Source organism: uncultured Gemella sp. (assembly GCF_963537375.1).
Lineage (GTDB): Bacteria > Bacillota > Bacilli > Staphylococcales > Gemellaceae > Gemella.
Genome location: NZ_CAUTDQ010000011.1, coordinates 1 through 49,215 on the forward strand (window position 1 = coordinate 1; position 49,215 = coordinate 49,215).

Sequence of the window (49,215 nt, forward strand, 5' to 3'; positions counted from 1 at the left end):
TTCATGATATCATAGTAGTATTGATAATTTATAAATAAGATTTTTAGGAGGGTGTATTATGACTTTTGAAAATTACCAATATACTAGACCAGATACTGATCAAATAAAAAAACAATTAGAAACATTAATAGAAAAATTAAATTCTGCAAATAATGTTGAAGAAACTTTAGAAATTTTTAACGAATACAACAAACTTCGTAATAGCGTTGAAACATTAGCTCAATTAGTAGAAATTCGTGCAACAATCGACACTACTGATAAATTTTATGAAGCTGAAAGAGATTTTTGGGATGACTTCAATCCTGAATTAGCTTCTCTTCTTAGCAAATTTGACAAAGCAATGTTCGATTCTAAATTCAAAGAAGAACTTAAAAAAGAAATTGGGGAACACTACTTTAACCTAATTGAATCTTCTCTTAAAGTATTTAGCGATGAAATCATCGATGATTTAAAAGAAGAAAATAAACTGACTTCTGAATATACTAAACTTACTTCAAGTGCTAAAATTCCATTTGATGGTGGAATTCACAACTTAAGTGGTATGGCTAAATATACTCAAGATGCCAACCGTGAGACTCGTCTATTAGCAAGTCAGGCTGTCGCAAAATTCTTCAAAGAAAACCTAGAACAATACGATAGCATATATGACCGTATGATCAAAGTTCGTACTCGTATCGCGAAAAAACTTGGTTTTGATAACTTCGTAGAAGTTGCTTACCTTCGTCTACGTAGAACTGACTACAATGCAAAAGATGTAGCAAACTACAGAAAACAAATTTTCGAAGAAATCGTTCCTGTAGTTGAAGAACTTAAAAAAGCACAAGCTAATCGTCTAGGACTTGAAAAACTTTCATTCCATGATGAAGGTGTAACATTCAAATCTGGTAACCCTACTCCAAAAGGTGACCGTCCTACACTTGTTGATTATGCTAAAACAATGTATAAAGAATTATCACCAGAAACTGATGAATTCTTTACATTTATGACTGAAAACAACTTATTAGACTTAGATACAAAACCAGGAAAAGCTGGTGGTGGTTACTGTACATTTATTCCAGATTACAAAGCACCATTTATCTTCGCTAACTTCAACCAAACTCCGCATGATGTTACAGTTTTAACTCATGAAGCTGGACATGCATTCCAAGTTTTCCAAAGTAGAAATCATATGCCAGATTACGTTTGGCCAACATTTGAAGCTTGTGAAATTCACTCAATGAGTATGGAATTTTTAACATGGCCATGGATGAACCTATTCTTCAAAGAAGATACTGATAAGTTCAAATACTACCACATGACTACAGCAATTAAATTCTTACCTTATGGTGTTACTGTCGATGAATTCCAACACGAAGTATACGAAAATCCAGAATTAACACCACAAGAACGTCGTATGAAATGGTTAGAAGTAGAAAGAAAATACCTACCATCACGTTACTACGAAGAAATTCCAGAACTTGATGAAGGATTATTCTTCTATAGACAAGGACACTTATTCAGCGTACCATTCTACTATATCGATTATACTTTAGCTCAAGTTTGTGCCTTCCAATTCTGGAAAAAGGCTAACGAAAATAGAGAAAAAGCATGGGAAGAATACCTACACCTATGTAAACAAGGTGGAACTAAACCATTCTTAGAATTAGTTAAAGAAGCAAATCTAGAAAATCCATTCAAAGATGGAACAATTTCTAATATTGTGCCAGAGCTTAAAAAATACCTTGACTCTGTAGATGCTTCAGAATTTTAAAACTATTACTTAAAGGCGAGGATTCCTCGCCTTTAAACCTAATTAAATATTGATTTTTAGGAGGATAAAATATGAAAGAAAAGAAAATAGCTGCATTTTTCGATATTGATGGAACTCTATATAGAGATTCTCTAATGACAGAGCATTTTAAAAAATTAATAAAATACGAAGTTGTAGATGAAAGATATTGGATAAACGGTGTTAAAGATACATACATCAACTGGGATAAGCGTTTTGAAGACTATGACAACTATCTATTTGGTGTATCTGAAGCTTATGTTCAAGCAATAACAGGTCTTCATAAAAAATATATTGATTTCGCAACAGAGCAAGTAATGAAACTTAAAGCAGATCGTGTTTATAAATTTACTAGAAATATTATTGAAAAACATAAAAAGAATGGCCATTTAATTATTTTCATTTCTGGTAGTCCTGACTATCTTGTTGAAGCCATGGGGAAAAAACATCATGCATTTCTTGCGATTGGTAGTAAATATATTATAGAAAATGATAAATTTACAGGTGAAGTAATTCCAATGTGGGATGCAGATAGTAAAAACAATATGATTGATAAATTGGTAGAAGAATATAACATAGATCTTTCTGAATCATTTGCTTACGGAGATACTAATGGGGATTATTATATGCTAAGACGTGTCGGCAATCCCGTTGCAATGAATCCAAGTCGTGAACTTCTTAGTAAAATCAAAGAAAATAAAGAGCTAGCTGAAAAAGCTACTATCTTAATCGAAAGAAAAGATGTTATTTATAAAACACGAGCAACTATTGACATTGTTGAAATATAAAATATAAAACAAGAGCCTGACCTAATCGTCAGACTCTTGTATTTTTTATTCTATATCTACTAGTTTTTTCGGACTATTCCTCAGAATCTTTCCATACAAATAATGCTCCAACACTGTTGATAATGTAGAAAATATATTTACCAACATTAGCGAAGTTCCCTTGAACTATTGCTTTTGTAAGTTGAACAAAATTATATAGTAACCAGAACGGCCATTGTGTCGTTAGTTTAAATGTATTTAATCCATTACCCATTAATGAGAACGCAAATGCAATTGTAGTGATATACGCAAGAGTACTCATCTTACCATGATATCCTATGTAGTTCGTCGCATATGAAAATACGAATGAAAGAATCGCAATTGCTGTTAATACTGTATATAGTTTTGCTTTAGACATTGTATTTGGTTTGTCTGTAGACTTATTCCATACATAGATTGCACCTAGATAAATTAAAAATGTCACTGGATATGTAATGATTGCAGCTTTATTTCCTAGGATATAATCAATCACTCCTGATAAAAAAGCATTAATAATTCCTAAGTAATTCCCAAGCTTACTTAATTTCCCTGTAAATCTTGTCGATAGCATTGAAATACCAACATTAATAACAGAAATAAATCCAAATGGGACAAATGCAGTCCACGGTCCCCAATCAACGAATTTATCCAATCTCGTTGCTAGGTATCCAGATGCGATAGCTATACTAATTACTAAAGCAACTCCTAATAAATCAAACCATTTTGATGTTGCAAATATTTTTAACTTTTGTTTCATAAAGCATTTTATTCCTTTTTTTTAATTATTACATTTTATAATGTAATCCTATTTTTTTAGGTTCTTAGTATCTTTTTTATATCACTTACTAAAAATCTTATTTACATTATACATCAAACATTTTCAACTTTCAATATAATTATTTTCACGCTTTCACATAATTATTATATAACATAAATATTTTCTTAATAAATATTGACTACATTTCCTCTATTAAAGTTTTTAATCTGATACATAAAAATAATTTAATTTTTTACCTCATTAGAAATTTTTTTATTTTTATCATAAAACTTTTATTTTTTAAAAATTTTCTTTCTAATCACTTTACTTTCTAATTGATAATGATTATAATTTATAATAGGACAAATATTAATCATGAAAGTGAGTTTAAATTAATGAAGAAAAATAAATTATTTTTAGCCCTAATGGCTGGTACTATCGTTATTAGCGGATGTTCTGCTAAATCTGATAAAAAAGAAGAAAATAAATCAGCTCAAGTTGATACATCAAAAGGAACAAAAGAACAACTTAAACAAGCTACTGAGCTTTACAAAAAATTCGTAGAAAACCAAGTAGACACTCTACTTAAAGATACTGAAAAATTTGCTGAAACTATTAAAGCAGGAAATCTAGAAGAAGCTAAAAAACAATACCCACTTATTCGTATGGCATATGAACGTTCAGAACCAATTGCTGAAAGCTTCGGAGAATTAGACGTAAACATCGACTTCCGTCTTGCTGACTACTTAGAAGAAAAGAAAACTGAAGATGGATGGCGTGGATTCCACAAAATAGAAAAAATTATGTGGGAAAAAAATACTACTAAAGGTACTGAAGAATATGCAGATCAACTAGTAAAAGACATTAAAGAACTAAAAGCTAAAGTTGCTACTGTTGAAGTTACACCTGACTTAATGGTAACTGGAGCTGTTGACCTACTTAACGAAGTTGCAACACAAAAAATTACAGGTGAAGAAGAAATCTTCTCTCACACTGACCTTTACGACTTCAAAGCTAATATCGAAGGTGCTGAAGAAATTTTCAAAATCTTTAAACCTTTAATCGAGAAAAAAGACAGCAAATTAGCAAAAGATTTAGTTGAAAAATTTGCTACAATCAACGGTTTATTAGATAAATACAAAACTGATGACAAACACTATAAGCTATATACTGACTTAACAAAAGAAAATACAAAAGAACTTTCTGAAGCAGTAACTAAATTAGGTGAACCACTTTCACAAATGGGTGTAATTTTAGACGAAGAGGCTAAGTAAAATGGAAGAATCTGGTAAAAAATGGATTGATAAAAAAATAACAAGACGTGATTTTCTAAAAAAAGCAGGAATGACTGGAGCTGGAGCTGTTGTGGGAGCCTCTGCTCTTGGGGGATTTTTCGCAAACAAAGCCGAAAATAACAGAGTTATTGCTGATGGAGACGAAAAGATTACATTTTACGGTAAACATCAAGCTGGTATCACTACTCTGATGCAAAAATGTGTTTATTTCGTAGTATTAGATTTACACTCTACTAAACGTGATGATGTTATTGACATGTTCAAAGAATGGACAAAATATAGTGAAAAATTAATGAACGGCGAATTAGTCGAACCTCCGCTTAAAAACCATTATTTACCACCAAAAGATACTGGAGAAACGGTAGGCTTAACCCCCTATCGTTTAACTCTGACATTTGGAATTAGTCCAAGTTTCCTGAAAAAAATGAACTTGGAAAATAAAAATCTTGAAGAGTTTAAAGACCTACCACCTTTTGCTAGGGAACAACTTAAAGAAAAATATACTGGTGGAGATATATGTATTCAAGCATGTGCAGATGATGAACAAGTAGCCTTTCACGCTGTTCGTAACCTAGTTAGAAAAGCCCGTTCTACAGTTACAATGAAATGGAGTCAATCAGGTTTTGCTGCAATTGGAAATCGAGTTGAAACACCTCGTAATCTTTTTGGATTTAAGGACGGTACTGCCAACGCTACTAAAGAAGAACAATTTGATAGAATCGTATGGTGTGATAAAGATAACTGGATGAAAAATGGAAGTTATATGGCTGTTAGACGTATTCAGATGCACCTTGAAACTTGGGATAGAACAAATTTAAACGAACAAGAAAATACCTTTGGAAGATATAAAGAGAGTGGTGCTCCGTTCGGTGAGACTGATGAATTCGCACCTATAGACCTTAACAAAAAAGGTCCAGATGGAAAACCTTTAATACCTGTAACTTCACATGTCCATTTAGCACATAAACCTGGTGTTGAATTACTTAGACGATCGTATTCTTATTCAGACGGCATAAATGAAACTACAGGTCAATTTGACTCAGGTCTCCTATTTATTTCTTTCCAAAAAGATCCAAAACAATTTATTACAATTCAAAACAGCTTAGGAACTGAAGATAAAATGAATGAATACATAACTCATATAGGTAGTGGCCTATTTGCATGTTTTGGAGGAATTAAGGAGGGTGAATATATTGGCCAAAAACTTTTTGACTAAAACTATTTTAGCCTTTATCGTGATTCTTAGTTTCAGCTCACCGTATTTAAAAACTATTGTAGCTAAAGAATCATATAGTAATCTTTTTATTAAAATTACAGATGCTAACACCGCATTAACAAACAATGATAAAGATAAAGCTAGAAAATTAATAGATGAATTTAAAACAGAATTTGAGTCTACAAAAAATTCAGATTCTGAAGCTGGAAAAAAAGTTAAACAAACATTAAAATCAAATGACATCAATGAAGATCAACTTAGAGAGTTATCAACTGCCCTACTTGCTTTTGAAAATGAACAAAACCCTCTTGATGTTGAAGCAGAAAAGAAAGCTTTTAAAACAAAACTCTTTCCTGCTTTTGACAAATTAGAAAAAGCAATTGATACTAAAAATGTAGAAACTATGAAAGCAGAGTATGTAAAATACAACGCTGCTTGGGTTAGAAATGAAGGTATCGTAAGAACACTTGAACCTGCTTATTACGGAAAAGTCGAAACAACAATGTCATTTCTTCGTAGTTCAATGGAAGTTGAGCCTTACGACTATCAAACTACAAAAATGTATTTAACAGATTTAAAAAACTACCTTGATGATTTTCTAGCCGGTAAAAAACTAGAACAATCTTCAGATGTAAAAACACTTGAACAAGGTATAAAACTTCTAGAAGAAAGTTACTCAGCATTCAAAGATGGTAACAAAGCTCAAGGTTCTCAAAAAATGAAGAAATTCATTGAAGTTTGGCCTGTTATCGAAGGAGTAGTTCGTACACGTAACGCTTCGTTATATACTAAAGTAGAGAGTGAAACTCCTATAATAATGGTTAAAGGTAACGAGCAAAAATATCAAGACCAACTTAAAAACTTGATTTCAGAGCTTTCTAAAATCGATACGAAGTCTAACTATACTGCATTAGATTCTATGCTGATTTTACTTCGTGAAGGTGTAGAAGCACTTATTATTGTTCTTTCTTTAGCCAGTGCTTTAAAAGCAGCAAAACAAAGAAAAGGATTAATCTGGATATACGCAGGAGCATTAGTTGGAATTCTTTCTAGTATACTAGCTGCTATGGTCTTAAAATACTCTTTCCCTGCTCTGTCATCTGGTACTAACAGAGAAATTATCGAAGGTATAGTTGGTATCTTCGCAGTAGTAATGATGATAGGTATCGGAATTTGGTTACATAGCAAGAGTTCGGTTAAAGCATGGAAAAAATACATGGATACTAAACTAAATCTAGTACTTTCAACTGGAAGCTTCGTATCTATGTTTACACTTAGCTTCCTAGCTGTGTTTAGAGAAGGTGCCGAAACTATACTATTTTACGCTGGTATAATGCCATTAATTTCAACAGCTAACCTATTGATCGGAATAGTTCTTGCTATCATTGCATTAATTATTATCGGTATAATTATGGTAAAAGCATCAGGAAAACTTCCTATCAGTAAAGTATTCCTAGTGCTATCTTGGTTAATCTATATTCTAGGGTTCAAGATGCTTGGAGTAAGTATACACGCTCTACAAATAACTGATATTGTTGCAAATCATATTATAGACTATCTACCTACTATCGAAATTTTAGGAATTTATCCTAGTTACGAAGTAGTAATAGCTCAACTAATTTATATCGTCGTTGTAGCTATTAGTATATTCTATGAAAAATCTAAAAATAAATAGGTATCAAATGATGAAATATGGAGATAAAATATCTACTGTAGATCATCTAACTGAACTAAGAAAGAGACTAATACTAAGCCTTGTGTTTTTTATTGTCTCTTTCATAGTAAGTTTATTATGGTCTGCGGATATTTATAAATTTTTAACTAGTAATTTTAATAATAAATTGATTGTTCTTGGACCTAATGATATACTATGGATATATCTAACACTCGCAGGTATTTGTGCCTTCACTTTTTCGATACCATTTATCTGTTATCAAATTTGGGCATTTATAAAACCTGCTTTAGAAGAAAAAGAAGCTCGTGCATTACTAGCTTATATACCAGCGGTATTCATTTGCTTCACAGTAGGTTTAATCTTCGGGTTCTTTCTAGTAACCCCAGCTATTTTAAATGTGCTTCTTTCTATTGGTGATGACTTGTTCAATACACAATTAACAGCTCAAAATTATCTATCGTTTGTTATTAATACTACGATTCCGATAGCTATACTTTTTGAATTTCCCGTTATTGTAGCATTTTTAACATCACTAGGTATTCTAACACCATCATTTTTAATGCGAAATAGAAGATATGCATATTTTATACTAATCGTAATAGCTGTTGTTATTACGCCTGCTGACTTTATCAGTGACATCGTTATGTCTATACCATTAATTTTAATTTATGAAATTAGTATCGTTATTAGCAAGTATATTTACAACAAAAGAGGTGAAAAATAATGGGATTTTTACGTGATATCGGGGCTCCTGGAGTTATAGTTCTTATTATAGCTGCTCTAATTATCTTCGGTCCTAAACGTCTACCTGAACTTGGAGAATCAATAGGAAAAATGTTCACGTCATTTAAAAAATCAATTTCAGGACTGACTGAAGAAGAAAACTCAACAAAACAAGACGAAAAAAAAGAAAATTAAAAATAGACTTTACAATATGTTTAAAGCATATCTGTAAAGTCTATTGTTTTGTCTTTATTTTGATAATTCAGTTAAATCATAAGGTGTTTGTTGGTAAACTTGGTTTAACCAGTTGTGATAGAATAAGTAAGCAACACCTCTCCATCTATTTTTAGGAGTCTTAGTATCATCATTTCCTGGGTAATAATTCACTGGAACTTCTATAGGTAAGTTTCTATTTTTATCACGAACATATTCATTATGAAGTGTATCAGCATCATATTCAATGTGCCCTGTCACAAATATTTTTCTTAAATCTTTAGTCGCAACAAGAAGTGTTCCAACATCCTCTGATTTAGCAAGAATATCTAATTCAGAAATATTAGGAAGTTTCTCCTCTTCTATTTTTGTATGTCTAGAATGCGGTGCTAAGAAAGTATCTGTAAATCCACGTGTTAATGTATGATTTTCAATTAATACATCATGTTCAAAAACCCCAAATATCTTATCATTAACTTGTTCTTTTTTTACGCCATAATGGTAATATAAACTAGCTTGTGCAGCCCAACAGATATTTAATGTTGAGAATACATGAGTTTTACTCCACTCAAAAATGCTATTCAATTCTTCCCAATAATTAACTTCTTCAAATTCTAAATGTTCAATTGGTGCTCCTGTAATAATAAGCCCATCGTAAAACTTATCTTTTATTTCATCAAAGGTTTTATAGAATTTCTCTAAGTATGATTGAGCTGTATTTTTTGCTACATGACTAGTCGTATGTAAAAATTCAACAGTTATTTGAAGTGGAGAATTTCCTAGAAGTCTTAATAATTGGCGTTCAGTTTCTTCTTTCTTCGGCATTAAATTTAAAATCAATATTCTTAATGGTCTAATATCTTGATTCTTTGCTCTATTTTCCTCAATTACTACTACGCCCTCTTCTAACAGTTTATTTTTTACTGGTAATTCATTTTGTATACATATTGGCATTGTTCGTCTCCTTAACTACTCTTTTTCTTAAATAAAAAAACTCGCCACTATTACAAACTTATGTAATAGGGACGAGTCTATCGTGTTACCACCCATGTTCGTGAATAAATTTATTCACCTTTATCGATACGTGTTCATATCATTGTGCTATATCGTGCACCTACGTAATTACCTATTAGATAATTATTACTCCGAGACCATTTTCAATTATATCTTTTCTTACTTTCTTCCACCAACCGAAAGCTCTCTGTCTTGAATCAATTATAATCTACTTATCTCTTCAATGTGTTTCATATTAGTTTACTTAACATTATAAAGAATTTAACACTATTTGTCAATAGAAAGCGCCTTAAAAATCTTAAAAGCAAAGAAACTTATGATTCTCCATTATCAATGAATTATTTGTTAAATTCAATAAGTTCAAACTTTTCTCCATCATAGTCAAGAACACTAACAGAAGTATTTACTATTACTCCACGCCCTACATCTTTAATACCTTTTTGAGTTAAGAAAGAGCGAATTAATCCACCATGACATACTGCCAACATAGTTTTATCTGGGTGTTCCTCATATTTTTCTTTAAAGAATGCTTCTACTCTGTCTGCGGCATCTGTATCTAACTCCATACCTCTTGTTTCACCCGCTTTAAGACCAGCACCATATTCAGCAAAAGATACACCTTCATATTCTCCATATGATTTTTCTATTAATCTTTTATCTTTAATTACTGATAATTTCTTATTATCTTCACTGTTTGAATTGTCTAGCATATATCTTGCTGTATTATATGCCCTACCTAAAACACTACTATAAGCTATATCAATATCATATCCTTCAATTTTCTTACCTGCAGCAATTCCCTGTCTAATTCCTTCTTCATTTAAAGGAATATCAGTATGCCCTTGAACCATTTTATTCTTATTGTAATCCGTCTCTCCGTGTCTCGCTAAAATAATACGCATGATCTCATCTCCTTACTAAAAAATAGGGAGCGACCAAATAAAATCAATTTTTATAAAACTATGATTTCTTAGCCGTTCCCTTAATAATTTTAAATATTAAATTTCTCTAATATATATTCTTGTCCGTCATAGTGCAGCACGTTTAACGCTGTGTTGTTAATCAACATATTAGTCTCTGGATACAATCCTAATGTACGTAAAAAGATACGAATGAAGGCACCATGACAAACTACTAAAATTGTTTCATCTTTATGATTTAAATATTTTTCATTAAAGAATGAGCTTGCTCTTTCATAGACTTCTTCATCTTTTTCAATAGACTCTAGGCCAGTCTGAGCTTCTAATGCTGAAAAATATTCATCAAAAGTACTCTCTTCGAAATCACCGAAGAATTTCTCTATTAAACGAGCATCTTCTATAATTTCTTTATCGATATTAATCTTATTGTTAGAATTATCAAGCATAAGTCTAGCTGTCTCTACAGCACGTTTTAACGGACTACTAAAGGCAAAATCAATGTCATACTCCGTTAACTTTTGACCTGCATTTCTCGCTTGATCTCTACCAGTTTCATTTAATTCAATATCACTATGTCCTTGAATTAATTTGTTTTTGTTATAATCAGTTTCACCATGTCTTACTAATAATATTTTCATGATTTTTACCTATTCAAAAATGAAATCTTCATCTTCAATTGATTCAACATTCATACTTACAACATATCCATCACCTTTAACACTGAAGAAGTCATGGTTTTTAGTGTTAGTATTCATTGCATTTTCAATGATTGGATTAATTTCTTTATCTTCGAAGTATCCAGGGTATCCTAAGTTAGCTAAAGCACGGTTAGCATTGTACTCTACGTAGTCTTTAACATCTTCATATAGACCAATCTCGTCGTAAATATCTTTAGTATATTTTAATTCATTTTCATATAAATCTAATAATAATTTATACATTTCTTTCTCAGCACGCTCTTGCTCTTCTGGAGTTAAAGTTTTGAATAATTCTTGAGCATCAAATCCTGTGAAACTCCCGTGGATAGTCTCATCTAACAAAATCTTACGGATAATTTCTCCAGATGTTGTTACTTTTCCTTGCCCAGCAAGATATAATGGATAGAAGAAACCACTATAGAAAATATAACTTTCTAAGAATACTGAAGCTACACGAGCCATATATAAGTCATAAGTTGGAACTTCTGGTTTAAATAACTTCATGTAATAATCTTCAATTAATTTCGCTTTGAATTGAAGCTCTGGATTACTTGGAACCCATTCGTCTAATAAATAATCTGTTTCTTGTGAAGGGATTAATGATGTAAAGATTGTTGAGTAACTTTTCGCGTGAATTTGCTCCATCATTCCCATAAAGCTGTATACAGCTTGTTTTCTCATATCTTCAGTATGTAGAGATACAAGAGGCATACCTTTATCACCTTGTTGCGTATCAAGACCAGTTAAACCAGCTAATACTTTTTTATACGCTTCACGTTCTTTATCGTTTAAATCTTCATTCCAGCTCTTAATATCTTTTGATACTTTAAACTCAGTATCAACCCAAAATTGAGCAATATTTTGACGCCAATACATAAATGTTAAGTCATCTTGTTTATTCCAGTTTACAGCTTTCATAATTAGTAATTTTTCCTCTCTTTTCTATATAGCACATGAAGTACATTCTTCAACAGAAAGTAGTTTGTTTCTAGTGTAATATAGTGATTTCAATCCTTTGTGATGAGCATAAATATAATATCTAGCAAGCTCTCTTGTTGTGATATCAGAATTTACAAATAAAATCACAGAAATACCTTGGTCTACGTGTTCTTGAATAACTGCCATTAAATCAATAAGTTTCATTTGATCTATAGTAAATGCAGATTTATAGAACCATTGAGTTTTTGGACTTAAGTATGGCATTGGATAGAATGTTTCAGCATTCCCATAACTTCTACGTTCAATTTTATCAACAATCGGTAATACACTTGATGTTGAGTTTTGAACATAAGAAATACTTTGTGTTGGTGCAATCGCCATTCTATATGCGTGATATAGTCCATTTTCTTTTACTCTATTTTTTAGACTTCTCCAGTCTTCTCTTGTTGGAATATGAATTCCTTCAAATAACTCTTTTACTTTATCAGTTACTGGTAAGTAATCATTTTCAATATATTTAGTGAAGTAGCTACCATTGTAGTAATCTGATTTTTCAAAATCTTTAAATGTTTCATTACGTTTTTTAGCAATTTGCATTGAACGTTCTAATGTATAGTAGTTCATCATCATGAAGAAGACATTTGCGAAATCTTTCGCTTCTTCACTCTCATAAGCGATTAAGTTTTTAGCTAAGTATCCATTTAAGTTCATTGCACCTAATCCAACAGAGTGGAACTCATCATTAGCTTTTACTACACCAGGTGCATTTTTAATCTTAGTAGAATTACTTACGAATGTTAATGCATCCATACCTGAGTAGATAGATTCTTTAATTTTTTTACTTTCCATTACATTTACAATGTTTAATGAAGCTAGGTTACAAGAAATATCACGTTTAATAATGTCATCTTCACCGTAGTCTTTAATTATTGAAGTTTCTTGTAATTGGAAAATCTCAGTACATAAGTTACTCATCTTAACTTGTCCAATTTCGCGAAGTGCGTGGTTTTTATTCGCGTTATCTTTGAACATTAAGTATGGGTATCCTGATTGTAATTGAGTTTGTGCTATTAAGTTAAGCATATCACGAGCATCAAATTTACGCTTCATGATATTTTCGTTCGCTACAAATTTATCATAGTACTTAGCGATATCAATATCATCAAGAACTAATCCATACTCTTCATAAATAGAGTGCGGTCCAAACATATAGAAATCTTTGTTCTCACGAGCTAAATCGAAGAATAATGATGGCACGATAATACCTGTAGAAATTGTTGGAAGACGTAATTCTTCATCGGCATTAACTTTTTTAGTATCTAAGAATTCTAATACGTCATAGTGGAAGATGTTTAAGTAAACAGCTCCAGCTCCAGGACGTTGTCCAAGTTGATCAGCGTATGCAAAACCTTGTTCTAAAGATTTAGCTACAGGAATAACACCTTTAGCTACCCCTTTAATTCCTTTGATACTCTCACCACGTGCACGAAGTTTTGATAAGTTAATCGCAACCCCTCCACCAATTTTTGAAAGTTGTTTAGCTGTAGAATCGATGTAGTTAATTGAGTTAAGTGAGTCACCTACTTCTAATAAGAAACAAGATACTAACTCACCACGACGACTTCTTCCAGAGTTTAGGAATGTTGGAGTAGCTGGTTGCAATCTTTGTTCAAGCATAGAAATCATTAACTCTTTAGCTAAAGAAACATCTCCATCAGCTAAATACATAGCAACGATGAATACGTGTTGATTAAAGTTTTCTAAATATTGTTTTTTATCATTAGTTTTTAAAGCATAATCTTTATAGAATTTACTTGCTGCCATGTAACTTTTGAATTCGAATTTAAAGTTTGCAGCTAATTCTAGACATTCTAGGATTTCATCTTCAATATATTTATCAAATATATTATAATAAAAATTCTCCTCTACTAGATATCTAAGTCTTTTGATTTCTGAACTGAATTTCTTTGTACGAAAGTCTACTTCACGAAGAAATTCTTCTATAGCTTCAACATCCTTTTCTAATTTGAAAAATCCATTGTCGCCTCTTTTTGTCACTTCATTATTTAGTTCAATATGGTTAAATTTCTCCATTCTTTACACTCTCCAAATATATTTTTTTAAATTTTATTAAGTCTTTTGTATTACCGTGTAATTCTATTTTCATAAGCAATGGTACATTATACTTTTCACTGATTGTCTCTGAAGCTTTAGCAAATCTATTACCCCAGTTTTTATTACCACTACCTACTACTCCTTTTAAGTGCTTGTGATTAGTTTCTAAAAACTCTTCTACACCATCAGGAACTTGTCCAAAACCGATCGTAGGCGTTATTAAAATATAGTCAAAATCAACTTCATAATCAATATCAAATAAATCAATAACATCCTCTTCAGGAATCTTACACATATCTACAAATCTCTTGCAATTTCCAGTTAATGAAAATACAATTATCTTCATTCTCTCTCACGCTCCCGCAAAAATATTTCCAAGAATATTCCCCGGAAATTTAATAACTTATATCAATTATACACTTTATTTTATTATTTTTCAATCATTATTTTTCCCGTGAAAAGGCTTCAAATCTTTTTTGGAAATTTGTATATCTATTTAATAATTCGAAATTCTATTAAGCAACTTTACACACTACAACGATTAAAATCATTATAAGAAAAAAATTTTTTTTTCTTTTTAGTTTTCTTAATTTTACATAAAAAAACTTTAAACAAAATTACCCTGTTTAAAGTTTTCTTCTATAATATGTTTAGTTTATTCTATCACTTTTTCTTCTCGCAAATTCAGAAAAATAGAATTTATCAACTCTATGACGACTCTCTGTATAATGTAGGAAATCTGTTCCTTCTGTGTATACATCACTTCGTAAAACCGCAATATGTTTGTGACCATTCAAATCAATATATGTTAAATCTTCTTCATTAGCAGGCTCAATTTTAAAATCCTTATTTCCATAAGAAATCTTAATTCCTAAATCCTGTTCTAAATACTCATATAACGACTCTTCAACACGATTAGTAGGAAGGTCTCCTATTGCATTCTTTCTTATATAATCTTTATCTAATATTACTGCTTCTCCATCAACGATTCTTTGACGAACCAGATAGATTAGTTTTTCATCCGGCTTAACAAGCCCAAGCCTCACTAAAAAATCCGGAGCATCTACTTCTTTATTTACCAACACTTTAGTAGTTGCATCTACATCTTGAAACTGGCGACGTTCTTTAAAACTTAGTATCCCCGTTACAGGTAATCTAAATCTATGAACATCTAACACTATAGATCCTTTCCCTTGTATTTTGTGAATATAACCATTTTCTAATAATAGAAGTAATGCTTTTCTTATAGTTTCCCTAGAAACATTATATTCTCTTGCGAGTTCATTTTCACTTGGTAAGAGAGAGTTAGACCTGTATTGCCTATGCTCTATTTTTTCTCTTAACTCTAAATAGATCTTAAAAAACTTATTCATGATTTCCCCCAAAATAAATAACTATATGTGTATATTTTACCATAATTTACATAAATATTAAATGTTTTTTACTCAAAAACTTTTATAAACCCTTATATTTTTGTTAATTTGTGTAAATATGTAAACCAAACATTGTGCAAACCTCATTACTTCAACTATGGTTATGTGTTATAATGGTCATTGGAGGTGCAATAATGAGAAAATATATTATACAGTTCCTTATTGTTATAGAAAATTTTTCACTATTTATTAGTGGAATACTAGCCATAATATTTTACAATTGTTTTAATTTAAATTTTTATAAAAACTTCTATCAAAAAGAAAATTTAGCCCCTAAAATTGGAACTACATATGAAGAATTAATAAAAAATACCACTAATTTATTAGATTATCTTAATCATAAAGCAATGTTAAATCTTGATTGGTATACAGATAAAGATATACTTCATATGCAAGATGTTAGGACACTATATAGTTTAAGCTACAAAACAATGATATTTTTTATAATAGTTTTTACTATTTCTACTATATTACTGATAATACTTTGTAAGAAAAGAACTATTTTCTATATCACAAATACATTTAACAAAGTACTACTTGCATTTATTATTGTAATAGGTATCCTATCTTGTATTATTTCATATAATTTCACATCATTTTGGATAAAATTTCATCAGTTACTATTTTCAAACGATCTTTGGTTACTTAGTCCTGATGAGTCGAACTTAATTCAAATGGTGCCTGAAGAATTCTTCATAAGTCTTATTACAACAATAATCTTACATATCTTTATACTATTTATTTCATTGTTTATATTAAATGCTATAGTAAAGAAAAGAATGAAAAATAATTAATCTTAAAGATGATATTAAAAATTTAATTTCTTATAATTATGTGATATAATTAATTTTAGTTTCAAATAAATAAATTACGAAAGGATAAATTATGGCTCAAAATGATAAAAATATTGTTACTGAAGATAAAGTAACATTTAGATTATGTGATGATTGCCTTGGTGTAAATCTTAAAACATTAATCCCAAAACTAAAAAAGAAAGCACCTAATGCAGAATTTATCATAGGATGTCAATCTTATTGCGGACCTGGAAGAACTCAGACATTCACGCTTGTGAATAGTAGAATTTGTATAGCAGATACTGAAGTCGAACTAATGCCTTTAGTTGATGAAAAACTTAGAGATCGAATGAGTGCCGAAGACGAAGAAAAATACAGAAAACGTCTTGAACGTCGTCTTGAACGTACTTTCTACTTCATTATACCTGAAAATGCAACGATTAAAGTTGGTGAAAAAGTAGATGTCGATAAAGAAGGTGTAATTGCTCGTAAAGCAGGAAAATCTTATCTTGATGATCTTATTATCGAAGGAGAAGTTGATAATACTAAACCTGGAACATACGAACTTATATACCGAGTTAATATCGATAATAAAGAACACAAGAGAAAAAGACTTATCACAGTTGTTGATGAAAACGTATAATCAATATTCATAAAATAATCAAAACATAAACCTAGGAGTTGAAAGCTGTATATACCGCTACTCATAGGTTTTTTCTTTGTTTTCATGAAAAATATTTATACTGTTTTTTGAAAATAACGTTTACTTTTTTTGTAAATATGATATAATATAAGTAAAGACATAGAAGTCGGAGGTTATGATCATGGAAAATAAATATTCTAAAATTTTAGTCGCAGTAGACGGTTCAAAACAAGCTGAATGGGCTTTCAAAAATGCCGTTGCCATTGCTCAAAGAAACGAGGATGCAGAGTTATACATCGCGTCTGTTATTGATGCGACAATCGCAACTTCTGGTTTATCAGATCCTTACATTTTCAACTCTTTCTACAAACGTACTAAAGAATTAGTTGATAGCTATGTAGAATCTGCTAAAGAAGACGGATTAACTAAAGTATTCGGTATCGTTGAACAAGGTATTCCTAAAATTGTTCTTAGTGAAGATATTGTTGATGAAAAAGGTATCGATCTTGTAGTTTGTGGATCTTCTGGTTTAACTGGATTCAAACGTATGCTTATGGGATCAGTGTCTGAAGGTATCGTTAGATATGCTAAATCTGACGTAATCATCATTAAACAACGTTCTATCCCAGCGGATTTCGAAGCAACTATCGCTAAAAAATTCCAAGAAGAACAAGAAAAATAAGTATCTCTAAATTAGATTTAGATTAATATATTTTAATTTAAATTCATTTAAAATTTTTCCTTTTTATAATGAGCGACGCATACATCGTATGCGCCGTTCATTTTTTATTAATAAATCTTTTTCACTTTTAGACTATCATAATTCAATGCTGCAAGTTGCACAGAATTCGGTCCAAAATACTTAGTATAATCATGTAGTTGTTGCTTATCATCATAAATATAAACCCTATCTCCGACACTTTCTTCTTCACCTATTTCTACTACTAAGTGACTCATCATCGTCGAGTAAATATTTCTCTCTTTACCATTAATTAAACATGTTTTTCCTTTTAATCTATCTCTTAGTATTCCATCACCATAACCAATATTAACAACCCCAACCTTCTTATTAGCATCAGCTATATAAGAATTAGAGTATCCAATGCATTCACCTTTATTCAAGGTTACTATATTAATAATTTCACCATAAACAGTAATTGGGTTTTTAATAACCAAATTCTTAAGAGAAACTGGGTTTTCCTTCACATTATAAGGCATAGCTCCATAAAGAATAATCCCTAATCTCTGATGTGTTGTTTTCTCAAAAGCACCATCTCGTAAAAACGAAGCACTATTTTGTAAGTGAATTACTTCAAAATCATGATGTTTCTGTGCTTCGTCAAGAACTTTCAATACCAATTCTTTTTCTTTTTCATAGAAACCATCAAACTCATCAGCAAATGAAAAATGAGACCAAAATCCTTTTAATTTTAGATTGTTTTCTTTACAGAAATTTATAATTTCTAGTACTTCTTCCAGATTTCTTGCTCCAGCACGTCTCATACTACCCGCAAATTCCAATTGCAACGTTAAGTCTCTAACATTTTCAAGATTTTCTTTTAAATATTCAAGACTCGCTATATTTATCTCAACATTGTATTCTCTAACTAAATCAAAGTTATAAGTTGGGTTTAAAAGAAAAATATTAGCATCTTCTCCTAATGTTTCTCTTATTACTTTACACTCTTCTTCTTTTGTCGTTGCAAAGTAATTTATCCCTACTTCTGAGTATAATTTTACACATTCTCTTAAATTTAAATTATATGCATTATTTTTAACTACAGCTATTATGTCCTGTGATCGTTCTTTTAAATTTATTGCATTTTGTCGTATGTTATTATAATTTAACTCAATTGTTGCCATAAAAATCCTTTCTTAGATAAAAGGGAGTGACTAAAAAATCGTGATTTCAGAGAAACCAATTTTTTAAAGCCACCCCCGCAAATTTCATCAGATATCTAAAAGCTCTTATAAAGTAAATTTAGATATCTATAAACCACTGCGTTTATGAATTTTCATATAAACTTTTTAAATTTAGGACCTTTAAATCAGCCCTTTTTATATTACTTAAAATCAACAAAGTTATTTGTTGTAATGGCTCAATATTCCTAGGTAATATTTAACCCCTACTTTTAATATTTTTTCATCGAAGTTGAAAGTTGGTGTATGTAATCCTGAAACATAGTTTTTCTCTTCATTTCTTAAACCTAAAAAACTATAGTTTATAGGAGACAATCTACTAAAGAATGAGAAATCTTCCCCGTATAGATAAGCTTCTTCTAACTCAATATAATCAATGTTTTCTTTTTCTATAACTTCTTTAATTACTTGATAAGGAACTTCATCATTAATTACCGCTGGATATCCTTCAGCAAAGTCGACACGAATGCTTGCTCCAGTAAGATATTCAAGCCCTACACGCGTATTTTCAATTGCAGCTTTAATAGTAGCTAAATCTTCCATGCTGTATGTTCTAATAGTTCCTTCTAGGTATGCATTCTCCGCAACAACATTCATAGCATCTCCACCGTACATTTTACCAATATGTATAATATTAGTATTACGAGCTTTTGTATGTAATGCATTAAGTTTTAACATCTCTTGGAAAAACATTGTAGCCACATTAAGGGCATCGATTCCAGTATTTTTTAAACCAACATGAGCTGCACGTCCTTTAATATAAATTCTATATTCATTAGCACTAGCCATGATTTCCTTTGGTTTAGAAACTATATGTCCTTCTGGATAATCTGGATTCATATGCAGGGCATAACTTGCTAAAATGTTATACGGTGAAAAATCAAAATCATTAATTAATAAATTACCGCCGCCGAAAGTCTCTTCAGCTGGTTGAAATACGAAAATACTATTCACCTTCGTACTATTATTTTTGTAATAATCAGCCACTTCTATGACACTTCCTAAAAGCATAGTAGTATGTCCATCATGTCCACAAGCATGCATCACACCATCGTTATTAGATTTAAAATCAACATCATTTTCCTCTGTAATAGGCAATGCATCAATATCAGCTCTAAATAAAATCGTATCTTTAGTTTCTACGCTTGCTTTAAAGATTACTACTAATCCTGTCTCAAGAGTTTCTTGATATTCTATACCATATTCATTTAAGACGCTAGCGATAAATTCTTTAGTTTTATGCTCTTCCAAAGATAACTCTGGATTTTGGTGCAGATGTCTACGCCATGATGTTAAATTCTCTTCAGTAATTACTTTCATCTTCTCTTCCTACTTTATTATAAGTTTCTTAATTCTGCAATAATATCTACTTTTTCTTCAGCAACTTCACTACGTGTTTTGATTACTCGCGCAGGAACTCCCGCTACTACATCTCCACTAGCTACATCTTTTGTTACTACACTTCCAGCTGCAACAACAGCGTTGTCTCCAATTTGTACACCTTCTAAAATAACAGCATTAGCTCCGATAAGAACATTGTTACCTACGCGTACTGGTGTAGCGTTAGCTGGTTCAATAACTCCTGATAAGACAGACCCAGCACCAACGTGAGAGTTTTCTCCAACTTCCGCACGTCCACCTAAAATAGCATTCATATCGATCATAGTATTTTTACCAATTTTAGCACCGATATTAATAACAGCACCCATCATGATTACCGCGTTATCTCCGATACTAACGTGCTCACGAATTGAACAACCTGGTTCAATTCGAGCATTAAACTGAGTTAAATCAATCATCGGTACACCGCTATTACGGCGATCATTTTCTACACGGTGATTCACTACCACAGCTTTATTAGCTTCATAAAATTCCACCCAATCAGCGAAGTCTGCAAAGATAACTCTTGAGTTCCCTTCACCATAAACTTCTAATATTTCTGGAAATTCTACATCAGCGTTAAAATTAACGTAAACTTTTACCGGTGTTTTCTTTTTTGATGTTGCTATAAATTTAATAATCTCTTCTGTTGATTTCATTTCTTTCTCCTATTATCTATATGATTTTTTTCTATTTTATATTTAATTTTTACATATGTCAATCTAACTTTATAATAATATTCTTTGTTTAAGTGTTATACTAGATTACTTTCTCCATTAATCTAGTTATAAACTATTTCGAGATGACTCTATTATCACCTCTATAGACTCATTTGAGTCGCTTCTGACTTTATTATTTAATGCCTAGTACATCTTTCATAGAATATAATCTAGGTTCTTCTACACCGTTAAGCCACTGTGCAGCTGTAACAGATCCTTTTGCGAACATTTTTTTACTTAGAGCTGTATGTTTAATCTCGATTACCTCATCTTCTCCAGCAAAAATCACTTCATGTTCCCCTACTATAGTTCCACCACGAACCGCATGAATTCCAATCTCTTTTCCTTGGCGTTTCATATCCCCGTAACGACCATAAACTCTATTATAATCTTCTACATCTTTAACCGCATCTACTAACATTTTTGCAGTTCCACTAGGTGCATCCACTTTTTTATTATGGTGTTTTTCAATAACTTCGATATCATATCCTAGTAGTAGTTCACTAGCTTTTTTCACTAATTCTACTAAGACATTTACTCCTAAGCTGTAATTCCCTGCATAAACTACACCTACTTGCGTAGCTAGTTCATCAATTAATTCTAATTCTTCTGAAGTGTGACCAGTTGTCGCAATTACAACTTTTGTTGCTGTACATTTTGCATATTCAACTAATTCAGCAGTTCCAGCATGATGTGAAAAATCAATAATCACATCTGCAATCTTTTCTAATTCTTCATATGAAGTATAAGTAGGAAATTTCTCTTCTAATAATTCACGACCTACACCTGCAACAATTTCTAAATCAGTACTATCTTGAATATAGTTTTTTAGAACTTGTCCCATAGTTCCATTATAACCACTTAATAAAACTCTCATTTTTACTCTCCTTGTAATGAATTAAGTCTTGCAATCTCTTGCTCTAATTTTGTCGCTAATGTTGGAGCAACATGTGTCATTGGTAGACGGTAGTGACAAGCTGATTTTCCAATTAATTCTACACATTTTTTAACTGGCATTGGGTTTGGTTCAGCAAATAACATGTGGATGAAGTCTAAATATTTAAGTTGTAATTCAAACGCTTTGTCCACTTGTCTTTCTAAAGCATATTTACACATTAAGTGAGTTACTTTTGGATAAATATTAGCTAAAACAGAGATTGTCCCTTTACCACCAGCTAAAATAATAGGTACATTGATGTCATCATTTCCTGAGTAAATATCAATTTTATCCCCTACTAAGTTTCTAACTGCTAAAGTATGAGCGATATCTCCTACAGCATCTTTATATGCTACGATATTTTTGTGTTGAGATAAGTGTAAAATAGTTTCAGGCGCCATAACTTGTCCAGTTCTTCCTGGTACATTGTAAAGAACGATTGGTAAATCAACACTATTCGCGATTGCCTCAAAGTGTTCAATTAAACCTTGTTGGCTAGTTTTAATGTAATAAGGTGTTACTACTAATAATGCATCTGGTCCTAATTTTTCAATTTCTTGGCTTAATCTAATTGAGTGAGCTGTATCGTTAACCCCACTACCTGCGATAACAGGTACACGTCCTGCTACTCTATCAATAGCGAATTTAATTACCGCTACTTGCTCATCGTCAGGCATAGTTGAACTCTCACCAGTAGTTCCCGCTACGATAATTGCATCTGTACCTTCACTAATTTGGAATTCGATTAACTCTCCAAACGTATCATAATCTACACTTCCATCCTCGAAAAATGGTGTTACTATTGCTACTCCGCTTCCTGTATAAATTGTCATAATCTTGTTCTCCTTGTTTCTATCTTTTATTTTTTCGTATTAAAATTAAATATCTTGTCTAATTAAATCTTCTAAAGTCTCACCTTTTACTACTAGGCGACTAGTTCCATCTTTTACAAACACAACCGGTAATTTTGGTAATCTATTGTAATTGCTACTCATACTGTAGTTATACGCTCCTGTTGATGATACTAATAGTAAGTCACCTTGCTCAGCTTTAGGTAATTTCGCATCCATTACTAGCATATCTCCAGATTCACAACACTTACCAGCAACTGTATAAGTTGTATCAGCTTCTTGGTTCATCTTGTTAGCTAACATCGCTTCGTATTTTGCTTTATATAATGCATAACGAGGATTATCTGCCATACCACCATCAACAAACACATATTCACGACCTGCAAAAGTCTTCTTAACCCCACCAACACTGTATAATGTGCTACCAGCATTACATGTTAAACTTCTACCGGGTTCAATAACTACCTTAGTTAAGTCTAATCCGAAATTGTCACTCTCACGTTCAACTACTTCTATATACTCTCTTAAAAATTCAGCAAGTTCAAAAGGTCTATCTTCTTCAGTGTAATAAACTCCAAAACCTCCACCTAGGTTAAGAACACCTATAGTTAAACCTAATCTTTCTTCAACTTTTTTCGTAAATTCCATAACTACTTTTACAGCTTCAAAAAATGAAGTTTTCTCAAAAATTTGTGATCCGATATGTGAGTGGAATCCTACAAAATTAAGATTACTTTGATTATTAATATCTGCGATTAACTCATAAATTGTTTCATCGTATACTGAGTAACCAAATTTCGAATCATCTTTTGCTGTTTTGATGTATTCATGAGTATGAGCGTCGATTCCTGTATTAATTCTTAATAATACGTCTACTCTATTTCCACTCTCTCTTACGATTTCATTAATCATTTCATATTCATAGTCATTATCTATAACGATAGTTCCTACTCCTACTTCAAGAGCATATTGTAGTTCCTCGCGAGTTTTATTATTTCCGTGGAAATAAGCTTTCTTCATATTATATCCAGCTTTATACGCTGTATGAATCTCACCAAGTGACACTACATCAACACCTAAGCCCTCTCTACTTGCAATTCTTAATACTTCTAAACAACTAAAAGCTTTCGATGCAAAAAGAACTTCAGTATTGAACTTCGAACTTTTAAAATTATTAATAAAAGTTCTACATTGGTTCACTAGCATATTCTCATCATATACATAAAGTGGTGTCCCGTATTGAGCCTTTAACTCACTAACCCCAACACCTGAAATATTCAGTTCACCATTTTCTACCGTCATACCATCAAATAATCTCATTACTTTCTCCTTCATAAATTGTTATAAAAAATAGACTACAAGAACAAAAGGTCCTTGTAGTCTAGCTTATATTTCTATCCTATTCCTCTTGCCCTTATTATAAAAAGCTCACCATGAAGAAAATGGGCATTTTCTAATGACAGTGCTATGCCTATTCGACATAACCCCAGTGAAATTAATCACTTCGGCGATGCTACCTTTTAAATTAGTCATCGCGGCCTCTTTTTATAATACTTATCTATTTACGTTGTATAAATAATATCATGATTTGAAATTATTGTCAATAGTTTTCAGAAAATTTTTATAATATTCTAGTTTTGGTGTTTACAAATACACAATTAGTATCGATTGTAATTACTCTTTAAAACAACTATAATATACTCATATTAAAAGAAGACGGAACAAAACTACTCCACTTCTTATATAAAAATAAAAGGAAGATAAAACATGATTGATTTTACAAAAAATAACGATTTAAATAAAATTATCAACGACAATGACATAGTAATTATTCAATATGGAACTGCCACATGTATGCCATGTCACTCAATAAAAAAACGAATTACTACGTGGCAAGAAGATCACAAAGATGTAGCTGCATACTACATCTCATTAGAAGAAAATATGGAAATCGCTGCACAGCGTGGTATTCTTTCTTCACCTACTGTAGAAGTATATATCGAAGGAAGGTTATCTATTCAAAAAAGCGGCTACTTCAGTCTAGATGAAATACTAGAAAAAGTAAGTACTGTGAGTGAACAAATGAAATAAAAAATAAGAGCGATTCAAAGTTATTTTTTTCGAATCGCTCTTATTGTTAATTATTAATTATCTTGCTAATATATCTACAGGTTCTTCACCCAGTAACAGTTTTACATCATTTATATCAACAATTCTAAAGCCTTTGATTTTTGATTCCAGTTGTCTTACTGACTTAGTCACCCTCGATGTATCGATAAGTAATATCTTTTCATAGTCAGGTACTTTTTCTTCTGCTCTCTTAAGAAATCTCATAACATGCTCAGGATGTAAATATGTCTGACCTTTATATGATTTTATTTCTACTACATATTTCTTACCATTTTTTTCAAGACATAGATCAAAATCCCTACTTCTATTTTTAGGTTCCGTAACTTTATAACCAACATTTTTAAAAGCATATGCAAGTAATAGTTCTTTACCTATTGGCGAAGTTAACTTCTCTAAAGCTGCAAGTAATGGTTTAGGTTTAATCTTAATAACCGATTTCTTTAATCCCTCAGGATCTTTTGTTAATAGTTTTCTATTAAATCCAATAATATAATCTTCCACTATAGCAAAATGACCATGTGCTATACAGTTTCTAATCGCTGTTAATAAAGCATTTATTTTTGAAAAAGTAGTATATTTCGCAACTATTATTTTTTGACAATTAGAACAAATATTCTCCTCAAAAAATTTCCATTCATCATTACTTATAACATCCTTTGAACCTATCCACTTCACATCACGACTTTCATCCATTCCCATTTGATTCATGACATAGGTAAATGAAAATTCATCATATATCTTATCAGAAATTAATTCATTTTTATCTGATTGGTATGAATCAATATTAGGAGTATAGCAAAGTAAGTTTTTTATTACAGTATCCATATCATCTGAAAGCTTAATCGGTCTAGGGCTATGCTCTATTTTATAATCTATCTCTTTTCTATTTCCGCAACATCTTTTAAACATATCCTTCTCCTAAAGTTAATAATAATTTGAAATCAATTTTATTATAGCATATATCATTTGAAATTTTACTTCAAATTCATAACTATTATATATAATAATACCCCTTTCACTGTTTCACCAGCAAAAGAGGTAAATATAATTTTCCACAATACTATTATTTTATTTCTATAAGTAATCCATGTATTTGAGGTAAAGTTATCTTTGCACCAGAAGTTGAAGTATATGTGTTTTCTCCTTCAAATACTCCATAAACCGTCACATTATCACCTTTTAATACATTTCTAGAACTCGCCTCGGTAACAAAATCGACTTTTACCATTTGTGTATAGTCTCCATTAATCGCTAATCTCATTGTATGGAATTCTCTACCTTTTATTATTTGATCAACTCTGCCAGAAAAAATACCTTTTGTAGCAAAATATGTTTCGGGATCACTCGCTATTTGTTCATATGTAAGACCAGTCTGGTATTGATCTAGTTCTTCTAATACATTCTGCCTATTTTCTTCTGGAGTTACTTTTACATCAGCAACTTGTTGCTGAGGAGTTTTCTTTGTAGTAGAAGTTTGTTTATTTTGACTTTCTTCTTTTTTATCAGAATTCGAATCACTAGAACAACTAACCCAGATAAATAAACCTATAAAAAAGTATAGTGCTAATTTTAATAAAGGTCTATAATTCAAATTAAATTCCTCCTAATATTATAAGTTTTAATAACAAAAATTTATATTTCTATTCAACCTAAGTCTTTTATTATATCCCCACAAATACCTTAACTATATCTTTCAATTTAGAAAGAACCGATTGTTTCTTAGCTTCTCTAGCTCCACCACGACGGGCTACTCCTTGCAAAGCATCATCTAATTCAGTTCCACCTTGAGAAACACATCCTCTACTAATTGATTTTTCTATGAATTTCTTAGATTTTTCTTTTAGATTTTCTTCATAAATAAGTTCATTTATTTTTTGTTCTTTCTCAATCTTAGCATATGCATAGAACGCTTCTAATATGTCTTCATTTTTATCGAACTTAGTTAAGTCTGTACGGTTTATAAATTCAATTATTAATTCTTCTTTTGCTCTTGTTCCAAGTGAAGAACGAATCAATCTTCTTATTTCTTCTTTTAATGTTTCATTATTCGTACCTTGCTCTTTAGCTTTTTCAAGGATTAAGGCTAGGATATAATCAAGATTTACCTCTTCTGTTTTTAGAAGATCAATATGGAATTCAACATCTGAGAAATCAATTTTCTCCTCGTTTCCTCCACCTTTTCCTCGATCACCACCTCCTGAAGGATCTGGTGATATTAACTCTTCTTTTATCTTGATATATGTACTCTTCATATCCTGTTTCAATCTCTCAGTAATTATCTTCTCAAAACTACTGAACTCATCATAGTTTCTCAAGATATTTTCTCTCTTCAAGATTTCACCAAATAACTTAACAAATTCTTTCTTATCTTTTTCTAGTTTGATTTCTGTTGGGTCTGGGAATTTTTCTATGATTTCTTCACATAATTCCTTATACCCTTTATATACAACTCCTGTATCTTCATCCGTGAATCCATTAATGTAGTCATCATAACTACGCTCGATAATTACATTAATACTATTTTCATCACCGAACAGTTTAATCGCATCTTTAGTAGCTTTTTCTAAGTTTCTAAAGCAAACGATATTACCGAAGGCTTTCATCTTATTTAGAATCCTATTTGTTCTAGAAAATGCCTGAATAAGTCCATGGTATCTTAAGTTTTTATCAACGAATAATGTATTCATAGTTGGAGCATCGAATCCAGTTAAGAACATACCAACAACAATTAGTAAATCTACCTCTTTATTTCTAACTCTACTTGATAAATCTTTATAGTAATTCTCAAATCCATTACCATCTATAGTGAAGTTAGTTTGGAAAAATGAATTATAATCATCAACTACGTTAGTTAGAAATTGTTTCGCTGTCGTTGATAATGCTGCAGACGACATACTTTCTTCTTCAATTTCCCCTGAAGCTCTTTCTTCATTTGGAGCATAACTAAATATTGTCGCAACTTTTAATTTTTTATCTTCAGGTAAGTTTGCCTGTTGTTTTTTAAACTCTTCATAGTACATCTTCGCAGCATCTACACTTTGTACCGCAAACATCGCATTAAATCCATTAATACGTTTATCTTTCACCGTGTATTGTGTATTACGATAAGTTTTAGAATCAAACTTTTCAAGAATGTAATTAGTAATTTCTGAAATACGTTCTGGATGTAAGAACATTTTATTCTCAAGAGATTTTAGTTTTTCATCATCTGTTTCTTCTTCAGAACTCTTGAATTTCGGATTAATACTGTTGTAGTCAATCTTGAATTTAAGTACTTTCCCATCCCTAATCGCATCGGTAATTACATAACTATGTAATTGTGCACCGAACACATCAGAAGTTGTTTTCCCATCTAATGAATTTTCTACAAAGATCGGAGTTCCTGTAAATCCAAATTGATAATAATACTTAAATGAACTTTGAATATTCTTTTGAGCTAAACCAAATTGTGACCTATGACATTCATCATAAATAAATACGCAATGCTTATTATAAATTTCATGCCCTTTATTACTCTTAACAAATTCATTTAATTTTTGAATTGTTGTAACTACTATTTTATTATCTTGTTTTTCAATACTAATTTTTAATTCTCTAGTATCTTTACTTCCATTTACACTATCTTTTTGGAATTTTTGATACTCTCTCATAGTTTGATAGTCTAAGTCTTTTCTATCAACTACAAAGAATACTTTATCGATATAATCCAATTCAGTAGCTAGTCTTGCTGACTTGAATGACGTTAGAGTCTTACCTGATCCAGTAGTATGCCAGATAAATCCACCCGCTTCTACACTTCCAGCTTTTTTATTTTCAAAACTAGAATTAATTCTCCATAATAGTCTCTCAGTCGCAGCAATTTGGTAAGGACGCATGATTAAAAGAACATTTCTTGAATTAAAAATACAATATTTAGTAAGTATCTCAAGAATAGTTCTCTTCTCAAAGAACGTCGCTGTAAAGTCTTCTAGATCAACAATAACCCTATTCTTAGCATCTGCCCATTCACAAGTGAACTCATAATTACTCTTATCACGTTCAGTCGTATTAGCAAAATACCTTGTATATGTCCCATTTGAAATAACAAAAATTTGAACAAACTTATAAAGAGAATTATCTAAATTGAAACTTTCATCCTCATACCTTTGAATCTGATTAAAAGCTTCTCGAATATTTACCCCACGTTTTTTCAATTCAATGTGAACAAGAGGTAAACCATTTACTAAAATACTCACATCATATCTGTTTTTAGCGACAGTCACTTGGTTAACTACTTGAAGGTGGTTGTTGTGAATATTTTTCTTGTCTATTATCTTAATATTTCTTAATCTACCATCATCAAATATAAAATCATAAATATGATTTTCTTGAATCTTACGAGTCTTTTCGATTATTCCATCATTAGGAGCATCTAAATACTCAAGTAGAAATCTTTTCCATTCGCTTTCACTAAACTTAATATCATTTAATCTCTCTATCTGTACACGAAGATTCGCATATAAATCATCCATACTTCTAACATCAAGTCTTTCATATCCTTGAGAAACTAGATTATTAATCATATTTTCTTCTAGTTGAAATTCAGTTTGATATTCTTCTACTCTACGTTCAGGTTTTTCAAACCTCGCTAAGACTATTCCACCTTGCATCTCTGCGATAGGTGAAGTCTTATATTTAAACGTTTCTTCTGACATACTCTCACTCCTTTTCCTTTTTTTATTTTTATTTCAAATTTTTCACAATAACTCATTACCTTGGAAAGTTTAACAAACATTCTCTCCAATATTCATATTGTTGTTGGCGTTGCTCTATTTCTTTTGGTAATCCCACTCTAATATCATTTACTAAGGTATCGAACTTATCAAGAATAGATACAACATATTGTTGAACATGAAGAGGAGGGATAGGAATCTTATAATTTTTAATTTCACTATCTGATATAGCTGGATAGCTTGCTCCTTTTTGATTTAGTTCAACATACTTATAGAAATCTGTTTTCAACAAATTATAATATATCCATTTTTCTTTAACAATTTCTTTGTCACCTCTTAGAACACAATATCCTGTACTACAAATCTGATTATCTAACCAATCCGGGATTAATGCCAAACGTTCTTGCATTGGTCTTGTAGTTCCAAATATAATATCTTTAGACTTTACAATCTGCTTAGCTCTACTTGGTGAATTAGTTTTTGTTATTAATTCTGTAGCTTCAATTTTTTTATTTCCTGTATTAACTGAAGATAAGTCTATATAATATAGCTCTCTATCCATTACTTTCCAATTAATATTATCTACTTTTTTTGTTATATTTAATAATTTTTTCAACTCTATCTTATCTTCTATATCTACTTCAACTATATTAGCAGCTTCTTGTAAAATATCATAGTAAATATTAGATATTATGAACGTTCGTTCGTTCGTTCTACTACATTCTACATCAAATGTCAATAGTTTTTCTCGATAATATTCATATTGTTTTTGTCGTTGTTCGATTTCTTCAGGTATCAATCCTTTTGTATCTGCAAGCAATACTTGGAACTTATCCAAGACCTTCACTATTTTATTTTGAAGTGAAAGAGGTGGAAGTGGTAACTTCAATTTATTTAAAGTTGACTGTGTCAAACTTGGTCTTGTAGAATTATCGCTCAATTTATTTAAATCATAGTGCTCTATAAAATAATAAAAATACTTCGGTATCAATTTACTTTCATCAATTTCAGTATGAAAAATCGTATCAACATTCCAAAATGGCTTATCTAAATAAAATACATTATCTATCGATCCTTTTCGCGGAATTAGAACAGTCGGTTTATCATAGGAATACTTATCAACAAATACCCCCATTTCTCCTCCGCTTCCGTAAACAGGTATATCACCTTTACTTAACTTTTTCCAATCTTTACCATTCTTTATAGTAACAACTTCTTCTAATTGAACTATATCCAGTCTTCTATCTTCTTCCATTTCCTTAGTCACTTTATTTAGATATTCTTCACTTAATAACTTATCTCTGTAATAAGTATATTGTTTAGTACGTGACTGAAGTTCCGACTGAAGTTCCGTAACATAATTTGTGAATTTATCAAGTATATTCACTATTTTTTCTTGAGTTTCAAGAGAGGGAATAGGGATAGGAAAATTTTTAATAATTGTTGAATTAATATTTGATTGAGAACCTTGCCCCATTGATTTTAACACTTTATAATTATTAACTAACCAATGATAAACATAGCGAAATTTAATCAGTTCTTTATTCACTTCGATATTGCAACATGCTTGATTGGTAGTTAAAGGAATTTTCGTAAGAGCAACTTTACCCGCTGTAGCTCCATACATCGCAACAATTATTGTATTAGGTGCAATTAAAGTTGCAGATGAGTTTGCTAACCCCTCTTCTGTTATATATAATTCCGTAGAATAAATTTCATTAAAATCTACTTCTTGAGTCCTCAACCATGGTATTGAGCCACCGTAATACTCAGTATTAGCTCTATTGGGCGTCCCTCCAGATACTATCCTTTTAGAAATATCTTGGATTTTCTTCCATTCTACTTTTTCATTCTTAAGTAATTCTAATATGTTCGTCATCTATTTTCCTCCTTTCTTTGCTATTTTTTCTATATTTCTAATTTCTTCTAAGTAATCTTGTTCTACTTGTGTTAAAGTGTGTTCTGAATATTTTTTATATTCTTCTTCCACCTTTTTTTCCATTTGTTTTCGTGATATACTACCTGCATTTTCTAATACATCTTCACCTGTAGCTTGTAGTATGTTATCTACATGTTTTATCCAATCTGCCATTGTCATAGCTACTTCTCGTTCTGCTTGTCTTTCAGCAAAGTCTAAGTATCCAGATACAAGCTGATTTAAACCACGTAATTCTTTTTCACTTAAATAATTCTTAGCAATTTTAGCTTCTGTTAATGTTGGTAATTCTCCTTTAAAGGTAGTTAGTCCCATAAATTCTTTATCACCATCTACTCTATCAAATACTAATTCACTTGCCGTATGATGATGTATTGCGTAATGCATTTTATTTTGAACAGTTGCAAAGAATTTCTTTGCTTCTTCACTCTTTCCATCATAATCAATTGAAGTTGAGAATAAGTCTAATACTTGACGATAAAATACTTTCTCACTAGAACGAATATCACGAATACGATCTAAAAGTTCTTTGAAGTAGTTTCCACCACCAAAGTTTTTAAGACGATCATCATCCATAGCGAAACCTTTAATTAGGTATTCTTTTAAAACTGTAGATGCATATTTTCTAAATTGCACTCCACGTGGAGAACGCACGCGATAACCAACAGCGAGAATCATATCAAGGTTATAAAAAGCTACTTCTCTACTTTGAACTTTCCCTTCTATTGCACCATGTTTAGTGGTTGTCAACTGATAGTTTACAACCACTTTTTCTTCCAATTCGCCATCTTCTAATATAGCTTTTATATGTTTACTTATATTCTGTTTCGTTGTTTGAAAAAGTTCAGCTATTTGTAGTTGATTAAGCCAAACCGTACCATCTTCTAATTTAAGATTTATTTTTGACTTTCCATCTTCAGTATTATAAATAATTATTTTATTACTCATCGTCTTCTAACTCCCTAACTATCTCATCTATAGATGCACGTAATTCATCTATTTTCTTCACAGTTTCAGCAATTTCTTTATTTAATACTTTGATATCGATTTTTTCTCTAGTGTCTTCTTTTTCAACATATGTCGATACTGATAAGTTATAATCATTTTCCTCTATTTCACCATTATCTACATAACGTGAGAAATATTCAACATCTGCTCTATTTCTAAACTCTTCAATGATGTTATCTATATTTTTTTCTTCTAATATATTGTTGTTTGTTTCCTTTTTGAATTCTTTTGATGCATCAATAAATAGAGTTTTATTTTCTATTTTATTTTTTGCTAATACTAGTACACATGTAGCAATTGATGTACCAAAGAATAGATTATCCGGTAGTTGAATAACGCAATCTACAAAGTTATTATCTACTAAATATTTTCTAATAGTTTTTTCTGCACCTTTTCTATAGAAAATACCTGGGAAACAAACTATAGCCGCTCGACCTTTACTTGATAAGTAGCTAAGTGAATGCATAATAAACGCATAGTCAGCATATGACTTAGGTGCAAGTTTTCCTGCTGGTGCAAATCGTTCGTCATTAATTAATGTTGGATCAGCATCACCTATCCATTTTATAGAATACGGTGGGTTTGATACTATAGCATCAAATGGCCTCTCTTCTCCATGCTGAGGATTTAATAATGTATCGCCACGTTTAATAGAAAAATCATTGTAGTTAACATTGTGCAAGAACATATTCATACGAGCTAAGTTGTAGTTCGTTAAATTTATTTCTTGACCGTAATAACCTTCTTCTATCTCCACACCTTCAAACTTTCTCATCTGCAATAATAACGAACCACTCCCACATGTTGGATCATAAACTTTATTAATCTTATCTTTTCCATCAACTACTATTTTAGCTAACAGTCTCGACACTGTCTGGGGAGTGAAGAACTCTCCACCAGATTTACCTGCATTAGATGCATAATTAGAAATTAAATATTCATAAGCATCTCCGAATGCATCGATATGATTATCTTCGAAATTACCAAAATTAAGTTCACTAATACCCACTAAAATACTAGTTAACTTTGCATTTTTTTCTGTTACCGTTTCACCTAGACGATCACTTGTTACATCGACATCTCTAAATAACCCTTTAAAATCTTCTTCAGAATCAGTTCCTATGGCACTTCCTTCAATACTGTCGAAAATCTCTTTTAATTTAGCATTTAATTCCATCTTTGGATTAATATTCTTTACAACATTTTCAAAAAGTTGACTTGGTAAGATGAAAAATCCTTTTTCTTCAACAATCCCAGGTTTAAAATCTTTTAACGCCTCTTCATCACTTATATCAGCATAATTAAAATCTACATCCCCTGCTTCACGCTCAGCTTTATTAAAATAATCTCTCATATTTTCTGAGATGAATCTATAGAATAGTATACCTAATATATACTGCTTGAAATCCCAGCCATCTACTGCACCTCGTACATCATCCGCAATCGCCCAGATTTTTCTATGTAACTCTGCACGTTGTATTGTTTCATAATTTTCTTTTACACTATTTCCCATTTTCATCTCCTAATTTCTTATATTATCCTTACTATTATAACACATAAAGTGTACATGAAAAAAGACACGTAGGAGTGCATATACATAAAATAAAAAAGAGATGTCGACCCCCCTCCAAAAAAAATAAAAACGGGGGAGGAGGATAGACATCTCTCATTAGTTCAATTATACTGCAAAAGCTTATAAAACACAATAAACCTTATTTAAAAAATACTTACTCGACAACAAACCTACTCGCTAATTTGTAGACTTGTTTTATTTCTTTTGTTTCTAAATTCCAAGTTTTTAATTCTTCTTTTATTAATTCTGGAAATTTTCTACTTATATCTCTTAATGCATTCCCTACTGATTTTCCTACATATTCACTATCATCTTCTTTTAATGCTCCTAGTCTTTTTATTGCTTCTTGTGGATTTTCTTTGAAATATGGTCTACTAGTCCATATTCGTAAACCTTCTGTGACAGCCCTTCTAGTATTTGGATTATCTGAACTTAGCCACTCATCAACTACAGGGATTGAATTTTCATATCCTATATTTTTACAATATTTATCAAATGATTTCGCTAATACCTCTTGTACTCTCCAATTTTTATCTTTAGATACTTCATCTCTCATAAAAGTTAAAATATCACTATCATCAGATAAGTATCCAAAAAGAAATACACCGTACATTCTAACTTGATATACTATAGACTCATATGATAAGAAAGCTAACTTCTTAATATAATCTCTATCATTATTTTTATAATCAGCTAAGGCTCTTTTCTCTTCTTCCTTGAATCCACTCTTTATTAATGAGAATTCTTGCTCTAGGCTTTTAATATATTCTTTCAAATTTATTCACCACCATATTATTCCTAAAAAAAGCATATAGAATGTTAGACACTCTATATGCTTAAGGATGATTTGCTAAAATTAGTTGTTAGCTTTTAAGAAATCAACAGTTTTTTGGATTACTAACTCACCACGTAAGTCTTCAACACTAATACGTTGTTTGATTCCTTCTTCAGTCATGTTGTACATAGTAGCAAGTTCTTTAACTTCTGCATCGATATCAGCATCTGTTACTTCAACTTTTTCTACTTCAGCGATTTCACCTAGTACGAATGAAGTTTTGATTTTGTTTTCTGCGTCAGATTTCATTTCAGCTTTAAGTTCAGCTTCACCTTTTCCAGTGAATTGTTGGTATAAATCAAATGATAATCCTTGACGAGATAAGTTTCCAGTGAATTGTTCGAACATAGAGTTAACTTCTTGTTCTACTAATTTTTCTGGTACAGAAAGTTTTGCATTTTCTACAGCTGTAGAAATTACTTTATCAGAATAAGATTTTTCTGCTAAGTTTTCTTTTTCTAATTTGATTTCTTCTTTTAATTTTTCTTTGTATTCAGCTACTGTTGAAGCTGCTTCTTTAGAGAATTCTTTAACGAATTCGTCAGTTAATTCTGGTAAAACTTTTTCTTTTACGTCGTGAACTGTAACTTCGAATTTAGCTTCTTTACCAGCTAAGTCAGCTACTTGGTAGTTTTCTGGGAATGTTACGTTAACTTCTGTGTCAACTGGTGCAACTTTTCCTTCTAATTGTTCTTCGAATCCAGGGATGAATGAACCTGATCCTAATTCTAATTCGTAACCTTTAGCTTCTCCACCTTCGAAAGCTTCATCTCCGATGAATCCTTTAAAGTCGATAACTACGATATCACCTTTTTTAGATTCTCCTTCTTTGATTTGCCATTCAGCTTGACGGCTTAATAAGCTATCTAATCTTTCTTCTACATCAGCATCAGTTACTTCTACTGAGTCTTTTTCTAATCCAAGGTTTTTGTATTCACCTAATTCAACGTTTGGTTTAACAGTAACAACTGCTTCGAATTTAACACCTTCTTCTTTGCTGATTTCTTTAACATCGATATCAGGCATAGCTAATGGTGAAACTTCTAATTCGTCAATAGCTTTAGTGTAAGCTCTTGGTAATACATAATCAACTGCATCTTGGTATAATGCTTCTTCACCGTACATTTTGTTGAATACGGCTCTTGGTAATTTACCTTTTCTGAATCCAGGAGCGTTAACACGTTTAACTGCACGTTTGAATGCTTGGTCTAATCCTTTCGCAAATTCTTCTTTTGTTGCTGAAAAAGCGATGACTACTTTTCCATCTTCTTTATTTAAAATTTGTGACATTTATTTTTCCTCCAAAAATACTTTTAAGTATCATCAAAAATGTTAGTATAAAAATACTAAAAACTCTTGATTAATTATATAGTAAATAGCGTAAAAAGTCAATAATTACACATCTAAATTATTGTTTTCAAAAGTAATTTCCATACTTTCAAAAAATTTTCTAACTATAGATAATTTAATACTAAATTACAAAAAAATTGTAATACTTCTTGCTTTTTTATTATCTACCTACTATTTTTTTACTAAATTCTTTTATCAATTTATCATTTTCTCTAAAGTTTGGATAATATTTTCCTAACAATGCATAAAATCTAGGTGTGTGATTTGTTTCTAGTAAATGAGTAAGCTCATGAACAACTATATGTTCTAAACACTCAATCGGATATTTTACAAGTTCATAGTTTATCCAGATTCTTTTCGCTTCAATATTACAAGTTCCCCAACGGGTTTTCATCTTTTTGATTCTTAGTTGTTCAGCATGGACACCCATGATTTTTTCATATTTATTAATAAACTCTAAAGCTTTGTTATAAAGAACTTTTCTCAGATAACTTGTAACTATTTGTTCTCTGTCTTGATCTTTATCCTTTATAACTAAAATGATTTTATCATCGGATAATCTTACTACATTCTTATTTCCTAATTTTACTTCTAAAACAAATTCTTTTCCGAAAATAATATGTTTTTCACCAGTTACATACCGTTTTACAGTATAGACATTCGTTAATATGTTGTTTCTTCTTAATTTAATTTCATCAATATTATCTCTAATTAATTTTTTAATAAGATAGTTAGGTGTTCTTGGCGGGGCACTTACTACTACATCGGCATTTCTCTCGACTTTTAAATAAATGTTTTTCATGTTTTTTCTGTATTTAATCTTAACGACTAAATCATCCACATTTATTACTTTTTGCATACTACCCCTCCTTTATTTCTTATTATTTTAACTCATTACCTACTAAAGCAGTCCCAACTCGAATATGGGTCGCACCTTCTTCAATCGCAATTTTGTAATCATTACTCATACCCATAGATAAGAATTCACACGGTGCATATGGTAATTCAAGTGCTTTTACTTCATCACGAAGCTGTCTTAATTTTCTAAAACAATTACGCAACACATCTTCATCATCTACAAAAGGCGCCATTGTCATGAGACCTACAACGTTAATTTTTGAATATTGTTCTAATGATTTTATGAAATTTATAGCTTCTTCTGGAGTTAAACCATGTTTACTTTCTTCGCCAGAAACATTAACCTGTACGAAACAATTAGTTTCTTTTTCTGCACGTTTTTCGATTTCCTTAGCTAAGCTATCTCTATCTAAAGCATGGAAATAATCTACCTCATTAATCACATCGCGTACTTTTCTAGTTTGTAGACTTCCTATTAAATGCCAAGTCTTATCAGAATATTTACTTTTTCTCTCAACATAATTTTGAGGACGATTTTCGGCGAAATCTGTAATTCCCGCTTCTATCGCTTCTTCAACTCTAGCATCTGTAACATATTTAGTTACAGCTATTAGTTTCACTTCATCGGCATTTCTACCGACTTTTTCACAAGTTTCAGCTATTTCTTTTGTTATAGTCTCAAAGTTTTCTCTAACGTTCATTTTCTCTCCTACTTACTCTATATTTTTATTGCTATATTATAATTATAACATGATGATAATTATTTTGTTATTAATTCAATAAAAAAAGACACCTATTAAATAGATGTCATAACAAGTAGTCGGACGGATTCGCACCGCCATTTCTCTTTTCAGAGCGTATTCCTTCTTCAAACCACTGCCCTACTTGTTACTTTCATTATATCAACTATCTTTTCTTTATTCAAATTATTTAAGTTCATTAAAAGAAAATGACAAAAATTTCCGAAGAAACTGAATTCCTCGGAAATTATGCTTCACGCTTATATTTTTCTGAATTTCTTATTAATATTATTCTTAATCCCAAGAAGAAATATATTATACAACTAATAAATAATATTCCTAAACTAAAGATCAATAATAAGATACTATACACTAAAAATAGGAACGCTACAATATTGTGATTGATTCCTTTTTTCAAAATCACAAATAGTAATAGTAAAAATAAAACTATTAAAAGTGCGAAATATACCCAAGCAAGTTGTCCCATCACCTGGAAGATAAAGTGCATATCCTTCGTAGAAACATTGGCACTATCTTGAGTAAGACGCGTTTGTTCACGAATTTGATCAACTATCTTATTTCTTAAATACTCGTTTCCTACATATCCTCGAAATAGATTAATCATTCCACCTACAAATGCAATATATACAATATAAACTATACTAGAGATAAGTAATAATATCTTCTCTAATTTATCAAAATACATTAATTCTCACCTTTATTTTTGCAATTAGCACAAGTTCCATAAAACGATAAAGAGTTATCTTGAACCTCAAAAGAATATTCTTTTTTCATATATTCAATAAGTTTATTGAATATTGGGTTAGATACTTTTTCAATGCTATTGCAGTTAGTACATATTAAATGATGATGAAGTTCGTCATCTACAGATTGTCTTAAATGATATTTTGAAACACCATTGCTGAAAGATATTTTCTCTAAGATTTTTAATTCATAGAAAATATCTAGAGTTCTATAAACGGTAGCTATACCAATATCTGGTGTTTTCTCTTTTAAAATAAAATACAGTTCCTCTGCACTAAGATGTTTATCTTCATTTTCTACTAAAATCTCTACGATTTTCTCCCTTTGTGGAGTTAACTTGTATGAAGATTTTTGAATAATTTTAATTATCTCATCATAAATACTCATATACTATTTCGCGCCTTTCCTATTTTTTAAGTAAGCTAATGCAAGCATAGTCTTACTGTCAGTTATAACATTATCATCTAAAAGCTTGAATGCTTCTTCGATTTTATATTTTCTTAAATTAATAAATTCGTCATCATCTGGATCAATTTCTCCAGCATATTCTAAATTATCAACATAGTAGATTGTGATTAATTCAGAGCTATAACCTAATGCTACGTGAACATCGCATAGTTTTTCCAGTCTTTCTTCTTCTACTACATAACCAGTTTCTTCTCGTAACTCTCTAATAGCAGATAATTTCTTATTATCTTCACCTGGTTCTAGTTTCCCTGCAGGAATTTCTAAAGTTACTGCTTCTATAGCTTTTCTATATTGTTCAACAAGAACTACTTCATCATTTTTTGTTAAAGCTAATATTGCTACAGCACCCCTATGATTTATCAGCTCACGTTTTGAAGTTTCTCCATTAGGTAAAGTTACTGTATGTACTTCTACATCTAAAACTTTCCCCTTAAATATTTTTTCAACTTCAATAGTTTTTTCTTCTAAATTCATTTTCACAATCTCCTCTACATTTTTACAAACTATATTCTTCTAGATCATGTGCTATCTTCACATCACATTTATCACGTAATGATTCTATAGCATCCTTTTCTATATTTCTATCATACCTAGCACTAATATGTGTTAGAAATAGATTCTCAACCTTACTTTGTGCAATCATTTTCTCAATATCTAAGATACTTAAGTGGTAATTTTTTCTCGCATGATGTGCATCTTCTTTAAGTAAATAAGTGCACTCTGAAATAATAATGTTACTGTTTTTAACAAACTCCCCTAAACCATCAAAGTATCTAGTATCTGGTATAATCGAAATCTCTTTTTCGGGCTTATCTTCAGATAAAAATTCACTTGAATTATACACTATTCCATTAAATTCAAAAGTATCTGCTTCTTTAATTTCTCTATAAAATGGTCCTGGCATAATCCCTAATTCTTTCAGTTTGTTTGCATCCAAGCTCCCTTTTTGTTTTTTGAATAAAATTTTATATCCAAAACATTCAACATTATGAGCTAAAGGATAACTAAAAACAGCTACAGATTTATTATCTATTATACACTGTTCACTAGAAATTTCAATATATTCTACGCTATAAGAAAGTGAACAATGTGTGAACAACAAATTGTTTTCTATGAAATCTTTAATACCCACTGGTCCATATATAGTAACATCCGAAGCCTTTGTGTCTAAAAGAAAACTTCTAGATGATAAAAACCCTATTAATCCAAGGACATGATCTGCATGAAGATGGCTTATAAAAATTTTAGTTATTTTTGTCGGCTTAATATTTGTTCTTAAAATTTGATGCTGTGTCGCTTCACCACAATCAAACATCCAGCATTCTTTTAATTCTTGCATAAAATTAAAAACAAAACTCTGTGTATTTCTAAATTTTCCAGGAAGCCCTGCTCCTGTACCTAAAAATTGTACTTCCATCGTATTCCTCAATTCAATTTTCTAAAATAATAGTGGCCTAAAAAGAAACCAATTTAAGCCACCTTATGTAATTTATAGTTTAACTACAAAAATCTGCGCATCTTGTAGACATGTAATCACATGCTCTACTCCTGCTGGGATTTCTAATAGTTCAAATTCATTTACAGTCTCTACTTCTTCTTCAAAAGCTACTGTAATTTTCCCACTAATGTTTAGTAATAAAATATTTTTATCATTACTATATGAGTCTGTTTGGTTCCCTGTTTTCAGATTCATGTGCACTACTTGATATCTATCGTTTTCTAAAACAATTCCACCTAACAATGCATTTTTATCTAATTTTATTTTTTTCATAGTCTTATCTTCCTTTGCGTTTGTATAACCCATCTTCTTCAATCATAATTAATTTATTCTTGAATAGTCTTCCTACAGCACGTTTAAAGCTTCCTTTACTCATTCCAAATACTGCTTTAATCTCTTCTGGATCAGATTTGTCAGTAAATTCGCAATAACCGTTATTTTCAATATAGTCCATTATAGCTTGACCATCGCTATCCATTCTTTCGTGTGCACGAGGTAAGAATGAACCGTTGATTTCACCATTATCTTTAACTCCTATAACACGTAGAGTAACTTTCTCTCCAAGGCGAGGTTCTTTCTCACGTTCACTTTCATGAACGAAAACTTTGTAACCATCTTTTGTCAGTAAGAATGTTCCTACACGCATTAAACGATAAGGATAAGCTTCAATATCCTTGTTCTTCATACTCTTAGTAGCTTTTGAATATAAAGATGCTACGATTGTTTCTGTCGCTAAACGAGCGAATAATTGTCCGCTGAAATCACGACGAAGTGTAATAAACAGCTCGTCCCCTTCTTTTGGCCATACACTTCTTAACTTAGGTAAATCTTCTCCTAAAAGTGGGATTTCACGAGAGAACCCAATATCAAGCCCTACCCTATCTTCCTCAACTTTTACAACTTTACTAAATGCATAATCACCATAAGTTACTTCTGGTATATTTGGTGTAGCGAATAATTTCCCACTACGTGAAGGATATACGAACATTGAATACTCTTCTCCAATTTCGTAATCATCTAAACTTTCAACGTCAGATTCGTTACAGCTTATTTCTTCATCATTTGGTCCTTTAAAAACTAATGATGAACTTTTCTTTTCTACTAACTCTAAGAAATGAATTTCTCCAGTAATAAATTTTATGTCTTCTCTTTCCATCAAGTACCTCTTTCTTTAATTTTTGTTAAATGGGAGTGACTCAAAAATCGCGATTTTGAAGAAATCGATTTTGTCGAGTCGCCCCCGCAAAGTTTATTAGATATCTAAAAAGCTTTTATAAAGCGAATTTAGATATCAATAAATCACTGCGTCTATGAGTTTTCATATGAGCTTTGTTAAATTTTAGGGCTTTTGGGTCAGCCCTCTTCTCATAAAAAAAGGCTGATACCTAATATCAACCTTTAAATTAATCGGTAAAAGTAGTATCAGGGCGTACTTACTTAACCATATTTTTTATTTGTTTTAATTGATTTACTCTTATTTCCTTTGGAAGGAATCTTCTTATTTCATCTTCATTATACCCAACTTGTAATCTCTTATCATCAACAATGATAGGTCGTCTAAGCATTCCTGGATTATCTTGAATAACTTTATATAACTCCTGAATAGACATACTTTCGATATCCAAGTTTAATTTTTGGAACGTTTTTGATCTAAAGGAAATTATATCTTCTGTTCCGTGCTCTGTGATAGATAAAATGTCTTTAATTTCATCTGTTGTTAGAGCTTCTGAAAAAATATTTCTTTCCACAAAGTCTATATCATTTTCTATAAGCCAAGCTTTTGCTTTTCTACAAGAAGTACAACTAGGCGATGTAAACAACGTAACTACCACCAGCACTCACACTCCTTTATAAAAATAACATTAATATTTTTATAATTCTATATACTACTATATTATACTACATATATTATCGTTTTACAATATACTATTAAAAAAAATATTTTAATTTGTCAACTAAAAACACTTCTTTTCTACATCTTTACAATCGACTATCCTTGTAAACACAAGCATAATGTTACACCCTTACATTTTTTATTTGATTAGTTAAAATAAATTATATAATAATAAACTCATAAAACACTTCTTTACATAATCTAACTATCATATTATACAATCTAAAACTAAAACATAAATAAAATCTATCTAGAATCTCTAATTTTTACTGAAATTATTATCTAGAGCGGCTACTTTATACCTTATACTGAAATTGACAAAGTATTTTATGTGTGTTATCATAGACATATGCCAGCATGGCGGAATTGGCAGACGCACTGGACTCAAAATCCAGCGATGGCAACATCGTGCCGGTTCGACCCCGGCTGCTGGTATAATGTTTAAGACAAGGTTTTTCAAGCCTTGTCTTTTTTGTTTCTTATATTTTTCCGGAGTAAAAGTTACTAAAAATTACTCCATGAATATCATTTTTCTATTGAGAAGTTTCCAATGAACTTCCACCCCATATGTGAATAGTAATCATTTTTCCATACTCCGGATTTAGTATACAACCTTATTATATAAATACCTAAATTATTAATAACTATTACCCTCTAAGAATTTAAAAAATTGATAGCTTTTTGATATTTTTCTTTTCTCTTAATATCTTTTTCAGTAACTTTCGCTAATCTTGTTAAGTCAGAATTATGACGCAAATCTGCTAATTTTACAACTCTTGCAAGTTTATTTTTCTTTACTGAATTTAAGTAACTTTGATAGTCTTCCCCCCTCTTTTTAGTTATAATATCAACTGCTTCTATAACTTCTTTAGAAAAGCCATACTCATACAAATCTTCTAATGTTAGTTCTGTATCTTCAATAACATCATGAAGATATGCTACTGCTTTTTCTTCATCTGTTTTTACAAAACTAGCCACCTTTTCAGGATGTTTTATATAATCTTCTCCAGCTTTATCGACTTGTCCTAAGTGGGCTCTTTTAGCTATTTCATAGGCTTTTTCACTTTGAGATTTTTTCATATTTTTATTATATACTTACCTATTTTGTTAGTCAAACTTTACTAACATGAATTATCAAACATTTTTTTGTTATACTTAACCTTACATTCACTATACTTACTAATTATTTCATTTAACTATTTTGCTTTACAAGATACCTTTTCTATAGTACTATTATGTATAACAAGATAGCGCGAATTTTTGACTTTTATATTAATAACTATAAAACTAAGAAAGGAGGTTTCAAAATGGAAATTAACACTTCTCAAATACTAAAAGGCACATTAGAAGCATGCATATTACAGCTAATTAAAAACAAAGAAATGTATGGCTATAAAATAACTGAACAGCTCTCTAATTATGGGCTTGATATGGTTGCTCAAGGAACTATATATCCCCTACTATTAAAACTAGAAAAAGAGAATTTAGTTACTAGTTATTTGAAAGAAAGTAACTTTGGACCTCCGAGAAAATATTATTCTATTACTGATCAAGGTAAAGAATATATAAATTCATTTAAAGATATATGGGGAAATATAAGTACAACAATTACAGAGATTATGAAAGATAAATAATATTCGCAAGGAGAATGCACTATGAATACAGCTGACCTACTAAAACATAATAATGAACTTAGACTACAACTTAATGAAGAAAATAAAAAATATTATGAGGAGCTTCTAGTCGCTTGTCGGATAAAAAATACTGCGAAAAATGAATCTGCTCTAGAAATTCAATTACTAGAAATATTACAAGATTTAATTTTATATCAAAAACAAGGAAAGAGCTTTACCGATGTTTTTGGAAATGATATAAACAAATTATCTTCATCAATAATTGCAGAACTACCAAAGGAAAACAAAATGAAAATATTTAGATTTTCTCTAGTTTATCTTTTAATTTTGATTATTAGTTCTTTAGCACCTTCAATATTTTCTAGAACTATCCAACCAATTTTAACAATATTATCTATAGTAGTATTAGTCTTAGGTTCTTTGATTTGCTTATACCTACTAATTTATAGAAAAACAGATAAAAATAAGTGGTTTATATATATTTCATCATTAATAATATTTGAAGTATCATTTGGTCTAATACCAATTCTAGATAAATTAAAAATAATTCCAGAGTACCTTTCTCTAGAAGTAACATTATCAACTAACTTCTTATACTTTTACGGAATTTTTAGTGTTCTTTCTTACATATACATTTTTTTAACTTTCAAAAAATACTACTCTAAAAAGATATAATAAAACTACCCGACTAAATCTTTAGTCGGGTGTTCCTTTGTTAAAGTTCACCTAAGAGAAATAATTTTAATTTAAAAATAACATTTTTTCTATTGAATAATTTTTTTAAACCTGTTATAATGATAAAACATTATTTTAGGAGGAAGCCATGAATAATTCGATTTTCGATAAATTAAAACGCGCTGAACAAGGTGCCAAACTTAGTATTCTGTCATATTTATTGCTGACCGTTTTAAAACTTTCCGCTGGTCTATTTTTTAAATCTTCAGCCTTAGTTGCCGATGGTATTAACAATGCTACCGATGTAATTTCATCAGTATGCGTGCTTATCGGTTTAAAAATTTCTAGAAAACCAGCTGATGAAGACCATCTATACGGTCACTTCAGAGCTGAATTGATTTCTACATTAATAGCTTCATTCATTATGTTATATGCAGGAATCGAAGTAGTAATGTATGCAATAAACAAAATTATAACAAAAAATTTTGAACAACCTAATCTACTTTCTGCTGTCGTAGCTTTTATAGCGAGTGCTATTATGCTTGGGGTATATTTCTATAATATTCGTCTAGCTAAAAAAATCGGAAGTAAATCTCTTAAAGCTGCAGCCCTTGATAATCTTAGTGACGCTTTTGTTTCTATCGGAACATTAGTAGGAATCATCGCTACATATATCGGACTTCCAATAGCTGATTCAGTAGTCGCAATAATCGTCGGATTACTTATTATTTACACTGCTGTTAGTATTTTCAAAGAATCTACACACGTTCTTACTGACGGCGTTGATACTGAAGTGATAGATAAGGTTAACAATATTGTAAATGATATTAAAGGTGTAACATCAATAGTAGATACGAAAGGTAGAACTCATGGCTTACTATACTTTATCGATATTACTGTTACAGTTGAACCATCATTAAATGTTAAACAAAGTCACGACATTACCGTAAAAATTGAAAAAGCATTATCTAAAGAATTCTATTATTGTGAAACTTTAGTACACTTAGAACCGCATGGTATTGCTTGCCATTCACATTAAAATATTTCAAGATGAAATTGTACTTCTTTTAACTTAAGTTACTTCTAGTATAATTTCATCTTTTTTTACTGCACCGATGTTTGACAAAAACAAATACTAAAAGTATAATTATTGTACGTATAAAAGTATTTTTTACTATTAATTTTCTTTTTATTAAATAGTATAAAATACTACTTAAATATAAAATTGGAGTTTTTAAATTTATGACGCACGCAAAAGCAATATTCTTCGGTGAACATGCAGTCGTTTATGGATACAAAGGAATTACTATTCCACTTCCACAAATGAATGTAGAAGTCACTTTAGAAGAAACAGATACAATTCAACAAAGAGATGAGATTCTTAGCTTCATCGCTGATTCATGTGGAATTGATAATAAAACAAAAATTAATATTACTAGTACCATCCCTGTAGGGCGTGGACTAGGTTCTTCTGCTGCGCTGAGTATCGCTATTGCATGTGCAAAAAAACTCCCAAACGTTAGAGAAATCGCTAATAAATGTGAGAAATTTATCCACGGGAATCCTAGCGGTATTGATGTAAATCAAGTACTTAGTGACACTCCCCTTTTATTTTCAAAAAAAGACGGAGCTAGTGAGTTAAATTTTAATCTAAATAGTTATTTACTGATTATCGATACTGGTGTTGTTGGAATTACTAAAGAAACTCTAAAACACATAGCTGATAATTATGTTGAATACGAGAAATATATTGCTGAATTAGGTGGAATCACTGATTTAGTAATCGAACCGTTAAAAAATAAAAACATCGATCTTGTCGGACAATATATGTATAAAGCTCATGATTTACTGCGAAAACTTGGAGTAAGTCATGCAAGCAACGATGAAGTCGTAGAAATTTGTAAAGACAATAATGCAATCGGTGCTAAGCTAACTGGCGGTGGTGCTGGTGGTTGTTGCATTAGCCTTAGTAAAACAAAAGAAAATGCATTAGAAATTCAAAATGCATTAAAAGAGAAAGGATATTCATCATGGATAGTTACAGTTTAGGTTATGCTAATATTGCCCTAGTTAAATACTGGGGAAAAAAATCTAAAGATCCTGTCTTACCTTATAATCCTAATATTTCTTTAAGATTAGACAATCTTTTATCAAAAACAAAAATTGGGAAAAACGATAATAATGTTGATGAATTTTATATCAATGACGAAAAACAAAGCCAAGAAGAAGTCGATAAAATGATTAAATTCATCTCTAAATTCACACCAACTGAACGTGAAGCTATAACTATTAGAAGTTATAATACCGTTCCTACTGCTGCAGGACTTTCTTCAAGTTCTAGCGGAACAATGGCATTAGTGCTTGCATGTAATGAATATTTCAAATTAAACAAAACTACTAAAGAATTAGTTGAAATAGCAAAAGAAGGATCTGGTTCTTCATGCCGAAGCTTCTATAAACTTGCAGCATGGCTTGAAGATGGAAGTGTTGAAGAGTTAGAATGTTCTCTAGACTTCGGAATGATGGTTCTTGTTGTTAATGAAGATAGAAAGAAAATTTCTAGTCGTGTCGCAATGGAGCGCTGTGTTCAAACATCGACAACATTCGATGCATGGGTAGAAAAAGCTAAAAATGATTTTGTATTAATGAAAGAAGCCCTAAAAGAAGCCGACTTCGAGAAAATCGGAGAGATTACAGAAAGTAATGCTCTTGCTATGCATGGTACAACTTCTACATCTACTCCAAGTTTTTCATTCTTGACTGAAGAAAGCCACATGGCAATGGATATAGTAAAAGAACTACGTTCTAAAGGTTATAGATGTTACTTCACTATGGATGCTGGCCCAAACGTGAAAGTATTATACTTAAGGGAAGATCAAGACAAATTATATGAGGAAATTTCAAAATTATGGAAGAAAAAAATAATTTTGTGCATGGAGTAGCATACGGTAAGCTCTATCTCGCTGGTGAATATGCGATTTTAGAAGATTACGCTTCTGCACTAATAACAAGTGTCCCTAAAAAAATTACTGTATTTGTAGAAGAAAGTACTACAACTACTATCTTCGATACAATTAATAAAACTTCTGTTGGTCTTTTTGAAGAAAATAGTAACTTCACACTAGTTCAACAATTTATCCAATTTTTAACAGGATATACAAATAGTGATAAAACCTTCGCTCTTACTATTTTCAATGAACTTCATAGTGATGATAAGAAATACGGTCTAGGTTCGTCTGGTGCTGTTCTTGTCGCTATAGCTCGTGCAATCTTATCATTTGAAAATATTCCTTATAATGATTTAACTATTTTCAAATTGGTCGCCCTATTTAATATTAAACACAATCTAAGCGGATCTATGGGAGATGTTGCTGCGAGTATTAATGATGGAATCACCTTCTATCAAAAATTTAATGCCGAGTTCGTTAATGAAATGATTCGCCAAGATAAAACTGTTAAAGAAATAATTAACACAAATTGGGATGGACTTCTTATTGAAAAAATACATCCTAAAGCTGATTTAAGCATCTTAGCGCGTTGGACTGGTGAAGCTGTTGATACGAAAGAACACGTTAAACTTTGGAAAAAACATAAAGATAATTACAAAGAAGAATTTAAAGTTTTTGTTGAAACTTCAAATACTCTAGTTAAAACATTGAAAGAGAATTTAACAGAAACAGATGCATCAAATGCACTAAATACAATAAATAAACTTAGAGAAAATCTATTATATTTAGAAAGTTTCTCTAAAATACCAATGGAAACAAGTACGATGAAAAGCTATATTGAATCACACTCAGCTGGTAAGCAAAGCGGCTCTGGAAGTGGTGACTTTGTACTAGGATTCGAGAAAAATAACGATAAGTATCAGCTACAACTGAACTTAGAAAGATTATAATAAACTACGAAAGGATTAATTATGAGAAAAAAAGATCATATTAGATTGGCGCTTGCTGATAAAACAAAAGTAACTAGCTTGGACTCATACGCAATTGATTACAACAGTATTCCACTTTTCGGATTAGATGATGTGGATACTTCTACATCAGTTTGCGGGGATCGTTGGGAATACCCATTCTTCATCAATGCTATAACTGCTGGTGGAGAAGATTGTAACAAAATTAATCAAGATTTTGTGGAAGTTAGTGAAAAATGTGGAATTAAATTTTTCCCAGGATCATATTCTCCAGCTCTTAAGAGTAAAGAAGATGAAGAAGCTTATCCTAAAGGTTATTCGGTAAACTTAGGATTAGATAAAGATCCAAAACTTGTTTTATCAGCAAGCGCCAATCTAATATGATCTTTTTTTCTCATAATTAATCC

Annotated in this window: 50 protein-coding genes, 1 tRNA gene, 1 pseudogene, 1 riboswitch and 1 other annotated feature; of the genes and pseudogenes, 20 read left to right on the top strand and 32 right to left on the bottom strand. The window is 30.9% G+C overall.

What is annotated here, in order from left to right:
- Positions 1-58: 58 nt before the first annotated feature.
- Together RYK99_RS03150 and RYK99_RS03155 are read left to right on the top strand one after the other, a co-directional pair.
- Positions 59-1,750, top strand: a complete 1,692-nt coding sequence (locus RYK99_RS03150; RefSeq protein ID WP_314990048.1) for a M3 family oligoendopeptidase — start codon at positions 59-61, stop codon at positions 1,748-1,750.
- A 71-nt stretch (positions 1,751-1,821) separates the two neighbouring features.
- Complete coding sequence (locus RYK99_RS03155) at positions 1,822-2,556, top strand: HAD-IB family hydrolase (protein ID WP_314990050.1); 735 nt, start codon at positions 1,822-1,824, stop codon at positions 2,554-2,556.
- A gap of 73 nt (positions 2,557-2,629) precedes the next feature.
- Here RYK99_RS03155 and RYK99_RS03160 read toward each other — a convergent pair whose 3' ends face one another.
- On the bottom strand, positions 2,630-3,331 hold the full coding sequence (locus RYK99_RS03160; RefSeq protein ID WP_314990051.1) for a nicotinamide mononucleotide transporter family protein: 702 nt from the start codon (positions 3,329-3,331) through the stop codon (positions 2,630-2,632).
- A gap of 395 nt (positions 3,332-3,726) precedes the next feature.
- Here RYK99_RS03160 and efeO point away from each other — a divergent pair, with 395 nt between their 5' ends.
- Genes efeO through RYK99_RS03185 form a run of 5 tightly spaced genes read left to right on the top strand, consistent with a single transcriptional unit; the run spans position 3,727 to position 8,435 of the window.
- A complete protein-coding gene (gene efeO / locus RYK99_RS03165; protein ID WP_314990053.1) occupies positions 3,727-4,605 on the top strand; it encodes an iron uptake system protein EfeO in 879 nt (292 codons plus the stop codon).
- A gap of 1 nt (position 4,606) precedes the next feature.
- Entirely contained in the window at positions 4,607-5,842 is a 1,236-nt protein-coding gene (gene efeB / locus RYK99_RS03170) for an iron uptake transporter deferrochelatase/peroxidase subunit (protein ID WP_314990055.1), read from the top strand.
- On the top strand, positions 5,811-7,517 hold the full coding sequence (locus RYK99_RS03175) for an FTR1 family protein (RefSeq protein ID WP_314990057.1): 1,707 nt from the start codon (positions 5,811-5,813) through the stop codon (positions 7,515-7,517). The genes efeB and RYK99_RS03175 overlap by 32 nt, the downstream gene beginning before the upstream one ends.
- A 10-nt stretch (positions 7,518-7,527) precedes the next feature.
- Complete coding sequence (gene tatC / locus RYK99_RS03180) at positions 7,528-8,241, top strand: twin-arginine translocase subunit TatC (RefSeq protein WP_314990128.1); 714 nt, start codon at positions 7,528-7,530, stop codon at positions 8,239-8,241.
- Complete coding sequence (locus RYK99_RS03185) at positions 8,241-8,435, top strand: twin-arginine translocase TatA/TatE family subunit (RefSeq protein WP_003147294.1); 195 nt, start codon at positions 8,241-8,243, stop codon at positions 8,433-8,435. The genes tatC and RYK99_RS03185 overlap by 1 nt, the downstream gene beginning before the upstream one ends.
- A gap of 54 nt (positions 8,436-8,489) precedes the next feature.
- Here RYK99_RS03185 and metA read toward each other — a convergent pair whose 3' ends face one another.
- From metA to treR, 7 genes are all read right to left on the bottom strand, one after another.
- Positions 8,490-9,407 carry a homoserine O-succinyltransferase gene (metA, locus tag RYK99_RS03190; protein ID WP_314990059.1) on the bottom strand — a complete coding sequence of 306 codons (918 nt, stop codon included), beginning with the start codon at positions 9,405-9,407 and terminating at the stop codon, positions 8,490-8,492.
- 64 nt (positions 9,408-9,471) lie between these two features.
- Positions 9,472-9,700 (bottom strand) — a binding site (T-box leader).
- A gap of 105 nt (positions 9,701-9,805) precedes the next feature.
- A complete protein-coding gene (locus RYK99_RS03195) occupies positions 9,806-10,369 on the bottom strand; it encodes a histidine phosphatase family protein (protein ID WP_314990061.1) in 564 nt (187 codons plus the stop codon).
- An 89-nt stretch (positions 10,370-10,458) separates the two neighbouring features.
- Positions 10,459-11,025 carry a histidine phosphatase family protein gene (locus RYK99_RS03200; protein WP_314990063.1) on the bottom strand — a complete coding sequence of 189 codons (567 nt, stop codon included), beginning with the start codon at positions 11,023-11,025 and terminating at the stop codon, positions 10,459-10,461.
- 9 nt (positions 11,026-11,034) lie between these two features.
- On the bottom strand, positions 11,035-12,003 hold the full coding sequence (gene nrdF, locus RYK99_RS03205) for a class 1b ribonucleoside-diphosphate reductase subunit beta (protein ID WP_003147299.1): 969 nt from the start codon (positions 12,001-12,003) through the stop codon (positions 11,035-11,037).
- 24 nt (positions 12,004-12,027) lie between these two features.
- Positions 12,028-14,118 carry a class 1b ribonucleoside-diphosphate reductase subunit alpha gene (nrdE, locus tag RYK99_RS03210; protein ID WP_314990065.1) on the bottom strand — a complete coding sequence of 697 codons (2,091 nt, stop codon included), beginning with the start codon at positions 14,116-14,118 and terminating at the stop codon, positions 12,028-12,030.
- Positions 14,105-14,485: a class Ib ribonucleoside-diphosphate reductase assembly flavoprotein NrdI gene (gene nrdI / locus RYK99_RS03215; protein ID WP_003147301.1), complete on the bottom strand. Its 381-nt coding sequence runs from the start codon at positions 14,483-14,485 to the stop codon at positions 14,105-14,107. The genes nrdE and nrdI overlap by 14 nt, the downstream gene beginning before the upstream one ends.
- A 304-nt stretch (positions 14,486-14,789) precedes the next feature.
- On the bottom strand, positions 14,790-15,512 hold the full coding sequence (gene treR / locus RYK99_RS03220) for a trehalose operon repressor (RefSeq protein ID WP_271965124.1): 723 nt from the start codon (positions 15,510-15,512) through the stop codon (positions 14,790-14,792).
- Between the two features lie 194 nt (positions 15,513-15,706).
- Between treR and RYK99_RS03225 the strand changes: the two genes are divergently transcribed.
- The 4 genes and pseudogenes from RYK99_RS03225 (at position 15,707) to RYK99_RS03235 (ending at position 17,691) form a co-directional block, all read left to right on the top strand.
- Entirely contained in the window at positions 15,707-16,366 is a 660-nt protein-coding gene (locus RYK99_RS03225) for a TIGR01906 family membrane protein (RefSeq protein WP_314990068.1), read from the top strand.
- 91 nt (positions 16,367-16,457) lie between these two features.
- A pseudogene (locus RYK99_RS08845) lies at positions 16,458-16,772 on the top strand (DUF5011 domain-containing protein); the annotation flags it as partial.
- Between the two features lie 33 nt (positions 16,773-16,805).
- Complete coding sequence (locus RYK99_RS08850) at positions 16,806-17,009, top strand: immunoglobulin-like domain-containing protein (protein ID WP_399544049.1); 204 nt, start codon at positions 16,806-16,808, stop codon at positions 17,007-17,009.
- Positions 17,010-17,190: 181 nt separating this feature from the next.
- A complete protein-coding gene (locus RYK99_RS03235) occupies positions 17,191-17,691 on the top strand; it encodes a universal stress protein (protein ID WP_003147306.1) in 501 nt (166 codons plus the stop codon).
- Between the two features lie 107 nt (positions 17,692-17,798).
- On the opposite strand, the gene alr is transcribed toward RYK99_RS03235, so the two are convergent.
- The 6 genes from alr to lysA all read right to left on the bottom strand — a co-directional run bounded on the left by alr (position 17,799) and on the right by lysA (position 24,136).
- Positions 17,799-18,872, bottom strand: a complete 1,074-nt coding sequence (gene alr, locus RYK99_RS03240; RefSeq protein ID WP_314990072.1) for an alanine racemase — start codon at positions 18,870-18,872, stop codon at positions 17,799-17,801.
- 219 nt (positions 18,873-19,091) lie between these two features.
- Positions 19,092-20,249, bottom strand: a complete 1,158-nt coding sequence (locus RYK99_RS03245; RefSeq protein WP_314990074.1) for a M20 family metallopeptidase — start codon at positions 20,247-20,249, stop codon at positions 19,092-19,094.
- 17 nt (positions 20,250-20,266) lie between these two features.
- Positions 20,267-20,968 (bottom strand): 2,3,4,5-tetrahydropyridine-2,6-dicarboxylate N-acetyltransferase, encoded by a 702-nt coding sequence (dapD, locus tag RYK99_RS03250; protein ID WP_314990076.1) that lies wholly within the window; start codon positions 20,966-20,968, stop codon positions 20,267-20,269.
- Between the two features lie 193 nt (positions 20,969-21,161).
- Positions 21,162-21,905 carry a 4-hydroxy-tetrahydrodipicolinate reductase gene (gene dapB / locus RYK99_RS03255; RefSeq protein WP_314990078.1) on the bottom strand — a complete coding sequence of 248 codons (744 nt, stop codon included), beginning with the start codon at positions 21,903-21,905 and terminating at the stop codon, positions 21,162-21,164.
- A gap of 2 nt (positions 21,906-21,907) precedes the next feature.
- Entirely contained in the window at positions 21,908-22,798 is an 891-nt protein-coding gene (gene dapA, locus RYK99_RS03260; RefSeq protein WP_314990080.1) for a 4-hydroxy-tetrahydrodipicolinate synthase, read from the bottom strand.
- 45 nt (positions 22,799-22,843) lie between these two features.
- Complete coding sequence (gene lysA, locus RYK99_RS03265; RefSeq protein WP_314990082.1) at positions 22,844-24,136, bottom strand: diaminopimelate decarboxylase; 1,293 nt, start codon at positions 24,134-24,136, stop codon at positions 22,844-22,846.
- 96 nt (positions 24,137-24,232) lie between these two features.
- A riboswitch (Lysine riboswitch) is annotated at positions 24,233-24,368 on the bottom strand.
- 215 nt (positions 24,369-24,583) lie between these two features.
- Here lysA and RYK99_RS03270 point away from each other — a divergent pair.
- Positions 24,584-24,907 carry a thioredoxin family protein gene (locus RYK99_RS03270; RefSeq protein WP_314990084.1) on the top strand — a complete coding sequence of 108 codons (324 nt, stop codon included), beginning with the start codon at positions 24,584-24,586 and terminating at the stop codon, positions 24,905-24,907.
- Positions 24,908-24,964: 57 nt separating this feature from the next.
- Here RYK99_RS03270 and RYK99_RS03275 read toward each other — a convergent pair whose 3' ends face one another.
- From RYK99_RS03275 to spxA, 17 genes are all read right to left on the bottom strand, one after another.
- Positions 24,965-25,855: a restriction endonuclease gene (locus RYK99_RS03275; protein WP_314990086.1), complete on the bottom strand. Its 891-nt coding sequence runs from the start codon at positions 25,853-25,855 to the stop codon at positions 24,965-24,967.
- Between the two features lie 154 nt (positions 25,856-26,009).
- Positions 26,010-26,537 carry a hypothetical protein gene (locus tag RYK99_RS03280; protein WP_314990088.1) on the bottom strand — a complete coding sequence of 176 codons (528 nt, stop codon included), beginning with the start codon at positions 26,535-26,537 and terminating at the stop codon, positions 26,010-26,012.
- Positions 26,538-26,607: 70 nt separating this feature from the next.
- Positions 26,608-29,640 (bottom strand): type I restriction endonuclease subunit R, encoded by a 3,033-nt coding sequence (locus RYK99_RS03285; RefSeq protein ID WP_314990090.1) that lies wholly within the window; start codon positions 29,638-29,640, stop codon positions 26,608-26,610.
- A 55-nt stretch (positions 29,641-29,695) separates the two neighbouring features.
- Positions 29,696-31,537 (bottom strand): restriction endonuclease subunit S, encoded by a 1,842-nt coding sequence (locus RYK99_RS03290; RefSeq protein ID WP_314990092.1) that lies wholly within the window; start codon positions 31,535-31,537, stop codon positions 29,696-29,698.
- The gene (locus tag RYK99_RS03295; protein ID WP_314990094.1) at positions 31,538-32,542 is read right to left on the bottom strand and encodes a virulence RhuM family protein; all 1,005 of its coding nucleotides are present in this window, start codon (positions 32,540-32,542) and stop codon (positions 31,538-31,540) included.
- Positions 32,535-34,115: a type I restriction-modification system subunit M gene (locus RYK99_RS03300; RefSeq protein WP_314990096.1), complete on the bottom strand. Its 1,581-nt coding sequence runs from the start codon at positions 34,113-34,115 to the stop codon at positions 32,535-32,537. The genes RYK99_RS03295 and RYK99_RS03300 overlap by 8 nt, the downstream gene beginning before the upstream one ends.
- 214 nt (positions 34,116-34,329) lie before the next feature.
- Complete coding sequence (locus RYK99_RS03305) at positions 34,330-34,950, bottom strand: DNA alkylation repair protein (RefSeq protein ID WP_314990098.1); 621 nt, start codon at positions 34,948-34,950, stop codon at positions 34,330-34,332.
- An 81-nt stretch (positions 34,951-35,031) separates the two neighbouring features.
- Positions 35,032-36,300, bottom strand: a complete 1,269-nt coding sequence (gene tig / locus RYK99_RS03310; protein WP_314990101.1) for a trigger factor — start codon at positions 36,298-36,300, stop codon at positions 35,032-35,034.
- Positions 36,301-36,520: 220 nt separating this feature from the next.
- The gene (locus RYK99_RS03315) at positions 36,521-37,219 is read right to left on the bottom strand and encodes a SprT family zinc-dependent metalloprotease (protein WP_314990103.1); all 699 of its coding nucleotides are present in this window, start codon (positions 37,217-37,219) and stop codon (positions 36,521-36,523) included.
- A gap of 22 nt (positions 37,220-37,241) precedes the next feature.
- On the bottom strand, positions 37,242-37,919 hold the full coding sequence (locus RYK99_RS03320) for a YggS family pyridoxal phosphate-dependent enzyme (protein WP_314990105.1): 678 nt from the start codon (positions 37,917-37,919) through the stop codon (positions 37,242-37,244).
- A gap of 286 nt (positions 37,920-38,205) precedes the next feature.
- Positions 38,206-38,664 (bottom strand): DUF4064 domain-containing protein, encoded by a 459-nt coding sequence (locus RYK99_RS03325; RefSeq protein ID WP_271965097.1) that lies wholly within the window; start codon positions 38,662-38,664, stop codon positions 38,206-38,208.
- A complete protein-coding gene (locus tag RYK99_RS03330) occupies positions 38,664-39,110 on the bottom strand; it encodes a Fur family transcriptional regulator (RefSeq protein ID WP_204644478.1) in 447 nt (148 codons plus the stop codon). Before RYK99_RS03330 ends, RYK99_RS03325 begins: the two co-directional genes overlap by 1 nt.
- Before the next feature lie 3 nt (positions 39,111-39,113).
- On the bottom strand, positions 39,114-39,665 hold the full coding sequence (locus RYK99_RS03335; protein ID WP_048802844.1) for an NUDIX hydrolase: 552 nt from the start codon (positions 39,663-39,665) through the stop codon (positions 39,114-39,116).
- A 22-nt stretch (positions 39,666-39,687) separates the two neighbouring features.
- A complete protein-coding gene (gene rnz / locus RYK99_RS03340) occupies positions 39,688-40,608 on the bottom strand; it encodes a ribonuclease Z (protein ID WP_314990111.1) in 921 nt (306 codons plus the stop codon).
- 72 nt (positions 40,609-40,680) lie between these two features.
- Positions 40,681-40,962: a hypothetical protein gene (locus RYK99_RS03345; RefSeq protein ID WP_035467019.1), complete on the bottom strand. Its 282-nt coding sequence runs from the start codon at positions 40,960-40,962 to the stop codon at positions 40,681-40,683.
- Positions 40,963-40,966: 4 nt separating this feature from the next.
- Complete coding sequence (locus RYK99_RS03350) at positions 40,967-41,845, bottom strand: S1 RNA-binding domain-containing protein (protein WP_271965094.1); 879 nt, start codon at positions 41,843-41,845, stop codon at positions 40,967-40,969.
- A 277-nt stretch (positions 41,846-42,122) separates the two neighbouring features.
- Entirely contained in the window at positions 42,123-42,521 is a 399-nt protein-coding gene (gene spxA / locus RYK99_RS03355; RefSeq protein ID WP_172497960.1) for a transcriptional regulator SpxA, read from the bottom strand.
- A gap of 413 nt (positions 42,522-42,934) precedes the next feature.
- Between spxA and RYK99_RS03360 the strand changes: the two genes are divergently transcribed.
- Positions 42,935-43,018: transfer RNA gene (locus RYK99_RS03360), tRNA-Leu, on the top strand.
- 219 nt (positions 43,019-43,237) lie between these two features.
- On the opposite strand, the gene RYK99_RS03365 is transcribed toward RYK99_RS03360, so the two are convergent.
- A complete protein-coding gene (locus RYK99_RS03365) occupies positions 43,238-43,663 on the bottom strand; it encodes an HD domain-containing protein (protein WP_314990115.1) in 426 nt (141 codons plus the stop codon).
- Between the two features lie 227 nt (positions 43,664-43,890).
- Between RYK99_RS03365 and RYK99_RS03370 the strand changes: the two genes are divergently transcribed.
- From RYK99_RS03370 to RYK99_RS03400, 7 genes are all read left to right on the top strand, one after another.
- The gene (locus tag RYK99_RS03370) at positions 43,891-44,217 is read left to right on the top strand and encodes a PadR family transcriptional regulator (protein ID WP_314990117.1); all 327 of its coding nucleotides are present in this window, start codon (positions 43,891-43,893) and stop codon (positions 44,215-44,217) included.
- Positions 44,218-44,238: 21 nt separating this feature from the next.
- Entirely contained in the window at positions 44,239-44,892 is a 654-nt protein-coding gene (locus tag RYK99_RS03375; RefSeq protein WP_314990119.1) for a hypothetical protein, read from the top strand.
- 148 nt (positions 44,893-45,040) lie between these two features.
- Entirely contained in the window at positions 45,041-45,931 is an 891-nt protein-coding gene (locus RYK99_RS03380; protein WP_314990120.1) for a cation diffusion facilitator family transporter, read from the top strand.
- A gap of 203 nt (positions 45,932-46,134) precedes the next feature.
- The gene (gene mvk / locus RYK99_RS03385; RefSeq protein WP_314990121.1) at positions 46,135-46,941 is read left to right on the top strand and encodes a mevalonate kinase; all 807 of its coding nucleotides are present in this window, start codon (positions 46,135-46,137) and stop codon (positions 46,939-46,941) included.
- Positions 46,923-47,834, top strand: a complete 912-nt coding sequence (gene mvaD / locus RYK99_RS03390) for a diphosphomevalonate decarboxylase (RefSeq protein ID WP_314990123.1) — start codon at positions 46,923-46,925, stop codon at positions 47,832-47,834. Before mvk ends, mvaD begins: the two co-directional genes overlap by 19 nt.
- Complete coding sequence (locus RYK99_RS03395) at positions 47,801-48,790, top strand: phosphomevalonate kinase (protein WP_314990125.1); 990 nt, start codon at positions 47,801-47,803, stop codon at positions 48,788-48,790. Before mvaD ends, RYK99_RS03395 begins: the two co-directional genes overlap by 34 nt.
- Before the next feature lie 21 nt (positions 48,791-48,811).
- Positions 48,812-49,192 carry a hypothetical protein gene (locus RYK99_RS03400; protein ID WP_314990126.1) on the top strand — a complete coding sequence of 127 codons (381 nt, stop codon included), beginning with the start codon at positions 48,812-48,814 and terminating at the stop codon, positions 49,190-49,192.
- Positions 49,193-49,215 lie beyond the last annotated feature (23 nt).

What these genes read in the sequence shown, in the direction of transcription:
- treR (WP_271965124.1), bottom strand. Translation starts at nt 15,512, where the DNA reads ATGAATAAGTTTTTTAAGATCTATTTAGAGTTAAGAGAAAAAATAGAG.
- RYK99_RS03370 (WP_314990117.1), top strand. Translation starts at nt 43,891, where the DNA reads ATGGAAATTAACACTTCTCAAATACTAAAAGGCACATTAGAAGCATGC.
- nrdF (WP_003147299.1), bottom strand. Translation starts at nt 12,003, where the DNA reads ATGAAAGCTGTAAACTGGAATAAACAAGATGACTTAACATTTATGTAT.
- RYK99_RS03235 (WP_003147306.1), top strand. Translation starts at nt 17,191, where the DNA reads ATGGAAAATAAATATTCTAAAATTTTAGTCGCAGTAGACGGTTCAAAA.
- dapD (WP_314990076.1), bottom strand. Translation starts at nt 20,968, where the DNA reads ATGAAATCAACAGAAGAGATTATTAAATTTATAGCAACATCAAAAAAG.
- RYK99_RS03350 (WP_271965094.1), bottom strand. Translation starts at nt 41,845, where the DNA reads ATGGAAAGAGAAGACATAAAATTTATTACTGGAGAAATTCATTTCTTA.
- RYK99_RS03290 (WP_314990092.1), bottom strand. Translation starts at nt 31,537, where the DNA reads ATGACGAACATATTAGAATTACTTAAGAATGAAAAAGTAGAATGGAAG.
- RYK99_RS03365 (WP_314990115.1), bottom strand. Translation starts at nt 43,663, where the DNA reads ATGAAAAAATCTCAAAGTGAAAAAGCCTATGAAATAGCTAAAAGAGCC.
- RYK99_RS03335 (WP_048802844.1), bottom strand. Translation starts at nt 39,665, where the DNA reads ATGAATTTAGAAGAAAAAACTATTGAAGTTGAAAAAATATTTAAGGGG.
- RYK99_RS03150 (WP_314990048.1), top strand. Translation starts at nt 59, where the DNA reads ATGACTTTTGAAAATTACCAATATACTAGACCAGATACTGATCAAATA.
- tatC (WP_314990128.1), top strand. Translation starts at nt 7,528, where the DNA reads ATGAAATATGGAGATAAAATATCTACTGTAGATCATCTAACTGAACTA.
- RYK99_RS03195 (WP_314990061.1), bottom strand. Translation starts at nt 10,369, where the DNA reads ATGCGTATTATTTTAGCGAGACACGGAGAGACGGATTACAATAAGAAT.
- nrdE (WP_314990065.1), bottom strand. Translation starts at nt 14,118, where the DNA reads ATGGAGAAATTTAACCATATTGAACTAAATAATGAAGTGACAAAAAGA.
- RYK99_RS03285 (WP_314990090.1), bottom strand. Translation starts at nt 29,640, where the DNA reads ATGTCAGAAGAAACGTTTAAATATAAGACTTCACCTATCGCAGAGATG.
- rnz (WP_314990111.1), bottom strand. Translation starts at nt 40,608, where the DNA reads ATGGAAGTACAATTTTTAGGTACAGGAGCAGGGCTTCCTGGAAAATTT.
- RYK99_RS03160 (WP_314990051.1), bottom strand. Translation starts at nt 3,331, where the DNA reads ATGAAACAAAAGTTAAAAATATTTGCAACATCAAAATGGTTTGATTTA.
- metA (WP_314990059.1), bottom strand. Translation starts at nt 9,407, where the DNA reads ATGCCAATATGTATACAAAATGAATTACCAGTAAAAAATAAACTGTTA.
- lysA (WP_314990082.1), bottom strand. Translation starts at nt 24,136, where the DNA reads ATGAGATTATTTGATGGTATGACGGTAGAAAATGGTGAACTGAATATT.
- efeB (WP_314990055.1), top strand. Translation starts at nt 4,607, where the DNA reads ATGGAAGAATCTGGTAAAAAATGGATTGATAAAAAAATAACAAGACGT.
- RYK99_RS03395 (WP_314990125.1), top strand. Translation starts at nt 47,801, where the DNA reads ATGGAAGAAAAAAATAATTTTGTGCATGGAGTAGCATACGGTAAGCTC.
- mvaD (WP_314990123.1), top strand. Translation starts at nt 46,923, where the DNA reads ATGGATAGTTACAGTTTAGGTTATGCTAATATTGCCCTAGTTAAATAC.
- RYK99_RS03375 (WP_314990119.1), top strand. Translation starts at nt 44,239, where the DNA reads ATGAATACAGCTGACCTACTAAAACATAATAATGAACTTAGACTACAA.
- RYK99_RS03330 (WP_204644478.1), bottom strand. Translation starts at nt 39,110, where the DNA reads ATGAGTATTTATGATGAGATAATTAAAATTATTCAAAAATCTTCATAC.
- RYK99_RS03320 (WP_314990105.1), bottom strand. Translation starts at nt 37,919, where the DNA reads ATGAACGTTAGAGAAAACTTTGAGACTATAACAAAAGAAATAGCTGAA.
- RYK99_RS03400 (WP_314990126.1), top strand. Translation starts at nt 48,812, where the DNA reads ATGAGAAAAAAAGATCATATTAGATTGGCGCTTGCTGATAAAACAAAA.
- RYK99_RS03185 (WP_003147294.1), top strand. Translation starts at nt 8,241, where the DNA reads ATGGGATTTTTACGTGATATCGGGGCTCCTGGAGTTATAGTTCTTATT.
- RYK99_RS03380 (WP_314990120.1), top strand. Translation starts at nt 45,041, where the DNA reads ATGAATAATTCGATTTTCGATAAATTAAAACGCGCTGAACAAGGTGCC.
- RYK99_RS03315 (WP_314990103.1), bottom strand. Translation starts at nt 37,219, where the DNA reads ATGCAAAAAGTAATAAATGTGGATGATTTAGTCGTTAAGATTAAATAC.
- efeO (WP_314990053.1), top strand. Translation starts at nt 3,727, where the DNA reads ATGAAGAAAAATAAATTATTTTTAGCCCTAATGGCTGGTACTATCGTT.
- dapB (WP_314990078.1), bottom strand. Translation starts at nt 21,905, where the DNA reads ATGAGAGTTTTATTAAGTGGTTATAATGGAACTATGGGACAAGTTCTA.
- RYK99_RS03275 (WP_314990086.1), bottom strand. Translation starts at nt 25,855, where the DNA reads ATGTTTAAAAGATGTTGCGGAAATAGAAAAGAGATAGATTATAAAATA.
- RYK99_RS03325 (WP_271965097.1), bottom strand. Translation starts at nt 38,664, where the DNA reads ATGTATTTTGATAAATTAGAGAAGATATTATTACTTATCTCTAGTATA.
- nrdI (WP_003147301.1), bottom strand. Translation starts at nt 14,485, where the DNA reads ATGAAGATAATTGTATTTTCATTAACTGGAAATTGCAAGAGATTTGTA.
- RYK99_RS03155 (WP_314990050.1), top strand. Translation starts at nt 1,822, where the DNA reads ATGAAAGAAAAGAAAATAGCTGCATTTTTCGATATTGATGGAACTCTA.
- RYK99_RS03245 (WP_314990074.1), bottom strand. Translation starts at nt 20,249, where the DNA reads ATGAAAGTAATTACTGAAGAGAATTTAACATCATGGCGTAGACATCTG.
- RYK99_RS03200 (WP_314990063.1), bottom strand. Translation starts at nt 11,025, where the DNA reads ATGAAAATATTATTAGTAAGACATGGTGAAACTGATTATAACAAAAAC.
- mvk (WP_314990121.1), top strand. Translation starts at nt 46,135, where the DNA reads ATGACGCACGCAAAAGCAATATTCTTCGGTGAACATGCAGTCGTTTAT.
- RYK99_RS03345 (WP_035467019.1), bottom strand. Translation starts at nt 40,962, where the DNA reads ATGAAAAAAATAAAATTAGATAAAAATGCATTGTTAGGTGGAATTGTT.
- RYK99_RS03225 (WP_314990068.1), top strand. Translation starts at nt 15,707, where the DNA reads ATGAGAAAATATATTATACAGTTCCTTATTGTTATAGAAAATTTTTCA.
- alr (WP_314990072.1), bottom strand. Translation starts at nt 18,872, where the DNA reads ATGGCAACAATTGAGTTAAATTATAATAACATACGACAAAATGCAATA.
- tig (WP_314990101.1), bottom strand. Translation starts at nt 36,300, where the DNA reads ATGTCACAAATTTTAAATAAAGAAGATGGAAAAGTAGTCATCGCTTTT.
- RYK99_RS03295 (WP_314990094.1), bottom strand. Translation starts at nt 32,542, where the DNA reads ATGAGTAATAAAATAATTATTTATAATACTGAAGATGGAAAGTCAAAA.
- RYK99_RS03270 (WP_314990084.1), top strand. Translation starts at nt 24,584, where the DNA reads ATGATTGATTTTACAAAAAATAACGATTTAAATAAAATTATCAACGAC.
- RYK99_RS03300 (WP_314990096.1), bottom strand. Translation starts at nt 34,115, where the DNA reads ATGGGAAATAGTGTAAAAGAAAATTATGAAACAATACAACGTGCAGAG.
- dapA (WP_314990080.1), bottom strand. Translation starts at nt 22,798, where the DNA reads ATGACAATTTATACAGGAAGCGGAGTAGCAATAGTAACACCATTTTTC.